The sequence below is a fragment of the Bradyrhizobium sp. I71 genome (assembly GCF_022354745.1).
GTDB classification, from domain to species: domain Bacteria; phylum Pseudomonadota; class Alphaproteobacteria; order Rhizobiales; family Xanthobacteraceae; genus Bradyrhizobium; species Bradyrhizobium liaoningense.
The window spans coordinates 1118961-1176348 of record NZ_CP059398.1 but is presented as its reverse complement, the minus strand read 5'-3'; the positions used below and the strand labels follow the sequence as shown (position 1 = coordinate 1176348).

52 protein-coding genes (2 of these 52 only partly in view) are annotated in these 57388 nt (G+C 64.2%); 24 read left to right on the top strand and 28 right to left on the bottom strand.

Annotated features, from left to right (window positions below):
- The 4 genes from neuC to FJV43_RS05800 all read right to left on the bottom strand — a co-directional run.
- Positions 1–745, bottom strand: partial view of a UDP-N-acetylglucosamine 2-epimerase gene (neuC, locus tag FJV43_RS05815; protein WP_239625314.1) — the 5' portion only. 434 nt of this gene lie to the left of the window's left edge; 745 of the gene's 1179 nt are visible here — the first part of the coding sequence; it begins with the start codon at positions 743–745; its stop codon lies beyond the left edge, outside the window.
- A complete protein-coding gene (locus FJV43_RS05810; protein WP_239625312.1) occupies positions 738–1922 on the bottom strand; it encodes a LegC family aminotransferase in 1185 nt (394 codons plus the stop codon). The genes neuC and FJV43_RS05810 overlap by 8 nt, the downstream gene beginning before the upstream one ends.
- A 19-nt stretch (positions 1923–1941) precedes the next feature.
- The gene (locus tag FJV43_RS05805) at positions 1942–2961 is read right to left on the bottom strand and encodes an NAD-dependent 4,6-dehydratase LegB (RefSeq protein WP_239625310.1); all 1020 of its coding nucleotides are present in this window, start codon (positions 2959–2961) and stop codon (positions 1942–1944) included.
- A 134-nt stretch (positions 2962–3095) separates the two neighbouring features.
- The gene (locus FJV43_RS05800; RefSeq protein ID WP_239625307.1) at positions 3096–4298 is read right to left on the bottom strand and encodes an HAD-IIIA family hydrolase; all 1203 of its coding nucleotides are present in this window, start codon (positions 4296–4298) and stop codon (positions 3096–3098) included.
- A gap of 536 nt (positions 4299–4834) precedes the next feature.
- Here FJV43_RS05800 and FJV43_RS05795 point away from each other — a divergent pair.
- Positions 4835–5599: a hypothetical protein gene (locus FJV43_RS05795; protein WP_239625305.1), complete on the top strand. Its 765-nt coding sequence runs from the start codon at positions 4835–4837 to the stop codon at positions 5597–5599.
- 10 nt (positions 5600–5609) lie between these two features.
- Complete coding sequence (locus tag FJV43_RS05790; RefSeq protein ID WP_239625303.1) at positions 5610–7019, top strand: DUF6418 domain-containing protein; 1410 nt, start codon at positions 5610–5612, stop codon at positions 7017–7019.
- A 42-nt stretch (positions 7020–7061) separates the two neighbouring features.
- Here the strand turns inward: FJV43_RS05790 and FJV43_RS05785 are convergent, their stop codons facing one another.
- Positions 7062–7946 carry a class I SAM-dependent methyltransferase gene (locus FJV43_RS05785; RefSeq protein ID WP_239625301.1) on the bottom strand — a complete coding sequence of 295 codons (885 nt, stop codon included), beginning with the start codon at positions 7944–7946 and terminating at the stop codon, positions 7062–7064.
- 428 nt (positions 7947–8374) lie between these two features.
- Here FJV43_RS05785 and FJV43_RS05780 point away from each other — a divergent pair, with 428 nt between their 5' ends.
- Together FJV43_RS05780 and FJV43_RS05775 are read left to right on the top strand one after the other, a co-directional pair.
- Entirely contained in the window at positions 8375–9151 is a 777-nt protein-coding gene (locus FJV43_RS05780; RefSeq protein WP_239625299.1) for a hypothetical protein, read from the top strand.
- A 10-nt stretch (positions 9152–9161) separates the two neighbouring features.
- The gene (locus FJV43_RS05775) at positions 9162–10085 is read left to right on the top strand and encodes a hypothetical protein (protein WP_239625297.1); all 924 of its coding nucleotides are present in this window, start codon (positions 9162–9164) and stop codon (positions 10083–10085) included.
- Positions 10086–10150: 65 nt separating this feature from the next.
- Here FJV43_RS05775 and FJV43_RS05770 read toward each other — a convergent pair whose 3' ends face one another.
- The 8 genes from FJV43_RS05770 to FJV43_RS05735 form a co-directional block, all read right to left on the bottom strand.
- The gene (locus FJV43_RS05770) at positions 10151–10990 is read right to left on the bottom strand and encodes an SDR family oxidoreductase (RefSeq protein ID WP_239625295.1); all 840 of its coding nucleotides are present in this window, start codon (positions 10988–10990) and stop codon (positions 10151–10153) included.
- A 13-nt stretch (positions 10991–11003) separates the two neighbouring features.
- Positions 11004–11765: an SDR family NAD(P)-dependent oxidoreductase gene (locus FJV43_RS05765; protein ID WP_239625293.1), complete on the bottom strand. Its 762-nt coding sequence runs from the start codon at positions 11763–11765 to the stop codon at positions 11004–11006.
- On the bottom strand, positions 11762–12610 hold the full coding sequence (locus FJV43_RS05760; RefSeq protein WP_239625291.1) for a TIM barrel protein: 849 nt from the start codon (positions 12608–12610) through the stop codon (positions 11762–11764). Before FJV43_RS05760 ends, FJV43_RS05765 begins: the two co-directional genes overlap by 4 nt.
- On the bottom strand, positions 12607–13371 hold the full coding sequence (locus FJV43_RS05755; RefSeq protein WP_239625290.1) for an SDR family oxidoreductase: 765 nt from the start codon (positions 13369–13371) through the stop codon (positions 12607–12609). The genes FJV43_RS05760 and FJV43_RS05755 overlap by 4 nt, the downstream gene beginning before the upstream one ends.
- A complete protein-coding gene (locus FJV43_RS05750; protein ID WP_239625288.1) occupies positions 13364–14053 on the bottom strand; it encodes an acylneuraminate cytidylyltransferase family protein in 690 nt (229 codons plus the stop codon). The genes FJV43_RS05755 and FJV43_RS05750 overlap by 8 nt, the downstream gene beginning before the upstream one ends.
- Positions 14053–15972 (bottom strand): N-acetylneuraminate synthase family protein, encoded by a 1920-nt coding sequence (locus FJV43_RS05745; protein ID WP_239625286.1) that lies wholly within the window; start codon positions 15970–15972, stop codon positions 14053–14055. Before FJV43_RS05745 ends, FJV43_RS05750 begins: the two co-directional genes overlap by 1 nt.
- Positions 15973–15994: 22 nt before the next feature.
- Positions 15995–17371 carry a CBS domain-containing protein gene (locus tag FJV43_RS05740; RefSeq protein ID WP_239625284.1) on the bottom strand — a complete coding sequence of 459 codons (1377 nt, stop codon included), beginning with the start codon at positions 17369–17371 and terminating at the stop codon, positions 15995–15997.
- A gap of 392 nt (positions 17372–17763) precedes the next feature.
- Positions 17764–18987, bottom strand: a complete 1224-nt coding sequence (locus FJV43_RS05735; protein WP_239625282.1) for an AMP-binding protein — start codon at positions 18985–18987, stop codon at positions 17764–17766.
- Positions 18988–19073: 86 nt separating this feature from the next.
- Between FJV43_RS05735 and FJV43_RS05730 the strand changes: the two genes are divergently transcribed.
- Positions 19074–20228: an AGE family epimerase/isomerase gene (locus FJV43_RS05730; protein WP_239625280.1), complete on the top strand. Its 1155-nt coding sequence runs from the start codon at positions 19074–19076 to the stop codon at positions 20226–20228.
- A 60-nt stretch (positions 20229–20288) separates the two neighbouring features.
- On the opposite strand, the gene FJV43_RS05725 is transcribed toward FJV43_RS05730, so the two are convergent.
- From FJV43_RS05725 to FJV43_RS05700, 6 genes are all read right to left on the bottom strand, one after another.
- On the bottom strand, positions 20289–21128 hold the full coding sequence (locus FJV43_RS05725) for an ABC transporter ATP-binding protein (RefSeq protein ID WP_239625278.1): 840 nt from the start codon (positions 21126–21128) through the stop codon (positions 20289–20291).
- Between the two features lie 145 nt (positions 21129–21273).
- Positions 21274–22557 (bottom strand): ABC transporter substrate-binding protein, encoded by a 1284-nt coding sequence (locus FJV43_RS05720; RefSeq protein WP_239625276.1) that lies wholly within the window; start codon positions 22555–22557, stop codon positions 21274–21276.
- A 44-nt stretch (positions 22558–22601) separates the two neighbouring features.
- Entirely contained in the window at positions 22602–23675 is a 1074-nt protein-coding gene (locus FJV43_RS05715; protein ID WP_126255744.1) for a branched-chain amino acid ABC transporter permease, read from the bottom strand.
- A gap of 3 nt (positions 23676–23678) precedes the next feature.
- The gene (locus FJV43_RS05710; RefSeq protein WP_239625274.1) at positions 23679–24572 is read right to left on the bottom strand and encodes a branched-chain amino acid ABC transporter permease; all 894 of its coding nucleotides are present in this window, start codon (positions 24570–24572) and stop codon (positions 23679–23681) included.
- A gap of 217 nt (positions 24573–24789) precedes the next feature.
- Positions 24790–26721: a long-chain fatty acid--CoA ligase gene (locus FJV43_RS05705; protein ID WP_239625273.1), complete on the bottom strand. Its 1932-nt coding sequence runs from the start codon at positions 26719–26721 to the stop codon at positions 24790–24792.
- Entirely contained in the window at positions 26718–27539 is an 822-nt protein-coding gene (locus tag FJV43_RS05700) for an ABC transporter ATP-binding protein (protein WP_035674435.1), read from the bottom strand. The genes FJV43_RS05705 and FJV43_RS05700 overlap by 4 nt, the downstream gene beginning before the upstream one ends.
- 335 nt (positions 27540–27874) lie before the next feature.
- Here FJV43_RS05700 and FJV43_RS05695 point away from each other — a divergent pair, with 335 nt between their 5' ends.
- Positions 27875–28549 carry a Crp/Fnr family transcriptional regulator gene (locus FJV43_RS05695; RefSeq protein ID WP_239625271.1) on the top strand — a complete coding sequence of 225 codons (675 nt, stop codon included), beginning with the start codon at positions 27875–27877 and terminating at the stop codon, positions 28547–28549.
- Positions 28550–28561: 12 nt separating this feature from the next.
- On the opposite strand, the gene FJV43_RS05690 is transcribed toward FJV43_RS05695, so the two are convergent.
- On the bottom strand, positions 28562–29824 hold the full coding sequence (locus tag FJV43_RS05690; protein ID WP_239625269.1) for an MFS transporter: 1263 nt from the start codon (positions 29822–29824) through the stop codon (positions 28562–28564).
- Positions 29825–29948: 124 nt separating this feature from the next.
- On the bottom strand, positions 29949–30791 hold the full coding sequence (locus FJV43_RS05685) for a uroporphyrinogen-III synthase (RefSeq protein ID WP_239625267.1): 843 nt from the start codon (positions 30789–30791) through the stop codon (positions 29949–29951).
- 151 nt (positions 30792–30942) lie between these two features.
- Here FJV43_RS05685 and purU point away from each other — a divergent pair, with 151 nt between their 5' ends.
- On the top strand, positions 30943–31806 hold the full coding sequence (gene purU, locus FJV43_RS05680; RefSeq protein WP_239625265.1) for a formyltetrahydrofolate deformylase: 864 nt from the start codon (positions 30943–30945) through the stop codon (positions 31804–31806).
- Positions 31807–31876: 70 nt separating this feature from the next.
- On the opposite strand, the gene FJV43_RS05675 is transcribed toward purU, so the two are convergent.
- On the bottom strand, positions 31877–32161 hold the full coding sequence (locus FJV43_RS05675; protein WP_239625263.1) for a hypothetical protein: 285 nt from the start codon (positions 32159–32161) through the stop codon (positions 31877–31879).
- 520 nt (positions 32162–32681) lie between these two features.
- Between FJV43_RS05675 and FJV43_RS05670 the strand changes: the two genes are divergently transcribed.
- The 11 genes from FJV43_RS05670 to FJV43_RS05620 all read left to right on the top strand — a co-directional run bounded on the left by FJV43_RS05670 (position 32682) and on the right by FJV43_RS05620 (position 45334).
- Entirely contained in the window at positions 32682–33872 is a 1191-nt protein-coding gene (locus FJV43_RS05670; RefSeq protein WP_239625261.1) for an ABC transporter substrate-binding protein, read from the top strand.
- Positions 33873–34055: 183 nt separating this feature from the next.
- Complete coding sequence (locus tag FJV43_RS05665; protein WP_239625259.1) at positions 34056–34925, top strand: branched-chain amino acid ABC transporter permease; 870 nt, start codon at positions 34056–34058, stop codon at positions 34923–34925.
- An 8-nt stretch (positions 34926–34933) separates the two neighbouring features.
- Positions 34934–35962: a branched-chain amino acid ABC transporter permease gene (locus tag FJV43_RS05660; protein ID WP_239625257.1), complete on the top strand. Its 1029-nt coding sequence runs from the start codon at positions 34934–34936 to the stop codon at positions 35960–35962.
- Positions 35959–36714, top strand: a complete 756-nt coding sequence (locus FJV43_RS05655; RefSeq protein ID WP_239625256.1) for an ABC transporter ATP-binding protein — start codon at positions 35959–35961, stop codon at positions 36712–36714. Before FJV43_RS05660 ends, FJV43_RS05655 begins: the two co-directional genes overlap by 4 nt.
- Entirely contained in the window at positions 36707–37423 is a 717-nt protein-coding gene (locus tag FJV43_RS05650) for an ABC transporter ATP-binding protein (protein WP_239625254.1), read from the top strand. Before FJV43_RS05655 ends, FJV43_RS05650 begins: the two co-directional genes overlap by 8 nt.
- Positions 37424–37495: 72 nt before the next feature.
- Entirely contained in the window at positions 37496–38614 is a 1119-nt protein-coding gene (locus tag FJV43_RS05645; protein WP_239625252.1) for a cobalamin-independent methionine synthase II family protein, read from the top strand.
- Between the two features lie 509 nt (positions 38615–39123).
- Positions 39124–40479: a hypothetical protein gene (locus tag FJV43_RS05640; RefSeq protein ID WP_239625250.1), complete on the top strand. Its 1356-nt coding sequence runs from the start codon at positions 39124–39126 to the stop codon at positions 40477–40479.
- Between the two features lie 60 nt (positions 40480–40539).
- Positions 40540–41736, top strand: a complete 1197-nt coding sequence (gene metK / locus FJV43_RS05635) for a methionine adenosyltransferase (protein ID WP_239625248.1) — start codon at positions 40540–40542, stop codon at positions 41734–41736.
- 74 nt (positions 41737–41810) lie between these two features.
- Positions 41811–43232, top strand: coding sequence for an adenosylhomocysteinase (gene ahcY / locus FJV43_RS05630; protein WP_126255762.1), 1422 nt, complete (start codon positions 41811–41813; stop codon positions 43230–43232).
- Between the two features lie 166 nt (positions 43233–43398).
- Positions 43399–43818: a nuclear transport factor 2 family protein gene (locus FJV43_RS05625; RefSeq protein ID WP_239625246.1), complete on the top strand. Its 420-nt coding sequence runs from the start codon at positions 43399–43401 to the stop codon at positions 43816–43818.
- Between the two features lie 49 nt (positions 43819–43867).
- Positions 43868–45334 (top strand): NAD(P)/FAD-dependent oxidoreductase, encoded by a 1467-nt coding sequence (locus FJV43_RS05620; protein ID WP_239625244.1) that lies wholly within the window; start codon positions 43868–43870, stop codon positions 45332–45334.
- Between the two features lie 94 nt (positions 45335–45428).
- Here the strand turns inward: FJV43_RS05620 and FJV43_RS05615 are convergent, their stop codons facing one another.
- Positions 45429–45665: a 4-oxalocrotonate tautomerase family protein gene (locus FJV43_RS05615; protein WP_239625242.1), complete on the bottom strand. Its 237-nt coding sequence runs from the start codon at positions 45663–45665 to the stop codon at positions 45429–45431.
- A gap of 16 nt (positions 45666–45681) precedes the next feature.
- A complete protein-coding gene (locus FJV43_RS05610) occupies positions 45682–46392 on the bottom strand; it encodes an SDR family oxidoreductase (protein WP_194392939.1) in 711 nt (236 codons plus the stop codon).
- 211 nt (positions 46393–46603) lie between these two features.
- Here FJV43_RS05610 and FJV43_RS05605 point away from each other — a divergent pair, with 211 nt between their 5' ends.
- From FJV43_RS05605 to FJV43_RS05595, 3 genes are all read left to right on the top strand, one after another.
- Positions 46604–47527, top strand: a complete 924-nt coding sequence (locus tag FJV43_RS05605) for a LysR family transcriptional regulator (RefSeq protein WP_239625240.1) — start codon at positions 46604–46606, stop codon at positions 47525–47527.
- Positions 47528–47673: 146 nt separating this feature from the next.
- Positions 47674–47829, top strand: coding sequence for a hypothetical protein (locus tag FJV43_RS05600; RefSeq protein ID WP_014493894.1), 156 nt, complete (start codon positions 47674–47676; stop codon positions 47827–47829).
- A gap of 147 nt (positions 47830–47976) precedes the next feature.
- Positions 47977–48906, top strand: a complete 930-nt coding sequence (locus FJV43_RS05595) for an aspartyl/asparaginyl beta-hydroxylase domain-containing protein (protein WP_239625238.1) — start codon at positions 47977–47979, stop codon at positions 48904–48906.
- A gap of 79 nt (positions 48907–48985) precedes the next feature.
- Here the strand turns inward: FJV43_RS05595 and FJV43_RS05590 are convergent, their stop codons facing one another.
- From FJV43_RS05590 to galE, 3 genes are all read right to left on the bottom strand, one after another.
- Entirely contained in the window at positions 48986–49687 is a 702-nt protein-coding gene (locus tag FJV43_RS05590; protein WP_239625236.1) for a fumarylacetoacetate hydrolase family protein, read from the bottom strand.
- Positions 49688–49722: 35 nt separating this feature from the next.
- On the bottom strand, positions 49723–51531 hold the full coding sequence (locus FJV43_RS05585; RefSeq protein WP_239625234.1) for an ABC transporter ATP-binding protein: 1809 nt from the start codon (positions 51529–51531) through the stop codon (positions 49723–49725).
- A gap of 118 nt (positions 51532–51649) precedes the next feature.
- Positions 51650–52663, bottom strand: a complete 1014-nt coding sequence (galE, locus tag FJV43_RS05580; protein ID WP_239625232.1) for a UDP-glucose 4-epimerase GalE — start codon at positions 52661–52663, stop codon at positions 51650–51652.
- 125 nt (positions 52664–52788) lie between these two features.
- On the opposite strand from galE, the gene FJV43_RS05575 reads away from it, so the two are divergent.
- On the top strand, positions 52789–53826 hold the full coding sequence (locus FJV43_RS05575) for a glycosyltransferase family 4 protein (protein ID WP_239625230.1): 1038 nt from the start codon (positions 52789–52791) through the stop codon (positions 53824–53826).
- A gap of 178 nt (positions 53827–54004) precedes the next feature.
- On the opposite strand, the gene waaF is transcribed toward FJV43_RS05575, so the two are convergent.
- Positions 54005–55075 (bottom strand): lipopolysaccharide heptosyltransferase II, encoded by a 1071-nt coding sequence (waaF, locus tag FJV43_RS05570; protein WP_239625229.1) that lies wholly within the window; start codon positions 55073–55075, stop codon positions 54005–54007.
- Positions 55076–55237: 162 nt separating this feature from the next.
- On the opposite strand from waaF, the gene rfaD reads away from it, so the two are divergent.
- Positions 55238–56218: an ADP-glyceromanno-heptose 6-epimerase gene (gene rfaD, locus FJV43_RS05565; protein WP_239625227.1), complete on the top strand. Its 981-nt coding sequence runs from the start codon at positions 55238–55240 to the stop codon at positions 56216–56218.
- 11 nt (positions 56219–56229) lie between these two features.
- On the top strand, positions 56230–57388 hold the 5' portion of the coding sequence (rfaE1, locus tag FJV43_RS05560; protein ID WP_239625225.1) for a D-glycero-beta-D-manno-heptose-7-phosphate kinase. It continues 326 nt past the right edge of the window; only the first 1159 of its 1485 coding nucleotides appear in the window; its start codon is at positions 56230–56232; its stop codon lies off the right edge, out of view.

Sequence of the window (57388 nt, the reverse complement as noted above, 5' to 3'; positions counted from 1 at the left end):
TGGCGAGCGTGAAAACAAGACGGAAGGTGGGATCGAGTGTCGACAGGGCAGCGAACAACTCCTCCAACTCGGCCACCGACCGCCCGGCTTCGACCGTGACGGGGTGAAACGTGATGAGTGCATTGCGTTCGCCAAGCGGCATCCCGATCGCGTCGCCTATGTCGTCGCGGTCCATCAGATCGAGATGCTTGATGGCGTCGATGCCGACCGAGCCGATGGTATGGATGCGGGACGGGTGCTCGCCAAGCTGCATCAATCGCCGCGTCGAGCCTTGATTGCTGGTGAAATGCAGATGCGACATCTTGCTGATGGCGTGGCGCGTGGATTCGTCGACCGCGCCTTCAGTGACGTCTCCGCCGAACAGATGCGCCATCGGCAGTCGCATGAACATCGCGGCCTGCGCGGCCGCGAACATTTCGAACCGGTCGCCGAGCACGACAACGAGATCCGGCTGCAACCGCGTGAAGGCGTCGGCAAAGCCGATCACGCCGAGTCCGACCGATTTGGCGACTCCGGCGCCGGTATCGCTGCTCAGAAGCGTCTCGATGCGCTCGTCAACCTCAAAACCTTCCTCGCGGATGGAGTTGAAGGTGTAGCCGAACTCTGGCGCGAGATGCATGCCGGTGGCGATGAGCTGAAGCGTCAGGCCTGGCGTCTGACGGATTGCGCGCATCGGCCAGACCAGCAGGCCGAAATCGGCCCGGCTTCCGGTGACGAAGCAGATTTTTCGTGCGCGACTACTCATCGCGGGGCCTGATGCTGGCGCTGCTGGGCAGGTTGATCAGCCGGCGTTCTATGGATTCCGCGGTGGAAAGATCGCCGCGGGGGCTTTGCGCGAACATCGGCAGCCTGTGCATCAACGTCCAGGCCGGGCGCGCGCCGAAGCCGGCCTCGTTCAGTGCCGTGAGCACGTCGTCGCGCCGCTCGGCATGCGCCTCGTCGAGCAGGACCGCGTTCAGCCAGTAATTGCTGGTCGTACCCGCGGGCTCGCGCGAGAACCGCACGCCGGGCACATCGGCAAAGACACGCTCATAGGCGGCTGCCAGCCGGCGCTTGCTCGCCAGGAAGCCGTCGAGCTGCTCGAGCTGGGCGCAACCGAGCGCGGCGTTCAGGTTGGGCAGGCGGTAGTTGAAGCCGATCTCGTCATGCACGAAGGCCCATTTGTGCGGCAGCTTCGCGGTCGTGGTGAGATGCTTGGCGCGGCGTCCCAGCTCCTCGTCATTGGTGAGGATGGCGCCGCCGCCGCCGGTGGTGACGATCTTGTTGCCGTTGAAGCTCAGCGCCGCGAGCCGCGCCTGCGATCCGACGGCGTGACCCTTGTAGGTCGAGCCGAGCGATTCCGCGGCATCCTCCACCAGCGCGATGCCCCAGTCGTGTGCGATCGCTGCGATCTCGTCGAGTGCGACGGGGTGCCCGAACGTGTGCATCGGCGAGATCGCCGCGATGCGGCGTCCGGTCTCGCGATTGATCGCGCCTCCTGCGGTCCGTTCCGCAATCGCCCCGAGGCGCACCGCGAGTGCGCCGGGATCCATGCCGAGCGTGGCAAGCGAGCTGTCGACGAAATGCGGTGCTGCGCCGCAATAGGCGATCGCGTTCGTCGTCGCGATGAAGGTCAGCGCTGGCGAGATGACCTCGTCGCCGGGCTCGACGCCGGCGAGCCTGAAGCAGGCATGCAACGCGGCCGTACCATTGACGACGGCGACCGCGCGTTTGGCGCCGGTGACCTCCTCCAGCATGCGCTCGAACCGATCGACAAAGGGGCCGACCGAGGAAACGAAGGTGCTCTTGATGCACTCTTCGAGGTAGGCGATCTCGTTTCCGGCGAACACCGGTTCGTGCAGGCCGAGGACGCCGTTCGGCGTCCCCACCGCGTGCCGCACGGCATCGACGATCGTCTCCGGCTTGAAGTCTGAGCTGGTCATGACACTGTCCACCATCACCTCAGACATTGTAGACGTCAGCCTTGTAGCGGTTGAGGTTTGCGGGATTGGTGAACCAGTTGACGGTCTTGACCATGCCGCGACGCATGCCCTCGACATCGCCGAATTCAGGGCTCCAACCGAGCTGCTGGCGTGCCTTGGAATTGTCGGCCCAGAGCCGCTCGACCTCGCTGTTGGCCGGACGGAGGCGCGTCTCGTCGGTCTCGATTTCGATCGTGGTCCCCATGACATCGGCGATCATCTCGACGGTCGCGCCGACCGAGATCTCGAAGCCGCTGCCGAGATTGATGGTCTGGCCGACGCATTGCTCGGCCGGCGCGGTAAGGCCAGCGATGAGGCCGCGCGCGGTATCGGTGACGAAGGAGAAGTCCCGCGTCGGACTGACGGCGCCGAGACGGATCTTGCGCTTGCCGGTCGCGATCTGGCTGATGATGGTCGGGATCACCGCGCGCGCCGACTGCCGGGGGCCGAAGGTGTTGAACGGGCGGATCACGACAACCGGCATGTCGAACGAGGCGTGGAACGACAGCGCCATCTGGTCGGATGCGATCTTCGAGGCCGAGTAGGGTGACTGGCCAACCAGCGGATGGTTCTCCTTGATCGGAACGATCTGCGCCGTGCCGTAGACCTCGCTGGTCGAGGTCTGCACGAAGCGCCGCACGCCCGCCATGCGCGCCGCCTGGAGCACGTTCACCGTGCCCTTGACGTTGGTGTCGACATAGGAGTCGGGCGCGACGTAGGAGAAGGGGATCGCGATCAGCGCCGCCAGGTGCAGCACGTCGGTGCAGCCGCTGGCGGTTGCGATCATGAAGTGCGGATCGCGGATATCGCCGGCGACCACCTCCACGGACTTCATGATGTCAGCGGGAACCGTGTCCAACCAGCCCCAGGAATTGAAGGAGTTGTAGTAGACGATCGCCTTGACGCGTGCCCCGGCCTTCACCAGCTCCTCGACGACATGCGAACCGATGAAGCCGTCGCTGCCGGTAACGAGGACGCGGGCGTCCCTTAGATCTGCCATGCCGGACCCCAGAAGGCGATTAAGCCTGTGTTCGCAACAAGATGGCGCTATAGCACACTGGCGGTCGCGCGCAACAGAGCAGCGCCGGAAAGCTGCCAAATGCCCGGGGATGCAGCAGTTTTCGTGACGCGCGCCTAGGCCCGGCCGGCCGGGATGAGGCGCTGTCTCATGAAGGTCTCCAGGTTGCCGCCCTCGAACAAGTGGCCGGCGAGGCCGGCCGCACGAGCGGCTTCGATGTCGCTCGGCTTGTCGCCGATCACCATGCTGCGCGTCATGTCGACCGGAAAGCGCTGTGCGAGATCGATGATCATGCCCGGCGCCGGCTTGCGCCGGTCGCTCGTGCGGCAATAGCGCGCGACGGTTCCTTCGGGGTGATCGGGGCAATATTCGAATGCATCGACATGCGCGCCGATCAGCGCCATCTGGTCCGCCATCCAGCGGTGCAGCGCGACCACGTGATGCTCCTCGTAGTAGCCGCGTGCGACTCCGGACTGATTGGTGATGACGAAGGCAAAATAGCCGGCGTCGTTGACGGCCTTCACGGCCTCGCGTGCGCCCTCGATCCATTCGAGCCTGTGCGGCTCGAAAGTATATCCTGAATCATGGTTGAGCACGCCGTCGCGATCGAAAAACACGGCCGGCCGACGCAGCTTGTTCCGCAATTCGCGGTCGGCGCGCGCAAAGTCGTCGGGAATGCCGATGTCGATGAAGTAACCGCGATAGGCCGTGCCGCGCAGTGCGCCGGACTTGGTCAGGCCAGGAAATACGTCCTGCTCGAGCGAGGCGGGAAGCATCGTGATATCGGCAAGAATGGACTTGTCGATGACGTAGATGCCGGCATTGACCGGTCCCGTAGCACCCACACCCGGGGCGATGAAGTCACGCACTACGTCACCGTCGAGGACGACGCGTCCATAGCGGTCCCCGACGACGCCGTCGCGCAGTGCCATGTGAACGCGTCCCCCTTGGGCGCGCACGATCAGGTCGAGCAGGTTGAAATCGAACAGCGAATCGCCGTTGAGCATCAGGAAGCGATCATGCAGAAGGTCGCGCGCATGCACGAGCGCACCGCCGGTGCCGAGCGGCTCGGGCTCGCGCGACACGATGATTCGCGTCGATCCCCTGGCGGCCGCGGCGTAGTGCGTCTCGACGATCTCCGCCTTGTGGCCCGCAAGCAGAAGAATTTCATCGAACACGCCGTAGCGTACGAGTTCGTCGAGCAGCGTGTCGAGAAACGGCCAGCCGCCAACGTCGAGCATCGGCTTCGGCACGGCTTTGGTGCGTTCGCCGAGGCGGGTGCCGAGTCCCCCGACGAGGACGACAGCCTGTCTCAGCATGACGGCTCTCCCAATCGGCACCTCAGTTGAAGGTGAGCAGCAAATGTCTGTCTCAAGGTTCTTGCTCTCGTTGGATCGAGCTGTGGTGGCCGGATCGTCTCCCAACGTCGGTCGATCCTCGACAAACGCTTGGCGAACGCGACACTGAGTGAAAAAGCCCCCGCACCAACGCCCGTCAATGGCGAGCTGCCCGCTGCGACAGGAACTGTTGCGGGCTCTGTTTACGCTTAGCGACGCCCGGAGGCAACGAGCAAGGGAGAAGTCGTGGATTCTCTTGTCGAACGAACCGGCCGGGCGGAGGTGGGCGATCATACGAGGCTCGCTCATCGAGAGCCCTTGGCCATGGCCGATTGATCAACCAGAGATAGCTCAGTATGATGATGACCGGGTTCCCCATCCGTGTTGTGGGGGTTGCCGGGGACAAGAGTCACATGCCGATGGCCGAGCGTACGCCGCGAGCTCCAGCGTTTCTGCAGCTCGCGAGATGGTTCCATGTTGCTGTCCGAGCAGCGCGGAAACATTGGGTCCTTTCGCTCATGATCGGGGCGATCTTGTTGGCTGCTCTTGGCTCCCTTGCCGTCGGCCGAAAGGTGGAATCCTGGACCGCGACCTCGACGATCGCGATCGGTACGATGCCCACTCTTCAAAGTATTCTCGGGCTCGCTGGGGCAGGAGTTGAACCCGTGGAGAGTGCCCGTGATCTGGTGACGCGAATCGGAGCGGTCCAATTTCAGAGCACTGTTCTGGCCGATGCTCGAAAGGCGCTTCCCGACTCGCGTGGGGCGTTCGGCGGAGCCTCATTGCGCGGGATCGTTGTTGGCGATTCGTCGATCCGCCTGGAGGCGAGCTCCGCCTCGAAGGAGGAGGCGGCAACCCTGCTTCAACAGGCTGTTCTTGCGATCCAGGTCGCACACCAGAGATTATTCGAGCCGAGGATGGAGTTGTTGCATTCGGTGCGCGCGCGCCTGCAAGATGCGAGAGTGCTGCTCAACGATGCATTGAGGAAGAGCAGTATGGACTTGGCGCCGGCTCGGCCGGACGGGGGTTCCATCGGGGCTGCTTTCGTTGAGAGTCCAGGGGCTTCGGTCGACAGGATGCTCAATGTTGATACGCGCATTGTTCTGCTGGCCTATATCGAACGCACCGTGAAAATGACGGGGCCGCAAGATGGTTTGTCTCCCGCGACGGAAGGGCCGAGGGAAGTTAATCTCGTGCAGAGAGCCATCCTGGCGGGCTTGGGCATTCTGCTTTTCGTCGGTCTTTTGACCTTCTTTCTGAGGCGGCCGGCGCGTCTCGGCTAGGACTTAGGCAATGACCCTTCTGGCTGGAGCCTCCATACTACTCTTCTTCGTCTGGCTGGGGCTGTTCAGGTCGGCGATCCTCATTTGTCTTGCCTTCCTTTTGTTTACCTTCGCATGGCGGACGATCTCGTCGCTCTATATCGATCTCACGGGGCCCGTGTTCTCGTCCCAGCTTGAAATGTTCATTGGACCCGGCGTCATGACGGTGTTCCAGTCGATCGCGTATTTTCTGACGCTTCTTCCCTTCCTCTGGGTCTTCAATGCGAGGGCGCTCGATGAATGGGCACGGGCGGCTCCAACTCCCGGACTGCCTGCGTCCCAATCTCAACTGACCCTTTCGGACGTCACGTTCTACGCGTCCGTCCTCTTCTTAATCTTGCTTTTCGGTGCCCTGATTCAGGGAGGTGTCATTCCGCTGTTTGCCAAGATCGAGCGTTGGACCTTCAACGAACAGGCCAGCTTCCTCCATCGCCTGGTGGTCGAGCGAGGCGACATGCTCTGCTTCTGGTGGGGGACCATGTTTGTGGCCGAGCGATTGCGGCGCCAGCGATACGATTACCGCTTCGTGGGTTTGCTGGCCGTCCTCACCTTCTACATGTTTCTCGCAGGCGGGCGCTTCTCGCCGTTCTACCGATATTGTGCGTTCTTTGTCATACCGTTTTCCGCGGTGCTGATCGTTCAGGCGCGAGATCTCGGGAGCGCAAGTTTGTTCAGCTTGCTGCCCCGGGTTAGCGACCGCCGCATCGTGCTGGCCGGCACCGGCGTCATTGTGCTGATCGCCATGATGATTGCATTCGCGCTCTATTGGAATCTGACCAGGGTCCGAGGGTTCGAAGGTCAGGCGGCGCTGGATGCTTTTGTCGAGCGCGTTCTGGTGCAGCCCTCGGAGATAGGATGGGCGTCCTATCAACGCGTTCTGGTCAACGGAGATTGGGACGCGCGCCACGCCTTCGATTTCCTGTTCGACCGCCCCATCGTTGCGGGACGGAACACGACCCCGCAGCTTCTGATGTCCGAAACCATTGGTGAGCCGCGGACGACGGAACACATCACAGGCGGTTTTCAGTTCGCGGGCGGATTTCCCGAAATTTTCTTCGAACTGTTTGGTCCTTATTTCGGCTGGATATTCCTGCTGGGGGCCGGTTGGCTCACTGCGCTCCTCTCAGCTGTCATGATCCGGTCGATCATCGCCGAACGATATGTGACGGCGGCTCTATCTTTCTACGTGCTGTACGGCATCTACGTGATGTACATCGGCGGCATGCTGAACTTCGTCGCGACGCCGACATATTGGGTGAAGATTGCTGCGCTGTTTGCGGCAATCATTATCGAGGAGCGGGCGCCCATTCTTCCGTGGGTGCTGGCCGACAGGACTCGATTGTTTCGCCGCTTTGTGGTACGACGTCCGCAATTGCCCTGACACAGCCCGCAATTCTGCCCAGCAACGAGCAAACGGCGATCTTCAATTTCGGTTCGATGGATCGGCCGGACGGCCGATGATCAGGGAGCCAAGCGTGAACAGATCCTCTTCGGAGAAGCCTCTGAAGCATGGTGCCAATCGTTCCAGAATATGCCGCTCCGGCGGCCGGCGATCGGGCCGATCGCTGAGTAGCTCAAACCCGGCCTCTCTAAATAGTTTCAGATACTCGCTGTGGCGCAAACGATTGACGTATTGGAAGCGCGACTGGAAGGGCGCCCAATCCTCCTCGGAATAGGTCAGAAAGTTGAACGAGCTGATGGACGGATCGAAGCCTTTGAAGTGGTCGCCATAGTCGATCTGCATGAGGACCAGTCCATCAGGACGGATGATGCGTCGCAGCTCCTTCAAGATCGCCGCGATGTCATCCTTGGGAATGTGTTCGAGCGTTTCGACGGAGACCGCGCAGTCGATCGAACCGGCCGGCAGGCCTGTCGTCCGGGCATCGGCTGGCGCGCGATAGTCGATCCTCCAGGAACGTTCGAGGTCGTCTAGGGAATTGATATCTGGGTGGCTGGTGCCGCTGAGTCTGGAAATGACGGCGGCATTGGAGCGGATCAGCTCCAGCTTGGCCAAGCGCGCGATGTCGACCGTGATGAAGCGCTGCGCTCCATGCGCGCTGAAGGCGAGCGGAATGATCAGATCGCGCCCGGTGCCGAACTCGAAGCAGGTCGAATCCCGTAGCGGCCGTAGACTGTACGCTTCGTGAACGCCCAGCAGCCGCTGCGCGAGCGTGTAGACGGATTTGACCTGCTTCTCGGGCCGCGGCAGCCGCCGTGTGACGTAGCGCTGCAGGGCGTAGTGGATGTCTTCGCCGAACGGGATGCTCGACAGCACCGAGAACGCTCGCGCCTTTGTCTGCCAGCGCACGTCAGTGATTCCTCGGCTGAAAGGACGCCGTGGTTGGCGTGGCGCTGACGAACGGTCGTTGAAGCATGCTGGGTGTCCAGGGTGGGCCCTGATCCGGCTGTTCAGGCAGGGATCAAGTCGCATAGCTAGCTTGGTTATATGGGAGCGGCAGACGCAACGCAAGGTTGCGAGGCGGGCTCGGGGGCAAGTCCGACCGAGGTCGAAGTGCCTCTTTTCCGGCTACGTCGCGGCCGCAGAGACAGGTTGCCCTCCAAGCTGCTGACATGCTCGTGGCGAGCCGTGTATTCGGAACAGCTCGGCGTGGCGCCATTCCCGGTTGATTCAACGGTCGGCTGAGCGTAAACAGACGCTCAAATTACGTCGACGTTTCAGCATGCGGGCCGGAAAATCGCGTATGGTTTGTCGAAAGCTGCCGGTCGATTTGGTCTGTGCCGGTCCATTGCTCTCCCGCCGAGTCTTATCGAATGTCCGGTGAACTGCAGATCGGAGAGGCCGTCGCGAGAGGTTATCCGCCCGCCGTGCTCTACCTGCGCAACGACGAGACCGTCACGACGCAAGTCTGCGCATTCAACTACTTCTCGATCTTTATGAATGATCATCCGGAAGTGGATGCGCATGTCTGGCTCTTCGACGGAGCGGGCACGCAGGCCGGGTATTTCCACAGGGAGCTCGGCATCAACGGACAGCTGCAGTTGCAGACTTCGGAGCTGTGTCCGCAGGTTTCGGGAACGGTGGCGATGGCGCTGGTCCCGAAGCACGAGACCAAGCTTCGTCCCGGACGGAAGGTGACCACCGGCTACTATGCACAATATTTCTCGCAGCACGGTGCGGTGACATTGTCACACGAGCGCGAACCCGTGGCGGCGGCGCCGTTCCCGACCTCGGCCTGGATGCAATCCTATCTTACGCGATTCCTGAAGGAGTCCGGCGTGGTGCTCGTGAACTCCTGCATGGCGCCCGAGGGCGTCTCGGTTGGGACCGCCCGGCTCATGGCCCTGGATGGCACTGCATTGGGCCAGCGCGCGCTGCCGGAGATCGCGCCGATGGGAGCCGTCCGCATCAGCACGCTTGATCTTTTCCCCGAGGCTGAAAGGTTGATCGGCGCGGCCGAAGGTTTCGCTCTGGAGTTCAAGGGCACCAACATCGCCAGCCCGTTCAGCTATTATGAGTTTGCAAACGGCAAATTCAGCTTGCATCATTTTTAGGGGCGCGTCCGTGACACGTTTCTCGTCCAGTCCCTGGAAGCCCTACGAGCCCAGATTCATGTTCCCGACCTTTGCGGGTGTCGAGTCGCGCATGGGTTTCTCGATCCCTGCTTGGTATCGCCCCGTCGACATCAGGTATCTCCGCAGCCTCGTCGCCGGCAGCCTGCGCAAGAATTTCCGCGAAACAGTCAAGGATCTCGTTCCCGAACTCGCCAGCCTGGTTGCCTCGGGCTTCAGCAAGAAGCTCAGGTTCAAGCTGCACATCCTGTCCCGCGACGGCGAGTACCGGGCGACCTACGAGTTTCCGGACAATTATGCGCCGGGTTCCTCCGTCGAGATCGAGCTGTCGCGTCTTTTCGCCTCGCTCAAGCTGCCACAGGAGGATTATCTGGTCATCGCCGTGATGTCGCGCGGGCGTATGGACGGCTTCCGATCCTCGCCTGCCAGCTATTCGATGACCTATATCGATCAGGACAACGTCGCGATCTATCGCACCGGAGCCTTTGCCCGGCCCCTGAACGAAGGCAGACTCAAGGCGCATATCGGGTTCACCGGGATCAATCCGAAGATCATTGCGACCAGCGACATCGTCAGCAGTCTGATGCTGATCAATCACTCCTCCGATCCCGAATATGCTCATGCGGCGCGGCCGACATCGAAGCTGATCCGCGAGGATGGCGAGCAGATCGAGGCCGATTTCGGCGAGATTCCGCCGCTCGGGGCGCGCGAGATGTCGGTCGTCGACATGTTCGGCAGTCGGGTGTTCGACTTCCTAAAGCCGTTCGGCGGCCGCGGATCCACCGTCACGACCTGCGTAGGCGTCACGCTCGCGAGTCTGCATCTACAGCGCACGAACGATAACCGGCGAACACTGCTGGGTATCGAGCATTCGCGGCCAGCGCATATGAATCTCGCCGGTATTTTGCAGCATTAGGGAAATCGATCATCGGAGAGCAGGGCAGTGTTGTCTCGCCTCCGTTACGAGCGATAGTGCCGCCGCTACCACACGCTTCTCCCGCCGTCGATCACCAGGTTCTGCCCGGTCATGTAGCTCGAGGCATCGGAGCAGAGGAACTGCACCGCAGCGCGGTATTCGTCGACATCGGCCATGCGAGCCATGGGGATCAGGCGCGTCAGCCGCTCGACGAAGGCGGGATCCTGGTTGTTGAAGACGCCTCCGGGCGAGATCGCGTTGACGCGGACGCCGTGGTCGGCCCAATAGGTCGCCAGATATTTCGTCAGCCCGATCAGGCCGTGCTTGATCACCGAGTAAGTCACGGGTTTCACCGGCTGCTCCTCCTCGCGTGTCGCCTGTGGCTGGCGGTAGATTCGCTGGTCCGGCGCGATCACGCCGAGATCGGAGGCGATGTTGAGGATCACGCCGCGACCGCGTTTGGCCATCGCGCCGCCGAACACCTGCGCGCACAGCATCGCGCCGGTCAGGCCCACGGCGATTTCGGTCTGCCATTGCGGCACCGGAAACGCCTCGAAGCGGGAAGAATGCATCACGCCGGGTGTGGAGGTCACCTTGGGGTCGATCGCCGCGTTGTTGACGAGGATGTCGATGGAGACACCGCGGCCGGAAAGTTGCTCGTTTGCAGCCCGCACCGAGTCAAGGGAGGTGACGTCGATCGCAAGCGCGATCAGGTCGGCGGACGGCGTGTTCTGCTTGAGCGCGGCAACGGCTGCTTCGGCCTGCGCAAGCCCGACGTCTGTGACGACGACGCGCGCGCCCGCTTCCGAAAGCGCGGCGACATGCTGCCGCCCGAGCAGGCCGCCCGCGCCGGTCACGAGAGCGGTGCGGCCGGTCAGGTCATAGCGTGAGGACGGGCTTGCCATCGGAGGCTCCTGTTCAGCTACGCAACTGGCCGCCGTCGGCGACCATCACGCTGCCGGTGATGAATGAAGCGCGGGGCGAGACGAGAAAGGCGACGAGGTCGGCGACCTCCTCCGGCTTGCCCAGCCGGCGCAGCGCCACGTCGCGGACGAGCATCTCCTCGACCGCAGCGCTGTCCTCGGCGAGCTTGCGCGCCCAGGTGCCGTCTGCGGCCAGGATGTTGCCCGGTGCCACCGCATTGATGCGGATACCTTCGAGCGCCAGCGGCCGGGCCAGGCCGCGCACGGTCGCATTCAGCGCGGCTTTTGCGGCGTAGTAGGTGACGGGCGCGCCAAGCGCCGCCATGCCCGCGATCGAAGAGATGCAGACGATGGCCCGGTCGCCGCTGCCGCGCGCCATCAACGGCCGGGCGGCCTCGACCACGTTGGTCGTGGCGAAGAGATTGAGATCCATCACCCGCGCCCACTCCGCCGCAGTTTCCTTCCCGGGCGGCACGGAAGCGCCGCTGCCGACGTTACAGACGAGAATGTCGAGGCGCCCCCACTGCCGTTCGACCTCCTGCACCAGCGTCGCCGCGGCAGCCGGATCGGTGACATCGGCAACGTGTACCGATGTGCTCCCGCCGACCGCGGCCCGTGCGGCATCCAGCGCATCCGTGCCGCGCGCGGCGAGCGCGACCTTGGCACCTTCCGCTGCGAGCGTCGTTGCGATCGCAAGCCCGATCCCACGGCTGGCGCCGGTGACGAGGGCGACGCGATCGTTCAGCTCGAGCTTCATCGCGCTGCGTCCTCGATCCAGCGAACCGTCATGTCGCGATATTTCGCCAGCGCGCCGGCGTGATCGCCGTCGCTGGCTCGCGCGGTTTGCAGGATGTACTGTCCCTTGTAGCCGGATCGCTCGATCAGACGGATTGTCTTCGCAAGGTCGGCATTGCCGGTGCCGAGCGGCACGGTGGTGCCGCCCCTGACACGGTCCTTCACATGCACGTTGAGAATGCGCGGTGCGTAGGCATCGATCTCCTCGGCGCTGTCGTAGCCGAGCGAAGCGCTGTTGCCGCTGTCGTAGTTGATGCCGAAGACCTCCGCCGGAAATGCCTCCATGAACCGGGCAAGCTCGCGCGGGGGCAGATCGGACTCGAAGACGATCCTGATATTGCGCCTCGCAAGTGTCTCCGAACGCGCGAGCAGCACGCGCTTCAACGTATCGCTCTCGCTCTGTCGCTCGATCTTGCCGTTGTCGACCAGCGGGATCACGACGAATTCGATGCCGATCCGGCTGCAGGCGGCGATCAGGAGGTCGAGGTCGGCGACGAGCGCGTCGCGTACGACGGCATCGACCTTCCAGAACGGCGCCTGCATGAAGCAATCGCCGGTCAGGCTCGGGATGCGCACGCCGTTCTCGCGCGACAGTGTCAGAATCTCCTGTTGTCCCGGCTCGGTCATCAGCGGGTTCTCCCGCAGCCGCTCCTGATCGATGGTCCATTCCATTCGCGTCAGGCCGAGTGCCTTGGCGCGGGGAAACTCCTTGCGCCATTCATTCCACGGGAACGCCTGGATCTTGCCGTCGACCAGTGCCGACAGGCGTCCCTGCATGAAGCCGATGCGTTGCAATGTTGCGGTCACGATGTGCTATCCGAGCTGATGGCGAGGCCCTTGGTGGTCCAGCCCCCATCGACGAAGATTTCCTGGCCGGTCACGTAGGCGGAGGCGTCCGACGCCAGGAAGATGGCGGCGCCGATCATGTCGGCGGGCTGCCCCCAGCGGCCGAGCATGGTGTGGCGGCGCCTCGCCTCGTGCATGACCGGATCGGCAAAGCTCTTCGCGGTCATCTCGGTTGCGACATAGCCCGGTGCAAGCGCGTTGACGCGGATGCCGTCGGATGCGTAGTCGGCGGCGAGTGCCCGCGTCAGCCCGGCAAGGCCCGCCTTCGCCGCCACGTAGCCGGGATTGCCGGGAAAGCCTCGGATCGAGTTGATGCTGGTGACGTTGACGATTGCGGCCGAGCCGGCGTTCTTCAGGAGCGGATAGGCGGCGAGGATGGTGGCGTAGACGCCGGTAAGATCGGTTGCCACCGTGGCGCGGAAGCGCGCGAGCTCGCTTTCGGCGCTCTGGGCCGGAAGACTGATGCCGGCGGCATTCACGAGCGCGTCGATGCGTTCGGCTTTTGCCGCAATGGCGCGGAACGCGTTGTCGATCGCTTCATCGTCGGAGAGATCGCAGGCAATGGCAGTGACGCCCTGCGGCGCGGTCCCGGACCGGCTGAGGCCGAACACCGTGGCACCCGCACCTTGCAAGCCGCTGGCAATCGCTGCGCCAATACCTCGCGAGGCGCCGGTGACCACCGCGATCTTGCCTGCGAGAGAGAAGGCGCTGAGCTCAGGCATAGCCGTAACTGCGCATGATGGCGGCGCAAAGCTTGACGTCCTCGGGACGATCGATCTGGAACATCTTGTGACGCTCCATCACGTGGAAGCCGATCTTGCCGCCGAGACGATTGTTCTGCTCGCGCAGGAGGGATGGGATCAGGACGTAGAACGAGCCGTTCTCGAGGTAGCGCTTCTCGATCTGCTGCCGCATGCGGCGGTTGCGATAGTCGTAATTGATCGGCTCCGGTCCGCTCGCGCCGATCCGCCAGTTGAAGTAATCCTCGACCTCACAGACCGAAAGCAGGCTGTCGAGATGGTCGCGATCGAAGGTTGCAAGCGCGTTCTCGATGTCGCCCGGCTCGCGGATCGGCGACGTGGCCTGAAGTGCGACGATGCGCTCGAACCGTCCCATGCTCGCCTCGGTCGCATCAAGGGCATGCAGCCAGGCGGATTCGGAGGAGGCGAGGTCACCCGAAATGTCATCCGGACGCCGCACGCCGACGGCGCCGGCGGCCTCGGCGGCGGCCAGGATATTGTCACTGTCCGACGAGACCGCCACCACGTCGACGCCGCGTGCGGCGCGCGCCTGCTCGACCGTCCAGGCGATCAGCGGCTTGCCGCAGAGATCGAGCAGGTTCTTGTGCGGGATGCCCTTGGAGCCGCCGCGCGCGGCGATCACGGCCAGCGTCTTGCGCGCCATCAGATGTGTCCCTCGAGACGCTCGAGCGCGGTCCAGAAGCCTTCGCCCATGTTCTTGTGACCCTGCCATATCTCGGGAATGAATGACGCCGTCGGCGCATGCTTGCGCAGCACCTGTCCGATTTCGTCGAAATCGATCTCGCCTTCGCCGATCTGGAGTCCTTCGCCGTCGAGCCCCTTGGCGTCGCCGAAATGCAGATGTGCAGTGTGCGGCCCGAGCTGGGCGAGGCCTTGTGCAAAGTCGAAGCCGAAATGATTGGCGGCGAGCTTGGTGTGGGAGATGTCGACGCACATGCGCAGATCATGCTTGGCGCAGAATGCGGCCGACTCCTCCGGGAAGATGAAGATGTTCTGATGACGCTGGCCGCCGAAATGCCAGGGGAACGGTGCCATGGTCTGCGGCGTCAGCTCGACGCCGTCCATGTCGAGCTCGGTCAAGCTCTGCGCAAAGATGCGATAGCGCTCGGCCTTCTCCTCCGGCGGCAGCGGCTCGTCCATGGTGAAGCCGCCGATATTGGCGACGATGGGCGGGCGCTTGGTCTTGGGAAAGAACTTCTTGAGGCCGCGGGTGATGTCGATCACCGCTTGCGTCTGCTCCAGCGAGTAGCGCCGCAGCGCCTCGTCGGGGGTTGCAAGATCCATCAGCTTGGAGCCGGCAAACAGCTCCGGCGCATGCACGACGAAGCCAAGATCATAGGTGCCGGAGAGATAGGCCGCGGGATCGCGTTCCATGTCGCTGTAGCTGAGGTGGAATTCGATGATGTCGGGTTCGCAGATCTCCAGGAAGCGGGCGGTATCGTGATAACGCACCGGCACACCCCAGGGCCGGCCGAAACGGTAGCGCCGTGCCTTCGCGACGCCTTCGTCGAGGTCGCTCTGGAAGAAATAGTCGTCCGCCGCCATCGTCCGCGTCAGCCTGCGGCCGAGCAGCGCCGGCATCTTCAACGGCGACAGGCCCTGTCCCGGGCTCTTCACGGCGATGTCGCTCTCGGTGATCATCGTACCGGCCGGAAGGCCGCGTGCGGCCACCAGGCTCTTGGCGAGGTTTTCGCGGTTGATGAGCTCGCCCTGGCTCAGCGCGCGTTCCGCGAGCTTCTCGCCGCGCGCCGCCTCGACCTCGCGGATGCCGGAGACGAGTGCCTTGAATTCCTCCGGCTCCAGGCTCGCGGCATGGTCCGGACCTTCCATCTCGCGGTCGAGCGTGATGTGGCGTTCGATGATCACCGCGCCGAGCGCGACAGCGGCCGTCGAAACGGCGATGCCGCGCTCATGTCCGGAATAGCCGACGACCGGATGAATCTCGCGCAGCGTCTCCATGAAACGCAGGTGGATGTTGTGGAGCGCTGCCGGATAGGTGCTCTGGCAATGCAGGAGCGCGTAGCTGGCATTGCGGTCGTCGAGGAATTTCGCCGCGGCCTTGATCTCGTCCGTCGTGCTCATGCCGGTCGAGACGATCAGCGTCTTGCCGGTGGCGGTGAGGCGAGCGAGCAGCGGCAGGTTGGTGAGGTCGGCCGAGGCGATCTTGTAGGCCTGCACGCCGAAGCCTTCGAGCACGGCGACGCTCTTCGCGTCCCAGGGCGTGCAGAGGTACTCGATACCCTTGGCTGCGCAGTACTCGGCGATCTTCTTTTGCTGCGCGGTCGGCAGCTCGAAGCGGCGAAGGAGATCGAGCGTATATTCGACGGCAAGGTCGTCGTCCTTCCCGGACAGGCTCGAGGCGCGATAGACTTCGTCCAGCTTGCGCATCTGGAATTTCGCGCAATCTGCCCCGGCCGCGACCGCGGCATCGACCAGCGCAATGGCGCGGTCGAAGTCGCCATTGTGGTTGTTGCCGATTTCGGCGATGACGTAGCAGGGTTCGCCTTCGCCCAGAAGACGGTTGCCAATGCGGACCGGAGCAGACTGTTTGGGCGATGTCATCAACATTCTCGTCTCATATGCGTCAGGCGAGCCGCGCGGGAACGCGCGACTTCCACGTCCGCAGCCCGTTCTCTTCGAACATGATGCGCGAACAGCGATGCCCCTGCTGTTCCAGCGCCGCGATGAGCTGGTAGCGCTCGAACGGACGTACGAAGAACAGGAAATAACCGCCGCCGCCGGCGCCCAGCAGCTTGCCGCCGACTGCGCCATGCTGCTTGGCGAAATCGTAGATCGCATCGATCGCGTCCGACGAGATCTTCGAGCTCAGCTTCCGTTTGGCGTGCCAGGCCTCGTCGATCAGCCGGCCGCATTCCAGGAGCTGGCCGCGCAGCAGATGCCGCCTTATGTCGCGCGTCACTTCCTTTTGCTTGGCAGCGGCGGCGACGGCGTCGCTGGTCTCGTGCTGAGCCTTCTGGTCGCGGTGAATGGCGCCGGAATCGCGGCCCGAGCCGGTGTAGCAGAGCACCAGGCTCTCCTCGAGCTCGGCGATGATGTTGGGATCGAGACGAAGCGGCACGATGGTGTTCTGGTCGGAGAAGAACTCCATGTGATTGAAGCCGCCGAACACGGTGGCGTACTGATCCTGCCAGCCGCCGGGAATGTTGAGCATCAGCCGCTCGGCCTGGAAGGCCATCTCCGCGATCTCGTGGCGGTCCCACTGGTCGCCCCGGAATTCGTTGAAGCAACCGATGATGGCGGAGGTGACCACAGCGGAGCCGCCGAGGCCGGAGCCGACCGGGAAGTCGGCGGAGACTTCGAGCTCGAATCCATAAGTCGGCTTGATCAGGCGCACGACCGACTTGATCAGCGCGAGATCTCCGCCCGTTCCGAGTTCTGCGAGATTGTCGGCCTCGACCGTGCGGCGGAAATCGTGCGAGTAGATCCTGATGCTGGGATCGCTCCGGCGCCGCAGCGTCGCGTGAGCGTACATCTTGATCGTGGCGCTGATGACCGCGCCGCCGTCATTCGCCACGAAGTAATGCGTCAGGTCGGTGCCGCCGCCGGAGAAGCTGATCCGCACCGGCGATCGGGCACGCGCGAACACCTCGCTCTCTTCCGAGAGGTTGAACAGCTCGCGGCTGAATACGTCGACCAGCCGTCCCTCGCCATCGAGGATCGGCACCACGTGCACGCGCTGGTCGAGCAGCTTCAGGATCTGCTCGCGCGGGCCGCCGGTCGGCGCCCAGACGAAGTTGCGATTGATGCAGGACGCGACCCGGTCCTGGATCGTGATGCCGGTCAGCATGCGCCTGCGGATGTCACCGTCCGTCACGGCACCGACGATTCGTCCGCTCGCGTCCTGTGCGAACAGGATGCCGAGCATATTCACATTCAGGCGCCGGAAGGCTTCCTCAATGGTCTCGGTCTCGGCGATGGTGACGAGGGTCGGTTCAAGCACGTTTTGGATCCGGAAGGGGCCAATTCCAGGCCATATTGTAGCAGCGGTTGGTAATACGGGAGCCGCGGGGACGATGCAAGGTTCCTGCGCCCCCGGGGCATTGCGCGAAAACGGCACTTGTCAAGCGCTTCGGCCACGAAGTGCCGTTTACAGTGGCCGCGGCTCTTAGGGAAGGCGCACGTTAACGGGTCCACACGGAATGAATGTTGGAATCAGCTCGTGGATCAAGTGCGGAAACGCCGCGCGATGCCGCTGCGCGCCGGCGAGTTGATCGCAGCCGCGGAAGGAATGCGCTTCGCACATCCGGGGTGTCCATGCGGACACCAATCCGCTTAACTGTCGCCTGTTCGTTGCGTTCGCGAGGGCGATCTTGCTGTCGACGTCGGTCGAAGTTACCGCTCGTCGGCGATCACCTTGCCGTCGTTAGGCAGCGTGCCGGGACTGACCAGTTCGACGCTTCCGCCGAGTTTCGTCACTGCCCGCAGGCTGGCTGCGATCTCATCACGCAGGGCATCGTTCGCGGCCGCCGCTTCCGCTCGCAGAGTCATCGCGTCGGCCTCGCCCTGGCGTGTGACGACGAGGCGCAATCTTCCGAGTGCGGAATGGCGCTTGCCGATCTCGGCGATCTGCTCGGGCCGGACGAACATGCCCTTGACCTTGGTGGTCTGGTCGGCGCGGCCCATCCAGCCCTTGATGCGCATGTTCGTGCGCCCGCATGGGCTCGTGCCGGGTAAGGCCGCGGTGAGGTCGCCGAGGGCGAGCCGGATCCAGGGATGGTGCGGATCGAGCGAGGTCACGACGATCTCGCCGACGTCGCCCGGCGCAACCGGATCTCCGGTGCCGGGCTTGACGATCTCCAGGATCAGGTCCTCGTTCACGACCATGCCCTCGCGCGCCTCGGTCTCGAACGCGATGAGGCCGAGATCGGCGGTGCCGAAGGCCTGGTAGGCGTCGATGCCGCGCGCCTTGATCTCGGCCTGGAGCGAGGGCGGGAACGCGGCGCCCGAGACCAGCGCGCGCTTGATCGAGGAGATGTCGCGCCCGGAGCTTGCTGCGGCGTCGAGCAGGATCTTCAGGAAATCCGGCGTGCCGCTGTAGCCAACCGGCCGGTAGGCCTCGATCAGCTCGAATTGCTGTTCCGTATTGCCGGGGCCGGCCGGGATGACCGCGCAGCCGAGCGCGCGTGCGGAGGCGTCGAAGATAAAGCCGCCGGGGGTGAGATGGTAGCTGAAGGTATTGAGGACGATATCGTCAGGACGGAACCCGGCCGCGAACAGCGCCCTTGCGCCGCGCCAAGGATCTCCTTGCCGTCCTTCCGGCTCGAAGATCGGGCCGGGGGAGGTGAAGAGGCGGGCGAACGAGCCGGGAGGCCCCGCCACGAGGCCGCCGAAAGGCGCCGAGGCCTTATGCAGGGCGGGCAGCTCCGATTTGCGCAACACCGGCAGGCCCGCCAGGGCCGCCCTGGAGGTCACGGCGGCGGGATCGCAGCCTTTGAGCCGCTCGGCATAGGCCGGAGCGGCCATCGCAGCTCGCAGCACCCCTGGCAGGCGGGAGAACAGGTCGGCCTCGCGCGCTGCCTGTTCACGGGTTTCGCGGGCGTCGTAGTGGGCGGTCATGGCTGTTCTTTCCGTATTGGCATCCGTTGCGCGCCGCCACCAGCATGGGTATCAGACCGCCATTGGTGAGGCCTAGAGAGGACCCGATGGCGGACGAAGGAATCATTGCGGCGGACGAGGCGTCGAACGTCGTCGCGCGCCTGAAGCGCTGCATGATCGACGAGGCGCTGCCGCTGTGGTCGACGGTCGGCTGGGATCAGGCTGCGGGTGGTTTCATCGACCGGCTGCACCGCGACGGCACGGCCGACGCGGCCGCGCCCCGGCGCGTGTTCGTGCAGGCGCGCCAGATCTGGTGCTACGCCAAGGCGGCGCAGATGGGATGGTATCCTGAGGGGCGTGGCATCGCGCTGAAGGGGCTGGAGCATCTGCTGTCCAGAGCGAAGGCGCCCGACGGCCGGCCCGGCTACGTGCACCGGCTGACGCCCGAGGGAGCGGTGCTGGATGCCCGGCGCGATGCCTATGACCACGCCTTCGTCCTCTTTGCGCTCGCGGCCGTCTACGCCCTCGACCAGGATGCGCAGGTCCGTGCCGAGATCGATACACTGCTCGCCTTCCTCGACAGCCATCTGCGCTCGCCGCATGGCGGCGTTCACGAAGGCCTTCCGGTCTCGCTGCCGCGCCGGCAGAACCCGCACATGCATCTGTTCGAGGCGATGATCGCGTGCTTCGAGGCGACCCACGATCTGTCGTTTCAGAACCGCGCCGGAGAATTCTTCGCACTGTTCCTGGCCAACCTCTACGACAAGCAGAAGCGCATCCTGACCGAGTACTTTGAGGAAGACTGGTCGAAGATCGAGCCGGTCAGCGTCGAGCCCGGTCACCAGGCGGAATGGGTCTGGCTGCTGAAGGGTTTCGAGCGCATCACGGGCTGCCCGACCGCGCCGCGGCGTGCCGAACTGCTGTCGACCGCGCTGCGCTATCGCGACGAGGCCACGGGCTGCCTGATCGACGAGGGGGACGACGTCGGCAACATCCGCCGCAGCACGCGCCGGCTGTGGCCGCAGACCGAGATCGCGAAGGCGTGGATCGCGCAAGCCGAGTCCGGCGAGGCGGGGGCGGCGGATGAGGCGCGCGCGGCGCTGGTGCGGCTCGAACGGCATTATCTCAGCCATCCCGTGAAGGGCGGCTGGTACGACCAGTTCGATCGCGACGGCAAATCGCTGATCGACATCATTCCTGCGTCGTCGTTCTATCATGTTCTCTGCGCGGTCACGGAAGCGGAGCAGGTGCTTGAGAGTTGAAGCTCTTTTGTATCGACGCGTTTTCTTCACGCGAACCGGTTCCCGCTTCGCTTGAAAACGCTACAGCCAGCGCTTGCGCCGCTTGAAGCTCTTGAGGTTCTTGAAGCTCTTGCGCTGGTCGCCGGCGCCGCCGAGATAGAATTCCTTGACGTCCTCGTTGTCGCGCAAGTCGTCCGCGCTGCCGTCGAGCACGACCTTGCCCTGTTCCATGATGTAGCCGTGGCTTGCGACCGAGAGCGCAGCGCGCGCGTTCTGCTCGACCAGCAGAATGGTGACGCCGAGGTCGCGGTTGATCTTCTGGATGATCGAGAACACCTCTTTCACCAGCAGCGGCGACAAGCCCATCGAAGGCTCATCCATCAAGATCATCTTGGGGCGCGCCATCAGGGCCCGGCCGATCGCGAGCATCTGCTGCTCACCGCCGGAGAGATAGCCGGCAAGGCCAGTGCGCTCCTTCAGGCGCGGAAAGTAGTTGAAGACCATGTCGAGGTCGGAATCGACCTCGCGGTCCCTGCGGGTGAAGGCGCCGAGCTTGAGGTTCTCCAGCGACGTCATGTCGGCGACGATGCGCCGGCCCTCCATCACCTGGAAGATGCCGCGGCGCACGATCTTGTCGGGGTCGATGCCGTTGATCCGCTCGCCTTCGAACAGGATCTCGCCGCGCGTGACCTCACCGTCTTCGGTCTTGAGCAACCCGGAGATTGCCTTCAGCGTCGTCGACTTGCCGGCGCCGTTGGCGCCCAGGAGCGCCACGATCGCGCCTTTCGGCACGTCGAGGCTGAGGCCGCGCAGCACCAGGATGACGTCGTCGTAGACGACCTCGATGTTGCGCACGGCGAGGAGCGGCGGGGCGGGGACGATGCTGGGGGAGGGACGCTCGATCTGGGCCGTTTCACTCATGATCAGCTACTTTCTCGGTGTCGTCACCCGCGAAGGCGGGTGACCCAGTATTCCAGAGACGCCTGACGTTCCCCGAAAGGCCGCGGCGTACTGGATCCCCCGCCTTCGCGGGGGATGACAGTTCTGGGCTCGGCAAATGCTAGGCTCACCAGCCCAGCAATTCCGGCTTGCGTGGCAGCTCGACGGTCTTGACCTTCTCGAGCTTGATCGTGCCCTTGGCCATGAGATCGTTGAGGTCGCCGTCGGTCGTGCCCGAGATCTTGGTGCGATAGAGATCGACCTTGAGCGTGCCGCGATGGTCCTTCTCGGTCCAGGTCGAGGCATTGCAGACGCCTTCCATCCCGGCCGGCACCCAGTCTTTCTTCTGGTGGAAGCCCTTGGCGACGTTCTCGCCGGTGGCGCCGCCGTTCTTGGCGGCCCACTCGATCGCCTCCTTCATGTAGAGCGACGAGCAGACGGCCGCGACGTAATGCACGGGGCGATAGACCTTGCCGGTGGGATCGGACATCTTCGAGATCTCCATCACCGTCTTCATGCCGGGCGCATCGCCGCCCCAGCTCACCGCGGTGCGCAGCGGGAAGATCACGCCATTGGCCGCATCGCCCGCGGTCTTGGCCGCGTTCTCGTCCATGCCCCAGACGTTGCCGAGGAACTGGATCTCGACGCCGGCGGTCTTGCAGGCCTTCATCACCGAGATGTTGGAGGCGGCGGTGTTGCCGAGATAGGCGTAGTTGGCGCCCGAGGATTTCAGGCTCAGGCACTGTGCGCTGTAGTCACCCGGCGTGAGCGCGAACACCAGCGGCGGAAGCACCTCGAAGCCGAGCTCCTGCGCCATGGCTTCACCGGCGGCCTTCGGCGCGTTCGGATAGGGATGGTTGGCGCCCATGTGCACGAATTTCGGCTTGCCGGGCTTGCCCTTGGCCTTCCAGTCCTCGGCCGCCCACATCAGCATCGCGCGCAGCGCGTCCGAATAGCTCGGGCCATAGAAGAAGTTATAAGGCGCTGGCTTGGCCTTGCCGCTGACCCCTTCGGGATCGGTGAGTGCGGCGGCATAGGAGGCGGACATGTCGGGGATCTTGTCCTGAGCGAGGAAGCCGGTCAGCGCCTCGGTGTCGGCGGTGCCCCAACCCATGATCGCGGCGACCTTGTTGTCGGGCGCCGACCACTTCTTGTAGAGCGCAATCGCGCGTGGCACCTGGTAGCCATAGTCGTTGGTGTCGAGATTGAGCTGCTTGCCGCCGACGCCGCCGTTCTTGTTGACCCAGGCGAAGGTGTCGGCGACGGCCTGGCCAAAGGGCGTGCCGACGTCCGAGGTTCCGCCGGAATAGTCGGCGAGATGCCCGATCGCGATCTGCGCCTGAGCGCTCGCCGAGAATGCGGCGATCGCAAGCACGAGCGATGCGGTGCTCAAAAGGGACTTCGTCGTCATGGGTCGGTTCCTCCTGTTTATTGTTTAAGTGAAGTTGCCCGCGCTCAATGCGAGAACGGGTAGAGTTTCCAATACGCTTTGATCTGCCGCCAACGATGCGCGAGCCCGTCGGGCTCGAACATCAGGAATGCGATGATGATCACCCCGATCGCGATCTCGCGCAGAAAGGTGATGTTGTTGTTGAGCGAGAGTGCCTGGTCGATAGCTCCGCCCTTCAGATGATGGCTCAGCCACTCCATCGATTCCGGCAGCAGCACCACGAAGGCGGTGCCCATCAGCGTGCCCATGATCGAGCCGGTGCCGCCGATGATGATCATCGCGAGGAACAGGATCGAACGCTCGATGCCGAAGCCCTCCTGCGACACCACGAGCTGGTAGTGCGCATAGAGCGCGCCGGCGATGCCGGCGAAGAAGGCGGCAAGCCCGAACGACAGCGTCCGGTACTTGGTGAGGTTGATGCCCATGATTTCGGCGGAGAGATAATGGTCGCGGATCGCCACCAGCGCGCGGCCGTCACGGGTGCGCATCAGATTGGTGACGAGGACGTAGCTCACGAGCACATAGGCCAGCACGACGTAGAAGTACTGCCTGTCGCCGCGCAGCGTATAGCCAAAGATCGAGAAAGGCGCGGCGCTCGCCGGCACCGAGCCGCCGGAGAACCATTCGGCGCGCGAGAAGAAGTCGAGCAGGATGTACTGCGCAGCCAGCGTCGCAATGACGAGGTAAAGACCCTTCAGCCGCGCCGCCGGAATGCCGAAGATCAGCCCGACCAGCGCGGTGACGACGCCGGCGAGCGGGATTGCGAAGAACACCGGGATCGGCGCGTTGTTGGAAATGTAGGCGGAGGTAAATGCGCCGAGCAGGAAGAAGGCGGCATGGCCGATCGAGATCTGGCCGGTGAAGCCGACCAGGATGTTGAGGCCGAGCGCCGCGATCGAGAAGATGCCGATCTGGATCAGGATGCTCAGCCAATAACCGCTGAAGAATTGCGGCGCCAGACACAGCAGAAGCACGCCTGCGATGGCGAAGTTGCGGCTCGTCGCGGTCGGGAAGATTGTGGTGTCGGCCGCGTAGGAGGTGCGGAAATCACCAGCGGGGATAAGGGCAGGGCCGGCCATGGGTCAGATCCGTTCGATGTCGTGGGTGCCGAACAGCCCGTAGGGCTTGATCATCAGCACGATGATGAGGACGTAGAACGGCGCGATCTCGTAGAGATTGCCCCAGTGCAGGTACTCGCTATCGATATATTGCGCGACGTTCTCGAGCAGTCCGATGATGATGCCGCCAAGCACGGCGCCGCCAACTGAATCCAGCCCGCCAAGGATCGCCGCCGGGAACACCTTGATGCCGTAGGCGGCAAGGCCCGAGGACACGCCGTTCACGACTGCGACGACGACGCCGGCGACCGCCGAGACCGTTGCCGAGATCGCCCAGGCCATCGCGAACACGCTCTTGACGGAGATGCCGAGCGACTGCGCAACCTGCTGGTTGAACGCGGTGGCGCGCATCGCCAGGCCGTATTTGGAGGCGCGGAAGAACCAGGCCATGCCGATCATCATCGCGACCGAGACGACGAGGCTCATGACATAGACGGTCTGGATCTGGAGCCCGAACAGGCTGACGGATTGGCTTTCGAACACCCGCGGGAACGGCTGCGGATTGACGCCGAACAGCCACTTCAGCGTCGCCTGCAACACTGTCGACAGGCCGATCGTGACCATGATCACCGAGATGATGGGCTCGCCGATCATCGGACGCAGGATGAGCACCTGGATCGCGATGCCGAACACGAACATGAACACCAGCGTGATCGGCATGCCGATCCAGAACGGCAGCTGGTATTTCGCCAGCAGCGCCCAGCACACCCATGCGCCGACCAGCAGCAGCTCCCCTTGCGCGAAATTGACGACCTGCGTCGCCTTGTAGATCAGCACGAACGACATCGCGACAACGCCATAGAGCGTGCCGACGACGAGGCCGTTGACTAGGAGCTGGATGAGGAAGGCGGTGTTCATGCAATGATGCTCGTTGACAAATTCGGCGCGCCCTTTCCCTCTCCCCCTGTGGGAGAGGGTGGCTTCGCGAAGCGAAGACGGGTGAGGGGTTCTCTCGGCAGCGAAGGCAGGGAGAGAGAACCCCTCACCCGAGTGAGCGTGTGGTTGGCTGCAGAGATGCCCTCTCCCACAAGGGGAGAGGGCGCATCGGCTGGCATCGCGCGCTCGGCCGGAAGGCTCATTCGGCCGCCTCCGCCATGTGCCCATGCACACCCAGATCCACCACACGCAACGTGGTGCGCACCCGCTGCGTGGTGCCGTCCTGGAAGCGGATCATAGTGTCGACGGGAATATCCGCGACGCCGCGGTAGATGGCGTCGATGATGCCTTCGTATTTCTCGTTGATGACGCTGCGGCGGACCTTTCTGGTCCGGGTAAGCTCGCCGTCGTCGGCATCGAGCTCCTTGTAGAGCAGCATGAAGCGCGAGATGCGCTGGGCCGGCGGCAGCGTGGCATTGACGGTCTCGACCTCCTTCTGCAGCAGCGCGTAAACCTCGGGCCGCGAGGCGAGGTCGCTGTAGGTCGTGAACGAGAGCCGGTTCTTTTCCGCCCATTTCGAGATGATGGAATAGCGGATGCAGATCATTGCCGCGAGCGCGTCTCGGCCGGCGCCCAGCACCACGGCCTCCGCGATATAGGGCGAGAACTTCAGCTTGTTCTCGATGAATTGCGGCGAGAAGCGCTCGCCGCGCGAGGTCTCCGCGAGATCCTTGATGCGGTCGATGACGACGAGCTGCTGGTCGGCATTGAAATAGCCGGCATCGCCGGAGCACATCCAGCCGTCCTTGATGTCGGCGACGCTCGCCTCGGGATTCTTGTAGTAGCCGAGGAACATGTTGGGATGCCGCACCACAATCTCACCGACGCCGTGGACGTCGGCATTGTCGATGCGGATCTCGATGCTGTCGGCCATCGGCACGCCGGTCGTATCAGGGTCGACCTTGCCTTGGGGATGCAGTGTATAGGCCCCCAGCAGCTCGGTCTGGCCGTACAGCGTGCGCAGCGGCACGCCCATGGCCTGGAAGAATTTGAAGGTTTCCGGGCCGAGCGCTGCGCCGCCGGTCGCGGCCGACCGCAGGCGGGTGAAGCCGAGGCGGTCGCGCAGCGCGCGGAACAGGATCGCGTCGGCAAAGGCCGAGCGCTTGCCCTGTTCGAGTGCGGCGAGGCCGCTCTTCATGCCGATGTCGAACAGGCTCTGCTTGAAGGGCGTCGCATCCATCACCTTGGCGCGGACGTCGGCAGCGATCGATTCCCAGACACGTGGGGCAAAGAGCACGAAGGTCGGTGCGATCTCGCGCAGATCGTTCATCATGGTGTCGGGCTCTTCGACGAAGTTGATCTTCATCCGGCACAAGAGGCCTTTGCCGAGCACGTAGACCTGCTCCATGATCCAGGGCAGCGGCAGCACCGATACGTATTCGTCATCGGGTCCCTTCGGATCGAAGGCGAGATAGGTCGCGCAATGGCCGAGCACGCGCCCGGCCGCGAGCATCGCGAGTTTCGGATGCGAGGTAGTACCTGACGTCGTGCAGAGGATCGCGACGTCCTCGCCCTTGGTGGCATCGACCAGCCTGTCGTAGAGCTCCGGCTCCCGCGCAGCACGTGCCCGGCCGAGCTCGGCAAACTTCTCCGCCGACATCAGCCTCGGGTCGTCATATTTCCGCATCCCGCGCGGATCGGAATAGATGATGTGCTTCAGCTTGGGCGCGCGCTCGGCAAGGGTGAGAAGCTTGTCGACTTGCTCCTCGTCCTCGGCGAAGACGAGTTGCGCCTCGCCATAGTTGAGGAGATAGGAGGCCTCCTCGTCGAGCACGTCGCGATAGAGCCCGAGGCTCAGTCCACCGATCGCGTGGGTCGCGACTTCCGCCGCGACCCAGTCGGGCCGATTGTCGCCGATGATGCCGATGACATCACCGCGAGCAAGGCCGAGCTCGACCAGGCCGAGCGCGAAATCGCGCACGCGGATCTGGTAGTCGTTCCAGGTGAAAATGCGCCAGAGCCCGAGATCCTTCTCCCGCAAAGCGATCTCGTTGCCGTGCTCCCTGGCATTGAGCCGTAGCATCTTCGGATAAGTGTCGGCCTGCGCGACGCGGCCTGCATAATCCATCATGCCGCGCTCTCCTGCGCCGGAGGAGCATCGTCGGGATCGACCAGCACCTCGTCCTCCTCGCCGAGATAGGCGCGCTTGACGTGGGGATCGGCGAGCACGGTGGCTGGATCGCCTTCGGCGATCTTCTTGCCGAAATCCAGCACCATGACGCGATGGGAGATGTCCATCACCACGCCCATGTCGTGCTCGATCATCACCACCGTCATCCCGAACTCCTCGTTGAGATCGACGATGTAGCGGGCCATGTCCTCCTTCTCCTCGAAGTTCATGCCGGCCATGGGTTCGTCGAGGAGGATGAGACGCGGCTCCAGCGCCATGGCGCGCGCGAGCTCGACACGCTTGCGCAGACCGTAGGAGAGCGTGCCCGCGGTCGCCTTGCGCACCGACTGCAGGTCGAGGAAGTCGATGATCTCCTCGACCTTGCGGCGGTGCTCGAGCTCTTCCTTACGCGCGCCGGTGAGCCAATACAGCGAGCCCGTGAGAAAGTTGTTCTTCAGGAGGTGATGGCGGCCGACCATGATGTTGTCGAGCACGCTCATATGGTGGAACAGCGCCAGGTTCTGGAAGGTGCGGCCGATGCCGAGCGAGGCGCGGGCATTCGGCGTCAAACCGGTGATGTCGCGGCCCTGGTAGAAGAGCTGGCCTTCGGTCGGCTTGTAGCGGCCGGAAATACAGTTCACGATCGAGGTCTTGCCGGCGCCGTTGGGGCCGATGATCGAGAACAGCTCGCCCTCCCTAATGGCGAAGCCGACGTCGGTCAGCGCTCGAACACCGCCGAATCGCAAGGAGACGCCGCGCACTTCAAGACTGGTAGCCACCAAACGAATCCCTCCCGGTCATGGCGCATTTCAGCGGCGCTCTTCGTCCGTTCTGTCGAGCGATCCTAGTACGGCGGTGACGGTGAGGCCATGCAGCAGATGGTCTCGACCGGAGCCGCGTACTCTCGTTCCCGTTTGGGATCGAAAGCCGTATCGCCCGAGGTGGTCCTCAATAGGGGAAAGCGCTATTTTGAAATGTCTCCCGGCTGACAATTCTGCGACAAAGTTTGCCGGACGGCAGCGGCGTTCATCTTTGGTCGAATGGCGGTCGATACCATCATGTTGCAATGCAGCAGAAAGCGGAGTGACGAAATCGTGCGGCTGGCCGCCAGATCATGATTTCAGAAGATCATCTGAAGCGCGTCGCCGCCTGGTCGCGCGAGCTCACGCAAGCCGAGATCGAGGTCGCGCGTGCCGGAATCACGGAGCGGTCCTACGGCACCGGCGAGACCGTGTTCATGCGCGGCGATATCTTTGCCTATTGGGCCGGCATGGTGAGCGGCCTTGCCCGCATGGGCGGGGTCTCGCGGGACGGCAAGGAGACCAGCCTTGCCGGGCTGACGGCAGGGGCCTGGTTCGGCGAGGGCAGCGTGCTGAAGAACGAGCTGCGCCGCTATGACGTGGTCGCGCTCCGCGACAGCCGCGTCGCACTGATGGAGCGCAGCGCATTCATGTGGCTGTTCGAGAACAGCGTCGGCTTCAACCGCTTTCTGGTGCGCCAACTCAACGAGCGGCTCGGCCAGTTCATCGGCATGCTCGAGGTCAACCGCACGCTGGATGCCACCGCGCGCCTCGCCCGCAGCATTGCTTCGCTGTTCAACCCGATCCTCTATCCCGAATCGACCACGCATCTGGAGATCACGCAGGAGGAGATCGGGGCGCTTTCCGGCATGTCCCGCCAGAACGCCAACCGCGCGCTGAACCGGCTGGAGAAAGAAGGGCTGCTGCGGCTGGAATATGGCGGCGTCACCATCCTCGATATCGAGCGGCTGCGCGGGTACGGGGATTAGGGCGGATATTCGTCACCGCGCGTTGGCGGGGGCATGGGCCGGCCAAAGGTCGGCGCGCCAACGCACCGCGATCGCCAGCATCGCGAAGAAGCCCGCAGCGGCATAGAGCGAGCCCGTCGCGGAATAGCCGATGACGTCGATCAGGCCGCCGGCTGCGAGCAGTCCGATCGGCAAGCCATAGATGACCATCATGCGCACGCCCATGACGCGGCCTCGCAGATGTGCGCTCGCGGTGCGCATCAGAATGACGGCGGCCGAGATCATCGACATGCTCTGGGCGACGCCGGCGAGCACGAGGCAGGCCATCGCCACCGGCATGGTCCTGACCTCGACGAAGACCAGCAGCATGGCGTACCAGGCCAGCGTCGCGCCGATCAGAAGCCGGGCAATGCGCACGCCACTGACCAGGCTGAGCGTGATGGAGCCGATCAGCGAGCCGACGGCGAAGCTCGCCGAGAGATAACCGAGGCCGGTCTGGTCAGTGTGAAAGATCTCCCGCGCGATGTAGGGCAACAATCCGCCCGTGAAGGGAAATGCGGTGAGATTGGCCAGGAAGGCGACGCACAGCGCCGCGCGCATTCCCGGGCCATTCCAGGCATAGACGATGCCTTCCTTCAGATCGCCCAGCAACCTCGAAACCGCGTGGCCGTTCGCCGGGAGATTGCTCGTGGTGACCGACCTTTCCGGCCGTGTCAGGCAGAGCATCAGAAGCGCAGCCACGAGGTAGAGCCCGGCAATCGCCACATACACGAGCCCAATGCCAAGGACGGCGAACAGCCCGGCGCCAGTCAACGCCCCGGCGATGCGGGCGCTGTCCTGGGTCGTGCGCGCAACGCTGATGGCGCCGACCAGCTGCCCGGCCGGCATGATCTCGGCAAGCAGTGCGCCCCGGACGCCGAGATCCGAAGGGCGGATCAGGCCCATGATCGCGACGATGATCATGACGCTCAGCGGCGACAGGTGACCGGTCAGCGCCAGGACCATGATGGTCGACGACAGCGCCGTATAGGCAAGACGCATTGCGACCAGGAGATCGCGATGGCCCATGCGGTCGCCGATCATGCCGAACACGGGCGCGACCAGTGTTCCGACGAACTGGAGTGAAGCAAGCACGGTGAGCAGCAGCACCGAGCCGGTTTCGACAATGATGTACCAGCCGAGCACCAGCGTCTCGACCTCGAAGGCCCAGGAGGTGAGCAGGTCGGACGGCCACTGGAAACGATAATTGCGGATGCGGAATGGCGCGAGCGCCGAAGGTCGTGCGGTGACGCTCACGACGCGATGACGCGTATCACGGCGATTCCCTTGCCCTTGTTGTTTCTTCTTGCGGTCGGGCAAGCTAGCGCCGGCGATGCTTGTGTCAATCGCAGCCGCCGCAGGCCGCCCCCGCGTTCGGCTCTTAGCTCGCCGCGGCTCTCGGCTTCCGCTCCGCCAGCGCCGCGGTCATCGCCGAGATCAGCGGACGCATGAAATAGGCTTCGTCCGCCGGCGAGACGTCCGTGCGCAGACCGTGCGCGGCGAGTTCACCGGAGACCGCCGGCCCCACCGAGGCGATCAACGTCCGTTCGAGGCCTGTACGCAGTTTCGCTTCGGCACCATGCGCCTTCGCCGCCTCGATCAGGCGGCGGACTTGGCCGAGATTGGTCAGCGCGATGGAATCGATCCGCCCCTCGGCCATGTCGTCGATGGCGGCGACGATGTTCGCATCCGCCGCCTTGGAGTCGTAGACATAGGGCAGCACGCTATCGACGGCGGCGCCTTGCGCGGCAAGCGCGCCGGTCAGGGCGCTGTGGTCCTTGTCCGGATAGAGCTGGAGACCGAGGCGTCGTCCTTTCAGGTCGAGCCTGGCCAGCATCTCGATCACGCCCTCGGTGGTCGGCTTCTCCGTGGTCTGCTGCGCCTCGAGACCGATCTCGCGCAGCGCCCTGCCGGGCTTCGGGCCCCGGGTGAATTTTCGCGCCTTGGCAAGTGCCGCGACGAGGGCGGTGTCGAGCCCGCGGGCGCCGGCGAGCTTCATGATCCGACGCAGCCCTTCGCCCGTCATCAGCACGAGATCGTCGAAGGGCTGGTCGATGGCGCGGCGGATCCAGGCCTCCACCGGAGCCGGGTCCGGCGCATCATGGATGGTGAACATCGGGCATTGCACGACCTCGGCGCCTTGCTCGACCAGAAGCTTCGAAAACTGCGCCTCCTCCCGCGTTTCCAGAATTAAGATGCGGTAGCCGTTCAAGCGGTCGGCCATGGGTGTGCTCCGATCATGGGTTGCAATCGTCCGTTCATCCTGACTCTGCGCCCGGGATTGGCGCAAGGGCGGGGTCGGTGCTAGAGCAGGGCGCAAATCGCGGATAGTTCCGCTGCACAAACCTTCATCAAGAGCCAAGCCCGTCATCAACATGCCCGACCATCAATATGTCCTGACCCTGTCCTGTCCGGATCGCCCCGGCATCGTCTCGGCGGTGTCGACGTTCCTTGCCCACAACGGACAGAACATCCTCGATGCCCAGCAGTTCGACGACGTCGAGACCAGGAAATTCTTCATGCGCGTGGTGTTCACCGCGGCCGATCTCGCCGTGGAACTGTCGGCGCTGCAGACCGGCTTTGCCGCGATCGCCGAGCGTTTCGGCATGGAGTGGCAGATGCGCGACCGCGCCGCGCATCGCAAGGTGATGCTGCTGGTGTCGAAGTCCGACCACTGCCTGGTCGACATCCTCTATCGCTGGCGCACCGGCGAATTGCCGATGATTCCGACCGCGATCGTCTCCAACCATCCGCGCGAAGTCTATTCCGGGCTCGATTTCGGCGGCATCCCGTTCCACCATCTGCCTGTGACCAAGGAGACCAAGCGCGAGCAGGAAGCGCAGATCATGGACCTCGTCGGCAAGACGAAGACCGATCTGGTGGTGCTCGCCCGCTACATGCAGATTCTGTCGGACGATCTCTCGGCAAAGCTGTCGGGGCGCTGCATCAACATCCACCACTCGTTCCTGCCGGGCTTCAAGGGCGCCAAGCCCTATCACCAGGCGCATGAGCGCGGCGTCAAGCTGATCGGCGCCACCGCGCATTACGTCACGCGCGACCTCGACGAGGGCCCGATCATCGATCAGGACGTCGAGCGCATCAGCCATCGCGACACGCCGGAAGATCTGGTCCGGAAGGGCCGGGACATCGAGCGCCGCGTGCTGGCACGGGCCATCCGCTACCATCTCGACGATCGCGTCATCCTCAACGGCCGCAAGACGGTGGTGTTCGTGGATTAGCGAATGGGGAGTGGCGAGTAGGGAATGGAAGAGGGATATATTCGCCACTCCCTGTCCGCCATTCGCTCCGTTAGCGCACCGGGCTCCCCGATGTCGTCCCCGCTGCACCCTTCTGCGCCTGCTCTTCCTTCTCGCGATCCGCTGCCGGCACCAGGCGCTTGCGTTCGCGTTCCTTCATGTAGGCGTCGTATTGCGGCGTGCCCGGTCGCGGCGGAGCATCGGCGGGCAGGCCGCCGGCCCATTGCGGGACGTAGTCGCCCATGCCGGCGGAGAGTTTTTCGTTGACCGTCCCGCAGCCGGACAGCCCCGCGGCGAGCGCAACGAGGACGAGGGCGGAACGAAGAGTCTTGGGCATGGTGTGCGCGTTCGGTGATTGGACGCCAGTTCGGGCCGGCAGGAAGAAGCGTAGCCTTCAACAAGGTAAAATAGACTTATTCGAGGTAGGTAATTTATTACCGAGTTGCGCCTGAGTGAGGCGCGTGGATGTACAGATTCTGCAAAAGAAAGGCGAAATCCTCCATGCACGCGATCCATCGCATTTCTAGACTTGGTGCGAGCCTCGCGACAACATGGCTTGGTCCGCGGGCAGGGGTTTTCGTTGACAAGTCCATTTTCTTTGTACATTCGTACAAATGAAGGCGGTCACGAGCGGGTTGCTCGAGCTGCTCCGACGCAATCGTAGCACCGCGTCCGGTCGACCGGTCTTCGGAACACTCGGGTCGCGCCGAAGGGCCGCCGAACGTCCGATTGACAAGTAGGGCGCGAAAGACGCCCATGTGGCGCCGAGAGCGCTCGCGCGCGGTCCAAGATCAAAGGCAAGGGCCGGGCACTCGGTCCAGGACACAAGAGTCAGGAATGAAGGGGAGGGACATCTGATGTTCGAACGCAAACAACTGTCGCACAAGGCGACTTGGGCCGCCGCCGTTGCGGCCATTGCAGGCCTTGCCGGCCTCGCGCCTGCGAAGGCCCAGGACACCGTCAAGATCGGTCTGATCCTGCCGATGACCGGCGGCCAGGCCTCGACCGGCAAGCAGATCGAGAACGCGATCAAGCTCTACATGCAGCAGAAGGGCGATACCGTCGCCGGCAAGAAGATCGAGATCATCGTCAAGGACGATGCTGCGATCCCGGACAAGACCAAGACCGCCGCGCAGGAGCTGATCGTCAACGACAAGGTCAACTTCATTGCCGGCTTCGGCGTGACGCCGGCCGCGCTTGCCGCCGCGCCGCTCGCCACGCAGGCCAAGATTCCGGAGATCGTGATGGCAGCCGGCACTTCCATCATCACCGAGCGCTCGCCCTATATCGTGCGCACGAGCTTCACGCTGGCGCAGTCCTCGACCATCATCGGCGACTGGGCGGTGAAGAACGGCATCAAGAAGGTCGCGACGCTGACTTCGGACTACGCGCCGGGCAATGACGCGCTCAACTTCTTCAAGCAGCATTTCACGGCCGGCGGCGGCGAGGTGGTCGAAGAGGTCAAGGTGCCGCTGCAAAATCCTGACTTCGCGCCGTTCCTCCAGCGCATGAAGGACGCCAAGCCCGACGCGATTTTCGTGTTCGTGCCGGCGGGCCAGGGCGGCAACTTCATGAAGCAGTATGCCGAGCGCGGCCTCGACAAGGCCGGCATCAAGGTGATCGGGCCCGGCGACGTCACCGACGACGACCTGCTCAACAACATGGGCGATGCCGTGCTCGGCACCGTCACCGCGCACCTCTATTCTGCGGCGCATCCCTCGCAGATGAACAAGGATTTCGTCGCAGCCTACAAGAAGGCCTTCGGCAACCGTCCCGGCTTCATGGCCGTGGGCGGCTATGACGGCATCCATCTGATCTACGAGGCGCTGAAGAAGACCGGTGGCGATACCAACGGCGACAAGCTGATCGAAGCCATGAAGGGCCAGAAGTGGGAGAGCCCGCGCGGCCCGATCTCGATCGATCCCGAGACCCGTGACATCGTGCAGAACATCTACATCCGCAAGGTCGAGAAGGTCGACGGCGAACTCTACAACGTCGAGTTCGCGACCTTCGAAGCCGTCAAGGACCTCGGCAAGACCAAGAAGTGACGCGCTCCAAACCTCTCCCGCTTGCGGGAGAGGTCGGCGCGAAGCGCCGGGTGAGGGTTCTCTCAATGCGGGGATTGTCCCGTTGCGGAGATACCCTCTCCCCAACCCTCTCCCGCAAGCGGGAGAGGGAGTACAGCAGCCCGCTCCGCTAGACCAAATTGTCTGGACAACGACCCGCCCCCGATGACCGCAATCCTCACCAACCTGTTCGACGGCGTTGCCTACGGCATGCTGCTGTTCGTGCTCGCCTGCGGGCTCGCGGTCACGCTCGGCCTGATGAACTTCGTCAATCTCGCCCATGGCGCCTTCGCCATGGCCGGCGGCTATGTCTGCATGGTGCTGGTCAACCGGATGGGCTGGCCGTTCTTCGCCGCACTGCCGCTCGCTTTCGTTTCTTCGGCTGCAATCGGTATCGTGCTCGAACGCACGCTGTACCGCCACCTCTATGCGCGCAGCCATCTCGACCAGGTTCTGTTCACGATCGGCCTGACCTTCATGTCGGTGGCGGCCGTGGACTACATCCAGGGCTCCTCGCGCGTCTTCATCAATTTGCCGGCCGCGCTCCAGGGCCAGTTCGACCTGTTCGGCGTCGGCATCGGCCGCTACCGGCTGATGATCATCGTGATCTGCGGCCTGCTCACCATCGCGCTTCAGATGGTGCTGGCCAAAACGCGCTTCGGCAGCCGCCTCCGCGCCGCGGTCGACGATCCGCGCGCTGCGAGCGGCCTCGGCATCAACGTGCCGCAGGTGTTCGCCTTCACGTTCGCCTTCGGATGCGGGCTCGCCGGCCTCGGCGGCGCGCTCAGCGCCGAGATCCTAGGCCTCGACCCATATTTTCCGCTGAAATTCATGATCTACTTCCTGATCGTGGTCACCGTGGGTGGCTCCTCTTCGATCACCGGCCCGTTCCTGGCCTCGCTCCTGCTCGGTATCGGCGACGTCGCCGGCAAGTATTACGTGCCGAAGATGGGACCGTTCGTGATCTACACCATGATGATCGTGATCCTGATCTGGCGACCGAACGGCTTGTTCGGCCGCGCGGCCGCGCGTTGAGTTCGCCGATGAGCGCTTCTTCCGACGTCGGTTATCACGCCCAGCGCCAGGCGCGGTGGCACTATGGCGAAATCGCCTTCTGGCTGATCGTGCTGGCTTGCGGTTTCGCATTTCCGACGCGCTATCTGATCATGACCGATATCCTGCGGCTGGCGCTTTTCGCGATGTCGCTCGATCTCATCCTCGGCTACGCCGGCATCGTCTCGCTCGGTCACGCCGCCTTCTTCGGGGTCGGCGCCTACGCCGCGGGACTGCTTGCCTTGCACGGCATCGTCAACGAGCCCGTGCTGGCGCTGATCGTCGCCGGTCTTGCCGCGATGGTGCTCGGCTTTGCCACCAGCTTCCTGGTGATCCGCGGCGTCGACCTGACGCGCCTGATGGTCACGCTCGGAATCGCACTGCTGCTGGAAGCGCTCGCCGAGCGCTTCTCCAACATCACGGGCGGCACCGACGGCCTGCAGGGCATCGAGATGCAGCCGATCTTCGGCGCGATCCCGTTCGACATGTTCGGCAAGGCCGGCTTCTTTTATTCGCTGGCCGTTCTGTTCCTGCTGTTCCTGTTCGCCCGCCGCGTCGTGAATTCGCCGTTCGGCCTGTCGCTGCGTGCGATCAAGAACAATCCGCTCCGGGCCGCCGCCATCGGCATTCCGGTCAACCGCCGCCTGATCGCGATCTACACGCTGGCTGCGTTCTATGCCGGCATCGCGGGCGCGCTGTTCACCCAGACCACCGCGATCGCCTCGCTCGATGTGTTCGCCTTCGAGCGATCCGCCGACTTGATGCTGGTGCTCGTCATCGGTGGCACCGGCTATCTCTATGGCGGGCTGATCGGCGCGGTGGTGTTCCGCCTGCTCCAAGAGTTGTTCTCGACCATCACCCCGCAATACTGGCAGTTCTGGATCGGGCTCGTGCTGGTCGTGATCGTTCTGGTCGGCCGCCAGCGGCTGCATCGCTGGGTGCTGTATGTGCCGAATCTGGTGATCAAGCAGGTCGCCGGGCGCAAGGCCGTGGTCGCCGTGCCGGAGAGCGACGCATGACCATCGCGCTCGAAACGAAGAACCTCGAAAAGCAATTCGGCGGCCTTCGCGTCACCCGCGATCTGTCCTTGAGGATCGAGCAGGGCGCCCGCCACGCGTTGATCGGCCCGAACGGCGCCGGCAAGACCACCGTCATCAACCAGCTCACCGGGGTGCTCAAGCCGAATTCGGGCCGCATCCTGCTCGAAGGCCAGGACATCACCGACCTGCCCGTGCACAAGCGCGTGCTGCGCGGCCTGTCGCGCACCTTCCAGATCAACCAGCTCTATCCCGACCTGACCCCGCTCGAGACCATCGGCCTTGCCGTTTCCGAGCGTCTCGGCCATGGCGGCGACTGGTGGCGGCGGATGGGCACGCGCAGCGACGTCAATGACGAGATCGCCGAACTCCTGACACGCTTCCACCTGCTCGACGTCATGAACGAGCAGACCGTGACGCTGCCCTACGGCAAGCAGCGCCTGCTCGAGATTGCGGTCGCCATTGCGGCCAAGCCGCGCGTGCTGCTGCTCGACGAGCCCGCCGCCGGCGTGCCCGAAAGCGAGCGCCATGACATTCTCGCCGTCGTCGGCGCGCTGCCGCGCGACGTCACCGTGCTCTTGATCGAGCACGACATGGACCTCGTATTCTCCTTCGCCGACCGAATCTCCGTGCTGGTCTCCGGTGCGCTGCTGACGGAGGGGGCACCCGAGCAGGTCGCGCGCGATCCGCAGGTGAAAGCCGTCTATCTCGGCGAGGAGGCGGTCAATGTCTGACCTGCTCGCGATCGATTCCCTGCGCGCCGGCTACGGCGAGGCCGTGGTGCTGCCGAAGATGAGCTTGCGCCTCGCCGAGGGCCAGGTGTTGGCGCTGCTCGGGCGCAACGGCACCGGCAAGACCACGCTGATCAATTCCATTGTCGGCGTCACGCGCCGCTTCGCAGGCAGCGTCGCGCTCGCCGGCACCGATATCACCTTGCTTCGACCCGACCAGCGGGCGCGTGCCGGCATCGGCTGGGTGCCGCAGGAGCGCAACATCTTCCGCTCGCTCACGGTGGAAGAGAACATGACCGCGGTGGCGCAGCCCGGTCCCTGGACGGTCGAGAAGGTCTACGAGATGTTCCCGCGGCTGAAGGAGCGGCGAAGCAATTTCGGCAACCAGCTCTCCGGCGGCGAGCAGCAGATGCTGGCGATCGGCCGCGCGCTCACCCTCAATCCGAAGGTCCTGCTGCTGGACGAGCCGACCGAGGGTCTCGCCCCCATCATCGTCGAGGAGCTGCTCAAGGCGATCGGGACCATCACCCGGGCGGGCGGCATCTGCTCGATCATCGTCGAGCAGAATGCCCAAAAGATTCTGGGGCTCGCCGATCGCGTTGTGATATTGGAACGCGGAACGATCGTCCACGACGCCCCGAGTGCCGCGCTGAAGGCCGACCCCTCGGTCCTGGAACGCCACCTCGGCGTCGCAGGGGCAGCGGTCCACTAATTCTTCGCTTCTCCCCGCTTGCGGGGAGAAGGAGTACAACGAGCGCCGACTGAAATTTCGGGAGAAACAGAAATGCAGCGAACCAGAGCCCCCTTCCGTGCCGACGAGGTCGGCAGTCTCCTGCGTCCGGCCAAGATCAAGGAGGCGCGCGCCAGGCTCGAGAAGGGCGAGATCTCGGCCGACGATCTGCGCAAGATCGAGGATTTGGAGATCGAGAAGGTCGTGCACAAGCAGGCCTCGATTGGCCTGAAGCTCGCGACCGACGGCGAATTCCGCCGCTCCTGGTGGCATTTCGACTTCCTGGCCAAGCTCACCGGCTGCGAGCTGTTCCACCCCGACACCGGCATCCAGTTCGCGGGCGTGCAGACCCGCCACGATGCGGTCCGCGTCATCGGCAAGCTCGACTTCCCCGACAACCACCCGATGCTGGATCACTTCCGCTTCCTGAAGAAATACGCCGATCAGGCCCACGTCACCGCCAAGATGACGATCCCGTCGCCGGCGGTGCTCCACTTCCGCGGCGGTCGCAAGTCGATCTCCAAGGACGTCTATCCCGATCTCGATGCGTTCTACGAGGATCTCGGCAAGACCTATCGCAAGGCGGTGAAGGCCTTTTATGACGCCGGCTGCCGCTATCTCCAGTTCGACGATACCGTCTGGGCCTATCTCTGCTCGCAGGACGAACTGCAGAAGGCGCGTGAGCGCGGCGACGATCCCGAAGGTCTCCAGCAGATCTATGCGCGCATCATCAACTACGCGCTGGCCGAAAAGCCAGCCGACATGGTGGTGACGACGCATGTCTGCCGCGGTAATTTCCGCTCTACCTGGATCTCCTCGGGCGGCTACGAGCCGGTCGCCGAGACCATGCTCGCCGGCACCAATTACGACGGCTACTTCCTCGAATACGACAGCGACCGCGCCGGCGGCTTCGAGCCGCTGCGCTTCCTGCCCAAGGGCAACAAGGTCGTCGTGGTCGGCGTCATCACCTCGAAGTTCGGTGAGCTCGAGAAGAAGGACGACATCAAGCGCCGCCTGGAAGAAGCCGCCAAGTTTGCCCCGCTGGAGCAGCTCGCGCTCTCGCCGCAATGCGGCTTTGCCTCGACGGAAGAGGGCAACGTCCTCTCCGAGGAGGAGCAATGGGCCAAGCTCAGCCTTGCGGTCGAGATCGCGAAGGAAGTGTGGGGCAACTGAGGCCCCACGCGCCAGCCTCTAGTACGGTCAGGCCTCCTCATACTCACTGTCATTCCCCGCGAAGGCGGGGAATCCAGTACGCCGCGGCTTCTCTGCGTCGCCCCTGTCTCTGGAATACTGGATCGCCCGGTCAAGGCCGGGCGATGACAGTTGAGTGTTCAGCGAATGGCACGGCGTTCAAGGCCGGCGCGTCGTTGCTTCTCCACCAGGTAAACCTCGCCCAGCAGCGACGAGTTCGACCACGGCACCTGCGTGTCCCTCGTTGCGCGACACCTCAGCCCCGCACCCGTCTCACCACCTGCTGCAGCTTCAGGCCGGCTTGCCGACATGCGCGAGAGCCGGGGAGAACGACGTTTTCGCGCCCTCGGCGTTGCGCGCGGCCCGCCCGGCGCCGTCCCGTACGCGACAGGCGGCCGGCTCGCTACGGTCGCCACCACCCCGCTATTCCCTCGGTGGGCAGAATTTGCTAGGAGGCGTAACCCAACCCTTCTGCCCACCGTGTCCCACCCATGAAGAACGACGAAATCCTGAGCCAGATCACGGAGTTCTGCCGCAAGGCGGACATGGCGGAGTCGACGTTCGGCCGGCGCGCGGTGAATGATGGGAAGCTCGTGCATCGCCTGCGCGAGGGAAAACGCATCACCATCGACACGCTGGAGCGGATCCAGGCCTATATGGCCGCATCGATCGCCGGCGGCATGCCGCCGCCGCGGGGACTTCAGGTCCCGCCCGAGAAGCGCGATCCACGCGGCAATTTCCGGTTCTTCGAGAACCGCCAGAAATACCTGCTGTTCGTCCACACCTGCAGCGAAAAGCGAGTGATCGCAGACAGGGTCGCGCTGGAACTGGCCTCCATCCATCCGCGCCCGCCGGCCTTGCGCCTGTTCGATGCCGGCGTCGGCGACGGCACGGTGCTGGCGCGGGTGCTGCGCGCAACGCATCAGCGCTTTCCGCACATGCCGTTCTATGTCGCCGGCAAGGAGCTCAGTCTGGAGGACCTGCGCCTGACGCTGGAAAAGGTGCCGGATCGCATTTTCGAGCATCCGGCGTCGGTATTCGTCTTCACCAACATGTTCTACGCGGAGGCGCCCTGGCTCACGCCGGCATCGCCGGCTGCGGCGGCCGCTACCGTCTGGCATGAGGTGCCGCTTCGCGGCGCTTCGTCGGGCGAGTTCGAGCAGCAGATCGCGGAGCTGAGGCCATTCCTGGAGCAGAACTGGCGCGCCGCGATCAGCCCCCGCACCGCCATGCCGCTCTACGAGCGGCCCGTCGTCCTCGTTCTCTATCGCGAGGACCATAGGTTTCTTCTGGATGCGACCATTCCGCGGCCGGGCCAGGCCGAGGCCAATTTCGACCTCGTCATCGCTTCCCAGCCCTACCGGGCCCTGTCCTCGGTCAATTTCCGGGCCAAACGCATCATTGCCCCCCTGGCGCGGGCGCTTCGACCGGGGGGGCGGCTGATCGGAATCCACTCCCATGGCCAGGATCCGGGCATGGAAATGATCCAGGCGATCTGGCCGGGAGAAAACCCTTTCTCAGTGAGCCGTCATGAGCTATTGCGCGCAGTTAAGTATGAACTTGGATCGGTGGGCCGCGACTTAAATTTTAATGCCTACGCGGACAGCCGTTCGATCTTCAGGTATGATATGGAAGCTCTGCCCAACGAGGTCACGGGCACTATCGGAACCTCGACGGCCTTTGCAGCGTGGAATGCGGCAGTGTATGTCGCTCAGATTGAGGACGACCGGTTGACGGAAATGACTCAAAACAGCCGCACCCTGGACGCCGCCAGGGACGTGCTTCGAAAGTACAATGGGCTCTGGTTTCTCGACGAATCCTACGTCATCTCGCGCCGGCGTGATTGACATCATTAAAGGTAAACATCGCAAACGCCCGCCGGCTAGCGGCGGAACAAGGGGTTACTGATGCGCGCGTCCTATCTCTTCACCAGCGAGTCCGTGTCCGAGGGCCATCCGGACAAGGTCTGTGACCGGATCTCCGACGAGATCGTCGACCTGTTCTATCGTGAAGGGCCGAAGGCGGGCATCGATCCGTGGGCCATCCGCGCCGCCTGCGAGACGCTCGCAACCACCAACAAGGTGGTGATCGCCGGCGAGACCCGCGGTCCGAAGTCGGTGACCAACGAGCAGATCGAGAGCGTCGTCCGGGGCGCGATCAAGGACATCGGCTACGAGCAGGAGGGCTTCCACTGGAAGACCTGCGACATCGAGATCCTCCTGCATCCGCAGTCGGCCGACATCGCCCAGGGCGTCGATGCGCTCCAGCCGGGCGAGGTCAAGGAAGAAGGCGCGGGCGACCAGGGCATCATGTTCGGCTACGCCACCAGCGAGACGCCCGACCTGATGCCGGCGCCGATCTTCTACGCCCACAAGATCCTGCGCCTGATCTCCGAAGCCCGTCACTCCGGCAAGGAGAAGGTGCTCGGTCCGGATTCCAAGAGCCAGGTCACCGTGCAGTACGAGAACGGCAAGCCGGTCGGCGTGCGCGAGATCGTGGTCTCGCACCAGCATCTGGTCGAGGACCTCACCTCCAAGCAAATCCGCGACATCATCGAGCCCTATGTGCGCGAGGCGCTGCCGAGGGACTGGATCACGCCGAAGACGATCTGGCACATCAATCCGACCGGCAAGTTCTTCATCGGCGGTCCCGACGGCGACACCGGCCTGACCGGCCGCAAGATCATCGTCGACACCTATGGCGGCGCGGCCCCGCACGGCGGCGGCGCGTTCTCCGGCAAGGATCCGACCAAGGTCGACCGCTCGGCGGCCTACGCTGCGCGCTACGTCGCCAAGAACATCGTCGCGGCCGGTCTTGCCGACCGCTGCACGCTCCAGCTCGCCTACGCCATCGGCGTCGCGCGTCCGCTGTCGATCTACATCGACACCCACGGCACCGGCAAGGTGCCGGAGGATCAGCTCGAGAAGGCGGCGGCCCAGGCGATGGATCTCACGCCCCGCGGCATCCGCACCCATCTCGACCTCAACCGCCCGATCTACGCGCGGACGTCTGCCTACGGCCATTTCGGCCGCACGCCCGACAACGAGGGCGGCTTCTCCTGGGAGAAGACCGATCTCGTCGAGCCGCTCAAGCGCGCGCTCTAGTTCTCTTGCGTCGTTCCGGGTTCGCTCGTTTCACGAGCGCCCCGGAATGGCGAGCCAACAAACAGGAACCCCCCATGAACGCGAAGCCCGGCTTCACCGATTACATCGTCAAGGACATTTCGCTCGCCGATTTCGGCCGCAAGGAGCTCTCGCTGGCCGAGACCGAGATGCCCGGCCTGATGGCCACCCGCGAGGAGTACGGCCCGAAGCAGCCGCTGAAGGGCGCGCGGATCGCCGGCTCGCTGCACATGACCATCCAGACCGGCGTGCTGATCGAGACGTTGGCCGCGCTCGGCGCCGACATCCGCTGGGTCTCCTGCAACATCTATTCGACGCAGGACCACGCTGCCGCCGCGATCGCGGCCGCCGGCATTCCGGTCTTTGCCGTCAAGGGCGAGACGCTGACCGAGTACTGGGACTACACCGCGAAGCTGTTCGACTGGCACGGCGGCGGTCACCCGAACATGATCCTCGACGACGGCGGTGACGCCACCATGTACGTCCATCTCGGTCTGCGCGCCGAGAACGGCGACGCCGCCTTCCTCGACAAGCCCGGCTCCGAGGAAGAGGAAGTCTTCTTCGCGCTTTTGAAGAAGCAGCTCAAGGAGAAGCCGAAGGGTTACTTCGCCGCCATCGCCAAGAGCATCAAGGGTGTGTCCGAGGAGACCACCACGGGCGTGCATCGTCTCTATGACATGCAGAAGGCGGGCACGCTGCTGTGGCCGGCCATCAACGTCAACGACAGCGTCACCAAGTCGAAGTTCGACAACCTCTATGGCTGCCGTGAATCGCTGGTCGACGGCATCCGCCGTGGTACCGACGTGATGCTGTCGGGCAAGGTCGCGATGGTCGCCGGCTTCGGCGACGTCGGCAAGGGCTCGGCCGCCTCGCTGCGCCAGGCCGGCTGCCGCGTCATGGTGTCGGAAGTCGATCCGATCTGCGCGCTGCAGGCCGCGATGGAGGGCTACGAGGTCGTGACCATGGAAGACGCCGCGCCCCGCGCCGACATCTTCGTCACCGCCACCGGCAACAAGGACATCATCACCATCGAGCACATGCGCGCGATGAAGGATCGCGCCATCGTCTGCAACATCGGTCACTTCGACAACGAGATCCAGATCGCGGCTCTCCGTAACCTGAAGTGGACCAACATCAAGCCGCAGGTCGACGAGATCGAATTCCCCGACAAGCACCGCATCATCATGCTGTCGGAGGGCCGCCTCGTGAACCTCGGCAACGCGATGGGCCATCCGTCCTTCGTGATGTCGGCATCCTTCACCAACCAGACGCTGGCGCAGATCGAGCTGTTCGCCAACAACAAGGACGGCAAGTACGAGAAGAAGGTCTACGTGCTGCCGAAGACGCTCGACGAGAAGGTCGCCCGCCTGCACCTCGCCAAGATCGGCGTCAAGCTCACCGAGCTGCGCAAGGACCAGGCCGACTACATCGGCGTGAAGCAGGAAGGTCCGTACAAGTCGGACCATTACCGCTACTGAGCCGTACGCAGTTGCGACACAAAGGCCCCGGAGCGATCTGGGGCCTTTTTTTGTTGGGTCTGCCTGTGGTACGCTTTCAGGTAGAGCCGAAACAAGCCTGCCACTTTCCAGAGCCGGCGGCCGATTTCCCACGTTCATTGTCGGAAATGCATATGGAGGGAATGCGATGTCCAGCGAAGCCAATGTCCAGCTATTGAGGGAAGCCTATCGCCAGTGGAGCGACAGCAAGGGCCAAGACGTCGACTACTGGTTCGACAAGGTCATCGGCCCGCAGATCAAGTTCGATTCGATTCCGCAGGGGGATGCGGCAGTGCCTTTTGCCACGCGTTATGACGACCGCAATGCACTGCGCGGCTATTTCGAGGGTCTGCTGGCTGACTGGAGCATGCAGTACTACACGATGAACGAATTCGTCGCACAGGGCGACACCGTCGTCGCGCGCGGGGAGTGCGCATGGACCAACAAGAAGACCAACAAGGTCGCGAAGACGCCGAAGATCGATTACTGGCGCTTCAAGGACGGCAAGGCGGTCGAATTCCACGAGTATTTCGACACCGCCAAGGTCTACGGCGCGACCGTCCCGTGATGGTTGCAATTCGGCGCGGCCCTGCCATGCTGCGGCGAGGGAGAGCGCCATGACGGAAGCGAAAGAACATTTCGATGTCCTCATCGTCGGTGCCGGGCTATCCGGCATCGGCGCGGGCTATCATTTGCAGACCAGGTGTCCGACCAAGAGCTACGTCATCCTGGAGGGGCGCGATTGCATCGGCGGCACCTGGGACCTGTTCCGCTATCCCGGCATCCGCTCCGACAGCGACATGTTCACGCTCGGCTATTCCTTCAAGCCGTGGACCGACCCGAAGGCGATCGCCGACGGGCCGCAAATCCTGAACTATGTGTGCGAAACAGCCAGCGAGAACGGCATCGACAAACACATCCGCTTCCGCCATCGCGTCAAGCGCGCTTCTTGGTCGATGAGCGAGGCGCGCTGGACCGTCGAGGCCGAGCGCATCACGGGGGAGGGCGCGAGCGATCTGGTTCGCTTTACCTGCAATTTCCTCTTCATGTGCTCGGGCTATTACAAATACGAGGCGGGCTACACGCCGGAGTTCAAGGGCGCTGCGGATTTCGCCGGCCGCATCGTGCATCCGCAGAAATGGACCGAGGACATCGACTATGCGGGAAAGCGCATCGTCGTGATCGGCTCGGGCGCGACCGCGGTCACGCTGGTGCCGGAGCTCGCCAAGAAGGCGGCGCAGGTCACCATGCTGCAGCGCTCGCCGACCTATGTGGTATCGCGGCCGGCGCAGGATCCCCTCGCCAACAAGTTGCGCCGCAATCTGCCGGCGCAGCTGGCCTATCATTTGATCCGCTGGCGCAACGTGATGTGGGGGATGTTCTTCTTCCAGCTCAGCCGGCGCAAGCCTGCCAAGGTCAAGGACCTCATTCTCAAGGGCGTGCGAATGGCGCTCGGCCCCGACTACGACGTCGCAACCCATTTTACCCCGCGCTACAATCCGTGGGACCAGCGGCTGTGCCTGGTGCCGGACGGCGACCTCTTCAAGGCGATCCGTGAGCAGCGCGCCAGCGTCGTTACCAACGAGATCGACACGTTCACGCATGACGGCATCCGCCTGAAGGACGGAAGCGAGCTTGCGGCCGACATCATCGTGACGGCGACCGGATTGGTGCTCCAGGTCGTCGGCGGCCTCGAGGTCAGTGTCGACGGTCGCGCCGTCGATTTTGCCAATACGCTGACCTACAAGGGCATGATGTATGCCGACGTGCCCAACATGGCCTCGGCCTTCGGTTACACCAACGCGTCCTGGACGCTGAAATGCGATCTCACCTGCGAATATGTCTGCCGTCTCATCAACTACATGGACCGGCACAATTTCCGTCAATGCGTACCGCACAACGACGATTCGACGATCACAGCGCAGCCGTCGCTGGATTTCACATCGGGCTATGTGCAGCGCGCGGTGGCCAAGATGCCGAAGCAGGGCTCGAAGCGGCCGTGGCGGCTGTACCAGAACTACGCGCTCGACATCGTCTCCCTGCGCCTTGGCCGGATCGACGACGGTGTGATGCGCTATTCCTGACGGCGCCTCCGCAGCGCGGTTTCGGCCGGCTCACGAATTGCTGCTTCGTGTCTGCGTCGGTCCTGTCGACCTCCTACGCGTAGTGACGGGCGGATCATCCTGTCCGGGCGGCGCGGCGGCGCCTGAATTCCTGCACCGGCAGGCCGCCCCAGCCCCAATTGTCGGTGTCCACTTCCTCGATCACCACAAAGGTGGAATCGAGCGGCTTGCCGAGCACGTCGAGCAGGAGCTGGCTCGAACCCTTGATCAGCGCGGCCTTCTCCTCCGCAGTGGGCGACGCCGCTCCCGGCGTCGTTCCCTCGCGGGTGACTTGAATGGTGACGATGGGCATCGTGCTTCTCCTCGTCTCAATGACCGGCGCTCTGGCCGCCGTCGACATGCAGGATCTCGCCGGTGACGAAGGAGGCCCCCTCGAGATAGAGGACCGCATCGACGATGTCGGACATCTCGCCCATATGACCGACCGGGTGCAGCGCACTGAGCTGCGCATGCGTCGCGACCGGATGCATCGGCGACTTGATGATGCCGGGTGAGACCGCGTTCACGCGGATGCCGCGCTTGGCGTACTCGATCGCGAGCGATCTGGTCGCAGCGTTCAGCCCGCCCTTGCTCAGCGAGGCCAGCACGGATGGCACGTTGGAATTGGCCTGATCCGCCAGCGTGGTCGTGATCTGCACCACGTGGCCGGACCCCTGCTTCTCCATCTCGGCGATGGCGAGCTGCGTGATGTTGAAGAAGCCTGCGACGTTCGTTCCCATCACCGCCGCATAGTCCTCGGCCGTGTATTGCGTGAACGGCTTTGCGACGAAGATGCCGGCGTTGTTGACCAGCGTGTCGACCCGGCCGAAGCGGGCGATCGCCTGCGAGACTACGCGCTCGGCAGTGGAACGGTCGGCGATGTCGCCGGGAACGGCGAGGACATCATCGTCGCCAGACGGCTTGATGGAGCGCGCCGTAGCGACGACGCGGTAGTTGCGATCGCGAAAACCCTGCACCAGCGCGGCGCCGATACCCTGCGATGCGCCGGTGACGATGGCGACCTTCTGCTCGATACCCATGATGGGCTCCTGTTGTTGGCTTTGAGACCTGCGCCAGCAGCGGCTGGCTTGCGTGCTGAGGTACGCCGCGGCGGCCCGGTCGCGAATAGCCGCTGTCCGGCACACACTCTTCCGCCGCGCGAACGAATGCGGGGCCGGCGGCTGGGTAGTTGTCGAGGTTGCAGCGAACGCCTAGCCTGCGAGCGGAAGCTCAGAGCAAGACGGGAAGGGAATGGATCGTCTGGATGCGATGAAAGTGTTCGTCCTGGCCGTGGACGAAGGCAGCTTGGCTGCCGCAGGACGCAAGCTCGGCCGCTCGCCGGCGGCGGTGAGCCGGGCCATCGCCTTTCTGGAGGAACGCGTGGGGGCCGAGCTGCTGCACCGGACCACGCGCTCGATCAAGCTGAGCGAGGAGGGGGAGCGCTATGCCGCGATCTGCCGCCGTGTGCTCGCCGAGCTCGAGGAAGCCGACGACATCGCGGCGGGACCGCGCACGGCGCCGCGCGGCCTGCTCACGATCACCGCTCCCGTGGTCTCGGGGGAGATGGTCTTGCGGCCGATTCTGGATGCGTTTCTCGATGCCTATCCCACCGTGTCGGCAAAGCTCCTGCTGTTCGATCGCGCGGTCAATCTGATCGAGGAGGGGATCGACGTCGCGCTTCGCATCGGTCCCTTGGCGGATTCGGCGATGATTGCCATGCGGGTCGGAGAGATCAGCCGTGTCGTGGTGGCAGCGCCGCGTTATCTGAAGCAGCATCCGCGTATCGCCGAGCCCGGCGATCTCGCCAAGCACCAGATCGTCGCCATGGCGCATCTGCCCAATTCCTGGACCTTCGCGCCGCAGGCGGGGTCATCGGTGCCGCGCTCGGTGCAGTTCACCCCGCGGCTCGTCGTCAACAGCACCTATGCGGCAGTGGCCTCTGCCGTCGCCGGGCGCGGCGTGGCGCGGATGTATTCGTACCAGGTCGCCGAGCAGGTCGCGCGCGGCGAGCTCGAGATCGTGCTGGCCGGCGACGAGGACCCGGAGATGCCTGCGCATTTGATCTGCCCGCAGGGCCGGCTCTCGGTGCCGAAGGTGCGGGCCTTCACCGACTTCGCCGTGCCCCGGCTGAAGAAGCAGTTTGCGCTGCTGAAGAAGAGCATCAAGGCGCGCTGAGCCGCTTCGCGCCCCCGCAATGCGTTGTTTTGCGTATACGGCGGCCCGGCTGAATCGGCGAGGGTTCCAAAACGGTTAACGCCGATTTAACGGATGAGTCCTAGCCTGTCTCGGCCGGGGTTACTCGCAAAGCCGAGGTGAGCCCAATGGAAGCCCAGAAGATCGCGGTCGACGCTGTCGTCGCGCTGACCGATTGCGACCGCGACGCCGTCATCGCCTTCATCCGCCGACTCTACCTGGCCGGCGTCACCGATCCGAAGCGCCTGACCTTCAAGGGGCTGCAGGCGCTGTCGCGGGCCTGATTTCGGACGGTTTCGGCCCTTTCAACCCCAAGTTCCGGGCCGAACGCTCTCCCCAGCGTGATTGCAACCTTCCGGTGAATATCTTGTCGCTCGGGCTCGGCCGGAGTAGATGACGTCCCCGGCTGGGTTCACTTGGGAACTGGGGAAATGCTGAAACAGCTTTTTGCGCCGCAACTTGTCATTCTTTATGTGCTGGCGGCCTCGACGATTTACGTTCACTTCCGCGGCAAGCAGCGGCTGCGCTTCGCGCGCCAGCTCGGCGATCACTCGACCTATCTCGCGCCCTACAACGTGCTGATGTACGCCGGCTCGGCCGTGCCGAACAAGCCGGTGATCTCGGTCGATCAGTTTCCGGAGCTGAAGCCCCTGAGCGAGAATTGGGAGACCATCCGCGACGAGGCGGTGCGCCTGTTCGACGAAGGTTTCATTCGCGCTGCCGCGAAGAACAACGATTGGGGCTTCTACTCGTTCTTCAAGAGCGGCTGGAAGCGGTTTTACCTGAAATGGTACGACGACTTCCTGCCCTCGGCACGCACACTGTGCCCGAAGACTGTGGAGCTCCTGAACGCGATCCCGAGCGTGCACGGCGCGATGTTCGCGATGCTGCCCCCGGGCGGCAGGCTCGGTGCCCACCGCGATCCCTTCGCGGGCTCGCTGCGCTACCATCTCGGCTTGGTCACCCCGAACTCGAACAAGTGTCGGATTGTCGTCGACGGCGTCGAATGCGTCTGGCGCGATGGCGAGGCCTTCATGTTCGACGAGACCTTCATTCACAGCGCCGAGAATGCGACCGACGTCAACCGCATCATCCTGTTCTGCGACGTCGAGCGTCCGATGAAGTACGGCTTCATGACCGCGATCAACCGCTGGGTCAGCCATCACATCGTCAAGGCGTCGGCGACCCAGAACGTCGATGGCGAGAATGTCGGCGTGCTCAACAAGATGTTCGGCAAGCTCTACGAGATCCATCTCGCCAGCCGCAAGGTCAAGGAGTGGAACCGCAACGTCTACTACACGCTGAAATACTCGCTGACGGCGCTGATCCTCGGCCTCATCGTGTGGTCCGCGCTGCGGTGATCGGGCGGCGATGCGCCTTCGCGAAATGAAAAGCCCCGGAGCGTGCTCCGGGGCTTTTGCTTTGATGCGTTCGCCGCTGCTATTCCGGCTGGCCGATGCTCACCTTCAGCGTGCCGACACCGTCGACGCCGCATTCGAGCTTGTCGCCGGGTTGGAGCTGCGACACGCCGGCGGGCGTGCCGGTCATGATGATGTCGCCGGCGGCGAGCTTCACCTGCTGCGAGAGTTGCCAGATGATTTCGGGCACGTTCCAGATCAGCTCGGTGAGGTCGCCCTTCTGCGCTTCCTTGCCGTTGACCGTCAGCCAGATCTTGCCCTTGGAAGGATGGCCGATTTTCGAGGCCGGCTGAATCGCGGAGCAGGGCGCCGAATAGTCGAACGACTTGCCGATCTCCCAGGGACGCTCCTTCTTGCGCGAGGCGATCTGGAGATCGCGGCGGGTGAGATCGATGCCGACGGCGTAGCCGTAGACGTGGTCCAGCGCCTTCTCGGCGGGAATGTTGAGGCCGCCGCTCTTCATCGCGACGATCAGTTCGACCTCGTGATGCAGGTCCTTGGTCAGCGGCGGATAGGGAATGGTGGCGCCATCGGGCACCAGCATGTCGGCGTGCTTGGCGAAGAAGAACGGCGGGGCGCGCTCGTCATTGCCCATCTCGCGGATGTGCTCGAGATAATTGCGGCCGACGCACCAGATGCGGCGCACCGGATAACGGCCGCTCTCCCCGACGACGGGAAGCGAGGCCTGCGGCGGAAGCGGGATGACGTAGGAGGCGGCGTTCATGAAGCGGTCTCGCTGGACTTGAGGTGAAGAGAATTCTAGGCGGTTGCGCTGATCGGCGCCAGCTCCAAGGGGCTGCTGTCCCGATGCTGCAACCGGAAGAACGAGGCATAGCGCCCGCCGCGGCGGAGCAGCTCGTCATGCCGGCCCTGCTCGACGATCTCGCCGCCCTCGACCACCAGGATGGCGTCGGCGTGCATGATGGTGTGCAGGCGGTGCGCGATCACGATGGTGGTGCGGTTACGGCAGAGATGCTCGATCGCCTCCTGCACCTGCCGCTCGGATTCGGAATCGAGCGCGGCGGTGGCTTCGTCCAACAGGATGATCGGCGCGTTCTTGATCAGCGCGCGGGCCACCGCGATGCGCTGGCGTTGGCCGCCGGAGAGCTGCGTGCCGTGCTCGCCGACCGGCGTGTCGTAGCCGAGCGGGAAGCCCATGATGAAATCATGCGCGCAGGCAGCCTTGGCGGCGTCGACGATTTCGTCCTCGCTCGCGCCCGGCCGGCCGAAGGCGATGTTGCTGCGGATGGTATCGCGGAACAGATAGACGTCCTGGCCGACATAGGCGGTCTGTGCCCGCAGCGATTTGCGCGAGACCGCACCGATCGACTGGCCGTCGATCACGATGTCGCCTTGCGTCACCTCGTAGAAGCGCAGGAGCAGCGCCAGCACGGTCGACTTGCCGCCGCCGGAGGGACCGACCAGCGCGGTGACCTTGCCGGGCTCGGCCGTGAAGCTCATGCGGTTGAGCACGGTCTCGCCGTCGCGATAGGAGAAGCTGACGTCGCGCAGCTCGATGCGGGCATCTGACAGCTTCAGCGACGGCTTGTCGTCGTCGGACTGCTCGCTCGCCGGGCTGTCGACGACTTCGAGCAGCATGCGCGCACCGACCAGCTGGCTGTTGAGGTCGATGTTGAGCCGCGCCAGCCGCTTGGCCGGCTCGGTCGCCATCAGGAACGCGGTCATGAAGGAGAAGAACGCGCCGGGCGTGGCGTTGAGCGCGACCACGGCATAGCCGCCGTACATCAGGCAGCCGGCGACCGCGAAGCCGCCGAGCATTTCCATCAGCGGGTTGGAGCGGTTGGCGACGCGGGCCATCTTGTTGGCGTTGCGCTCGACGACCGCGATGTTCTCGTCGATCCGCTTCTGCATGGTCTCTTCGAGCGTGAACGCCTTGACGGTGCGGATGCCTTGCAGCGATTCCTGCATCGTCTCCATGATGTCGGCGGTGCCGGTGAACTGGTTGAAGGCGAGGCCCTTGATGCGCTTGACCAGCTTGCGCAGCACCAGCATTGCCGGCGGCACCGCGACGAGGCCGATGAACGACATCAGCGGATCCTGCCATACCATCACGCCGATCATGGCAAGCAGCATCAACAGGTCGCGCCCGATGGCGTTGACCAGCATGTTGAGCACGTCGGTGATGGATTTGGCGCCCGCCGTCAGCCGGGCCAGGAACTCGGACGAATGCCGCTCGGAGAAGAAGCCGACGCTCTCGCGCATCAGCTTGGCGAACAGCTGGCGCTGGTTGGTGGCAAGAATCGCGTTACTGATCTTGGTCAGGATCACCATGTGGCCGTAGGTCGCCACGCCCTTGATGAAGAGCAACGCGACGGTGATGCCCGAGAACATCGCGATGCCCGGGATGTTCTTGTCGACATAGGCCTGGTTGATGACCTGGCCGAGCACATAGGTCGCGCCTGCGGTCGCGCCTGCTGCGAGCGCCATCAGCGCGAAGGCGACGAGGTAGCGCCGCCAGTAGACGATGCCCTGTTCCGTGACCAGGCGGCGAATCAGGACCGCTGCCGCGTAGGGATCGTCGGTGATTTTCTTCGGAAACTGGGCCATCCGGTGTCCATTGACGGCGCGGGACAAAACCTGCCCGTGCGTCAGGGATCGATGGGCCTCTGTGCCCGCTCAAGCCGGGTTTTTCAAGCCCAATTAAGGGCTTGCGCTTGGGATGATTCTAGGCCGAGACGGCGTGGCGGAGCTCGCCATGGCGTTCGCGGAACAGCTTGTCCTCCCAGGCCAGGGCGTGCGCCGCAATGGTCTCGAGGTCGTCATATTGCGGCCGCCAGTCGAGCAGGCTGCGGATGCGGCTGGTGTCTGCGACCATGGTCATGATGTCGCCGGGCCGGCGCGGGGCGTACTGCACGGCGAAGCTGCGGCCCGAAACCCGCCGCACCGCGTCGATGGTCTCCAGCACCGAATAGCCGCGGCCGTAGCCGCAATTCAGCGTCGTCGAGGCGCCGCCGTTGCGCAGGTAGGCGAGCGCCGACCGGTGGGCCTGCGAGAGGTCCGTGACGTGGATGAAGTCGCGGATGCAGCTGCCGTCCGGGGTCGGATAGTCGGTGCCGAACACGTCGATCTTGGCGCGCTGGCCGGTCGCGGCTTCCACCGCGATCTTGAGCAGATGCGTGGCGCCGACGGTGGCGAGCCCGATGCGCGCCTGCGGGTCGGCGCCGGCGACGTTGAAGTAACGCAACGTCACGTATTGCATGCCGTAGGCGGCAGCGACGTCATGCAGCATGATCTCGGTCATCAGCTTCGACGAGCCGTAGGGCGACAGCGGCCGCGTCGGCGCGTGCTCGGGCACCGGCACCTGGTCCGGATTGCCATAGACGGCGGCGGTCGAGGAGAAGATGAAGCGACCGATGCCGCGCTTGACCGCGACGTTGAGCAGGTTGCGCGCGGTCGTGAAGTTGTTGCGGTAGTAGCCGAGCGGATCGCGCATCGAATCCGGCACGACGACCGAGCCCGCGAAATGGATGATGCTCTCGACGTCGTGCTGGGCGATCACGCCTTCGAGCAGGTTTTCATCGCCGGCATCGCCGATGAACAGCGGCACGCCCTCGGGCAGGTAAGCGGAGAAACCGGTGGAGAGATCGTCGATCACGACGACGTCCTCGCCGGCTTCCGCCAGCGCCAGGACCGTGTGACTTCCGATGTAGCCGGCGCCGCCGGTGACTAGCACAGTCATGATCTCACCCGTCTTCGATCAACGCGCAAGCTAGCGCTTGCGTGGTGAAGAGGGGGTATCGGCGCGGCTGAACTGGTCACTATGCTTAATGTTGCGTATAGGGACTTTGCTAAATGGAGTGTGACGTGGCGAGTTTCCCCGGCGATCTCGACGTGATCGTGCCAAATCTGCACAGGCGCTATTCCGGGGTCACCGCGACCAACCGGATGGTGGCGCCGCGGCTGGCGAAACTGTGCCGCGCGGCCTGGTTCGGCTCGGACGCGCCGGAGGGGATCGCGCGGCTGAGCGTTGCGGATTTTCTGAAGTTGTGGCGCCGCAAGCGGCCCGTGATCTGGCATGCGCGCCGCAACAACGAGATGATGGCAGGCGTCGCGTTGCGCGCGCTCGGCTGGCCGCTGAAACTGGTGTTCACCTCGGCGGCGCAGCGGCATCACAGCTGGATCACGCGCTGGCTGATCCGGCGCATGGACGCGATCATCGCAACGAGCGACGTCTCGGCCTCGTTCCTGAAGGTGAAGGCGACGGTGATTCCGCACGGTGTCGACACCGACGTCTATGCGCCGCCGACCGATCGCGCTGGCGCGTTCGCGGAAGCCGCGCTGCCGGGCCGCTACGCCATCGGCTGCTTCGGCCGCGTGCGGGCGCAGAAGGGCACCGACGTGTTCGTCGATGCGATGTGCCGCCTCTTGCCGCGCTATCCGGATTTTACCGCCGTCATCGTCGGGCAGGTTACGGCCGAGCAGACGCCCTTTGCCAATGACCTGAAGAAGCGGATCGAAGCAGCCAAATTGCAATCGCGCATCGTCATCACAGGCGAGCTGCCGATCGAGGCGGTGCAGCGCTGGTATCAGCGGCTGACGATCTACGCCTTCACCTCGCGCAACGAGGGTTTTGGCCTCACGCTGATCGAGGCGATGGCGGCGGGCAGCGCGCTCGTCGCGTCACGCGCCGGCGCGGCCGAACTCGTGGTGGAGGATGGCGTCACCGGCGTGCTGATCCCGGCGGGTGATGCCGACGCGCTCGCTGCGGCGCTGGAGCCGCTGATGCGCGATGTGGCGGCTGCAACGGCGATGGGCGAGCGGGGACGCCGGCGTGTGCTCGAGAAGTTCAGCCTCGATGCCGAAGCGGCGCGGATCGGCGAGGTCTATCGGCCGCTGCTCTGACGCGGTTTTCGCCGGTCGCAAACAAAAACCGCGAAAACAACCCCATGCACAGTAGCCGGGGTTAGGAGAATCAATGGCTTGGCGGTGGGGGCGATTGAATGCTGATTTTACGAATCCGGTTTGACTTGTCGGGCAAAACACCGGCATGATGCCATTGTCGGTGCCAGCCCCGATCGCCTCACGTCATTGCCCTTGCTCCCGCCTCCCGCAGCACCCGCTGCGCGATCGTCACCACCTCTGATGCCGCGAGGTCCCGCATGCAGCGGTGATCGTTCATCTTGCAGATCGTGCTCTGGCAGGGCTGGCAGGGCAGCATTTCCTTGTCCTGCACCACCGTTGCCGCAAGGCTGTTGAGGGGGGCCCAGAGGTAGGGGCTGGTGGGGCCGAAGATGCCCATGGTGGGCGTGTCCAGGGCGGCGGCGACGTGCATCAGGCCGGAATCGTTGGAGATGGCGACGCCGGCCGCGGCCATGGCGAGGACGCCGTTGCGCAGATCGTTGCCGGTGAGGTCCCGGACCCCCTTGCCGCCCGCGGCAACGATCTCCTGGGCCAGGCCCTTTTCGGCGGGGCCGCCGACCACCCAGACCTCCAGGCCACGCTCGACCAGGAGGCGGGCGGCCTCGGGATAGTAGGTCCAGCGTTTTGAGACCCCGACCGAGCCCGGGGCGAGCGCCACGGCGGCTCCGGCGCCGAGGCGATTGGCCTCGCGCCAGCGGACGATCTCCTCGGCCGGGACTCGCAGTTGCGGCACCGGCCATTCCGGAGGCAGGGGTGCGCCGTCGGGCTGGGCCAGGGCGGCGTTCTTGTCGATGAAGCGGGGCAGTCTCTTCTCGCCCCAGCGCCAGCGGTTGATCAGGCCGAACCGAAACTCGCCGACGAAGCCGACCCGTTCAGGAATACCGGCCAGCGCCGGCGCGATCGCCGCCTTCCAGGTCCGGGGCAGCACCAGGGCGGTACCGTAGTTCCGTTTTCGAAAGAGCTTTGCCAGACCGAACTGGCGGCCCATTGCGAGCTGGCTCCGCGGCAGGTCCCAGACGATGCCAGCGCGCACGCCGGGCATGTAATCGATCAGCGGGGCGCACAGCGACGTGGTCAGGAGATCGACCGGCCGGTTCGGCCAGCGCTCCTTCAGGACCCGCACGACGGTATGATTCCGCACGAAATCGCCGATCCACATGTAGGGAATGATCAGGATCGGGCGAGTGTCGCTCCGGTCTGCATCTCCAACAAATTGCGAATCAATATTCATTCGTTAATGAGGACCGACGACGTGCTGATGTTGGCGGTTCGGTAGCCGCTCCCGGCCGGCAGGTAAAGCCGGCAGAAGCGACGATCCCAAAACCGCTTACACTTTGGCGGATCATGCGCTACGGCAGGACCGGGCACTAAGAAAATCGGGCAGGTAGTTGGAATGTTGCTGGTGACCGGCGGGGCCGGTTTTATCGGATCGAATGTCGTGGCCGCGCTGAACCAGGCCGGCCGCAGCGACGTCGTGGTCTGCGACCTGCTCGGCACCGAGGGCAAGTGGCGCAACCTCGCCAAGCGGCAGCTTGTGGATATCGTTCCCCCGGCCGAGCTGCCCGACTGGCTTGAGGGCCGCAAGCTCGACGCCATGATCCATCTCGGGGCGATCTCCGCGACCACCGCGACCGACGGCGACCTCGTGTTCGAGACCAATTTCCGCCTGTCGATGCGCCTGCTGGACTGGTGCACGATGAACGCGGTGCCGTTCATCTATGCATCCTCGGCGGCGACCTATGGCGACGGCGAAGCCGGCTTTGGCGACGACGCCTCGCTACCGGCACTGAAAAAATTGCGGCCGATGAATCTCTACGGCTGGAGCAAGCACATGTTCGATCTCGCGGTCGCCGGGCGCGTGGCGAACGGCGATCCGCTGCCGCCGCAATGGGCCGGGCTGAAATTCTTCAACGTGTTCGGCCCCAACGAATACCACAAGGGCTCGATGATGAGCGTGCTGGCGCGGCGCTTCGACGACGTCAAGGCGGGCCGCGTCGTGCAGCTGTTCAAGTCGCATCGCGAGGGCATCGAAGACGGCGACCAGCGCCGCGACTTCATCTATGTCGACGACGTCGTGCGCGTGGTCATGTGGCTGCTGGCGACGCCGTCGGTGTCCGGCCTGTTCAACGTCGGCACCGGCAAGGCGCGCAGCTTCAAGGATCTGATGCTGGCTGCCTACGCCGCGCTCGGCACCAGGCCCAACATCGAATACATCGACATGCCCGAGAGCATCCGCAACAGCTATCAATACTTCACCCAGAGCGAGGTCGATCGCCTCTGCCGCGCCGGCTATAACGGCGGCTTCACGACGCTCGAGGACGCGGTCAAGGCCTATGTCGGGGATTATCTCGACCGGCCCGACCGCTTCCGCTGAGGCCTTTGATCATGGCGACCCCCATTCTCGATTTCGACGCCCTCGCGCAAACGATCTCAGGCCGCACGGTGCTGTGCATCGGCGACATCATGCTGGACGAGTTCGTCTATGGCGAGGTGTCGCGGATCTCGCCGGAAGCGCCGACGCCGGTCATCGCCGCCCAGCGCAGCGAGATTCACATCGGCGGCGCCGGCAATGTCGCGCGCAATGTCGCGTCGCTCGGCGCGCGCTGCATCTTCGTCGGCCTCGTCGGCGAGGACGATGCGGGCAGGCGGCTGGCATCGGCGCTGGGTGAGCAAGCCGGTATCGAGAGCGTGCTGGTGTGCGATCCCTCCCGGCCGACCACGCGAAAAGCCCGCTTCGTCTCCGAGCATTTTTCCACGCACATGCTGCGCGCGGATTGGGAGCAGGCGGCGCCTGCTTCCGATGACATCGAAACCAAACTGATCGACGCGATCCTGCCGCAGATCGCGCGCGCCGACATCGTGCTGCTGTCCGACTACGCCAAGGGCGTGCTGACCGCGCGCGTGATCCGCCACACCATCGACGCCGCGCGAAAGCTCGGCAAGCCCGTGGTGGTCGATCCCAAGAGCCTGAACTGGGCGATCTATCGCGGTGCCACGCTGCTTACGCCCAATCGCAAGGAATTCTCGGAGGCGACCCGCAGCCGTGCCGAGACGGTGCAGAGCATCGTCGAGGCCAGCGAGGACGTGATGCGGCTCGCCGATTGCGAGGCGATCCTGGTCACGCAGGGTGAGCACGGCATGACGCTGGTGCCGCGCAATGGCGGGGCCGTGCACGTTCCGGCCTTCCCGGTGAAGGTACGCGACGTCTCCGGCGCCGGTGACACCGTCGCCGCCGCGCTCGCAGTATCGCTTGCGGCCGGCGCGGACTGGGATACGGCGCTGCGCGTGGCCAATGCCGCCGCCGCCGTCGCCGTCGGCAAGCAGGGCACCGCCAGCGTGAGCGCGGCCGAGCTGCGCCGAAAGATCCTGCCGCATGCCACTCTCGCGGCCGAGGAGAAGATCGTGCTCGATCCGGCTGCGCTCGATGCCCAGCTCGTCGAATGGAAGAGGCAGGGCCAGCGCGTCGGCTTCACCAACGGCTGTTTCGACATCCTCCATCCCGGTCACGTCAAGGTGCTGACCGCGGCGCGCGCCGCCTGTGATC

Coding starts and splice junctions, on each gene's coding strand:
- FJV43_RS05790 (WP_239625303.1), top strand. CDS start 5,610: ATGACCCTTCTGGCTGGAGCCTCCATACTACTCTTCTTCGTCTGGCTG.
- FJV43_RS05715 (WP_126255744.1), bottom strand. CDS start 23,675: ATGGCCGGCCCTGCCCTTATCCCCGCTGGTGATTTCCGCACCTCCTAC.
- FJV43_RS05590 (WP_239625236.1), bottom strand. CDS start 49,687: ATGAACGCCGCCTCCTACGTCATCCCGCTTCCGCCGCAGGCCTCGCTT.
- waaF (WP_239625229.1), bottom strand. CDS start 55,075: ATGAATATTGATTCGCAATTTGTTGGAGATGCAGACCGGAGCGACACT.
- ahcY (WP_126255762.1), top strand. CDS start 41,811: ATGAACGCGAAGCCCGGCTTCACCGATTACATCGTCAAGGACATTTCG.
- FJV43_RS05655 (WP_239625256.1), top strand. CDS start 35,959: ATGACCATCGCGCTCGAAACGAAGAACCTCGAAAAGCAATTCGGCGGC.
- FJV43_RS05620 (WP_239625244.1), top strand. CDS start 43,868: ATGACGGAAGCGAAAGAACATTTCGATGTCCTCATCGTCGGTGCCGGG.
- FJV43_RS05755 (WP_239625290.1), bottom strand. CDS start 13,371: ATGCCTGAGCTCAGCGCCTTCTCTCTCGCAGGCAAGATCGCGGTGGTC.
- FJV43_RS05695 (WP_239625271.1), top strand. CDS start 27,875: ATGATTTCAGAAGATCATCTGAAGCGCGTCGCCGCCTGGTCGCGCGAG.
- FJV43_RS05810 (WP_239625312.1), bottom strand. CDS start 1,922: ATGACCAGCTCAGACTTCAAGCCGGAGACGATCGTCGATGCCGTGCGG.
- FJV43_RS05640 (WP_239625250.1), top strand. CDS start 39,124: ATGAAGAACGACGAAATCCTGAGCCAGATCACGGAGTTCTGCCGCAAG.
- FJV43_RS05750 (WP_239625288.1), bottom strand. CDS start 14,053: ATGGCGCGCAAGACGCTGGCCGTGATCGCCGCGCGCGGCGGCTCCAAG.
- FJV43_RS05660 (WP_239625257.1), top strand. CDS start 34,934: ATGAGCGCTTCTTCCGACGTCGGTTATCACGCCCAGCGCCAGGCGCGG.
- FJV43_RS05805 (WP_239625310.1), bottom strand. CDS start 2,961: ATGGCAGATCTAAGGGACGCCCGCGTCCTCGTTACCGGCAGCGACGGC.
- galE (WP_239625232.1), bottom strand. CDS start 52,663: ATGACTGTGCTAGTCACCGGCGGCGCCGGCTACATCGGAAGTCACACG.
- FJV43_RS05745 (WP_239625286.1), bottom strand. CDS start 15,972: ATGACATCGCCCAAACAGTCTGCTCCGGTCCGCATTGGCAACCGTCTT.
- purU (WP_239625265.1), top strand. CDS start 30,943: ATGCCCGACCATCAATATGTCCTGACCCTGTCCTGTCCGGATCGCCCC.
- FJV43_RS05665 (WP_239625259.1), top strand. CDS start 34,056: ATGACCGCAATCCTCACCAACCTGTTCGACGGCGTTGCCTACGGCATG.
- rfaD (WP_239625227.1), top strand. CDS start 55,238: ATGTTGCTGGTGACCGGCGGGGCCGGTTTTATCGGATCGAATGTCGTG.
- FJV43_RS05645 (WP_239625252.1), top strand. CDS start 37,496: ATGCAGCGAACCAGAGCCCCCTTCCGTGCCGACGAGGTCGGCAGTCTC.
- FJV43_RS05600 (WP_014493894.1), top strand. CDS start 47,674: ATGGAAGCCCAGAAGATCGCGGTCGACGCTGTCGTCGCGCTGACCGAT.
- FJV43_RS05595 (WP_239625238.1), top strand. CDS start 47,977: ATGCTGAAACAGCTTTTTGCGCCGCAACTTGTCATTCTTTATGTGCTG.
- FJV43_RS05735 (WP_239625282.1), bottom strand. CDS start 18,987: ATGACCGCCCACTACGACGCCCGCGAAACCCGTGAACAGGCAGCGCGC.
- FJV43_RS05765 (WP_239625293.1), bottom strand. CDS start 11,765: ATGAAGCTCGAGCTGAACGATCGCGTCGCCCTCGTCACCGGCGCCAGC.
- FJV43_RS05795 (WP_239625305.1), top strand. CDS start 4,835: ATGATCGGGGCGATCTTGTTGGCTGCTCTTGGCTCCCTTGCCGTCGGC.
- FJV43_RS05650 (WP_239625254.1), top strand. CDS start 36,707: ATGTCTGACCTGCTCGCGATCGATTCCCTGCGCGCCGGCTACGGCGAG.
- FJV43_RS05615 (WP_239625242.1), bottom strand. CDS start 45,665: ATGCCCATCGTCACCATTCAAGTCACCCGCGAGGGAACGACGCCGGGA.
- FJV43_RS05625 (WP_239625246.1), top strand. CDS start 43,399: ATGTCCAGCGAAGCCAATGTCCAGCTATTGAGGGAAGCCTATCGCCAG.
- FJV43_RS05585 (WP_239625234.1), bottom strand. CDS start 51,531: ATGGCCCAGTTTCCGAAGAAAATCACCGACGATCCCTACGCGGCAGCG.
- FJV43_RS05675 (WP_239625263.1), bottom strand. CDS start 32,161: ATGCCCAAGACTCTTCGTTCCGCCCTCGTCCTCGTTGCGCTCGCCGCG.
- FJV43_RS05770 (WP_239625295.1), bottom strand. CDS start 10,990: ATGGCAAGCCCGTCCTCACGCTATGACCTGACCGGCCGCACCGCTCTC.
- FJV43_RS05705 (WP_239625273.1), bottom strand. CDS start 26,721: ATGATGGATTATGCAGGCCGCGTCGCGCAGGCCGACACTTATCCGAAG.
- FJV43_RS05610 (WP_194392939.1), bottom strand. CDS start 46,392: ATGGGTATCGAGCAGAAGGTCGCCATCGTCACCGGCGCATCGCAGGGT.
- FJV43_RS05725 (WP_239625278.1), bottom strand. CDS start 21,128: ATGAGTGAAACGGCCCAGATCGAGCGTCCCTCCCCCAGCATCGTCCCC.
- FJV43_RS05710 (WP_239625274.1), bottom strand. CDS start 24,572: ATGAACACCGCCTTCCTCATCCAGCTCCTAGTCAACGGCCTCGTCGTC.
- FJV43_RS05730 (WP_239625280.1), top strand. CDS start 19,074: ATGGCGGACGAAGGAATCATTGCGGCGGACGAGGCGTCGAACGTCGTC.
- FJV43_RS05720 (WP_239625276.1), bottom strand. CDS start 22,557: ATGACGACGAAGTCCCTTTTGAGCACCGCATCGCTCGTGCTTGCGATC.
- FJV43_RS05685 (WP_239625267.1), bottom strand. CDS start 30,791: ATGGCCGACCGCTTGAACGGCTACCGCATCTTAATTCTGGAAACGCGG.
- FJV43_RS05605 (WP_239625240.1), top strand. CDS start 46,604: ATGGATCGTCTGGATGCGATGAAAGTGTTCGTCCTGGCCGTGGACGAA.
- metK (WP_239625248.1), top strand. CDS start 40,540: ATGCGCGCGTCCTATCTCTTCACCAGCGAGTCCGTGTCCGAGGGCCAT.
- FJV43_RS05800 (WP_239625307.1), bottom strand. CDS start 4,298: ATGCTGAGACAGGCTGTCGTCCTCGTCGGGGGACTCGGCACCCGCCTC.
- FJV43_RS05670 (WP_239625261.1), top strand. CDS start 32,682: ATGTTCGAACGCAAACAACTGTCGCACAAGGCGACTTGGGCCGCCGCC.